Origin of the sequence: Pedobacter fastidiosus (assembly GCF_014306625.1) — a bacterium.
Taxonomy (GTDB): domain Bacteria; phylum Bacteroidota; class Bacteroidia; order Sphingobacteriales; family Sphingobacteriaceae; genus Pedobacter; species Pedobacter fastidiosus.
The window spans coordinates 1-45453 of the sequence record NZ_JACRYL010000017.1; the positions used below are offsets into that span (position 1 = coordinate 1).

At 32.7% G+C, this 45453-nt stretch carries 43 protein-coding genes; all 43 read right to left on the reverse strand.

Going from position 1 to position 45453, the window contains the following annotated elements; translation table 11 throughout:
• Window positions 1–132 precede the first annotated feature (132 nt).
• Window positions 133–291 carry a hypothetical protein gene (locus H7U22_RS17175; protein ID WP_187072575.1) on the reverse strand — a complete coding sequence of 53 codons (159 nt, stop codon included), beginning with the start codon at window positions 289–291 and terminating at the stop codon, window positions 133–135.
• Window positions 292–347: 56 nt separating this feature from the next.
• Window positions 348–971 carry a class I SAM-dependent methyltransferase gene (locus H7U22_RS17180; protein ID WP_187072576.1) on the reverse strand — a complete coding sequence of 208 codons (624 nt, stop codon included), beginning with the start codon at window positions 969–971 and terminating at the stop codon, window positions 348–350.
• Window positions 964–2286: an XrtY-associated glycosyltransferase XYAG1 gene (locus H7U22_RS17185; RefSeq protein ID WP_187072577.1), complete on the reverse strand. Its 1323-nt coding sequence runs from the start codon at window positions 2284–2286 to the stop codon at window positions 964–966. Before H7U22_RS17185 ends, H7U22_RS17180 begins: the two co-directional genes overlap by 8 nt.
• Before the next feature lie 704 nt (window positions 2287–2990).
• Window positions 2991–4406, reverse strand: a complete 1416-nt coding sequence (locus tag H7U22_RS17190) for an exosortase Y-associated Wzy-like protein (protein ID WP_187072578.1) — start codon at window positions 4404–4406, stop codon at window positions 2991–2993.
• A 2-nt stretch (window positions 4407–4408) separates the two neighbouring features.
• Window positions 4409–5563 carry a glycosyltransferase family 4 protein gene (locus H7U22_RS17195; protein ID WP_187072579.1) on the reverse strand — a complete coding sequence of 385 codons (1155 nt, stop codon included), beginning with the start codon at window positions 5561–5563 and terminating at the stop codon, window positions 4409–4411.
• Between the two features lies 1 nt (window position 5564).
• The gene (locus H7U22_RS17200; protein ID WP_187072580.1) at window positions 5565–6449 is read right to left on the reverse strand and encodes an FkbM family methyltransferase; all 885 of its coding nucleotides are present in this window, start codon (window positions 6447–6449) and stop codon (window positions 5565–5567) included.
• Window positions 6449–7093 (reverse strand): FkbM family methyltransferase, encoded by a 645-nt coding sequence (locus H7U22_RS17205; protein WP_187072581.1) that lies wholly within the window; start codon window positions 7091–7093, stop codon window positions 6449–6451. The genes H7U22_RS17200 and H7U22_RS17205 overlap by 1 nt, the downstream gene beginning before the upstream one ends.
• A gap of 193 nt (window positions 7094–7286) precedes the next feature.
• Window positions 7287–8564: a glycosyltransferase family protein gene (locus H7U22_RS17210; protein WP_248284780.1), complete on the reverse strand. Its 1278-nt coding sequence runs from the start codon at window positions 8562–8564 to the stop codon at window positions 7287–7289.
• A complete protein-coding gene (locus H7U22_RS17215; protein WP_187072582.1) occupies window positions 8561–9790 on the reverse strand; it encodes an acyltransferase family protein in 1230 nt (409 codons plus the stop codon). The genes H7U22_RS17210 and H7U22_RS17215 overlap by 4 nt, the downstream gene beginning before the upstream one ends.
• Window positions 9791–11008 carry an acyltransferase family protein gene (locus H7U22_RS17220; RefSeq protein ID WP_187072583.1) on the reverse strand — a complete coding sequence of 406 codons (1218 nt, stop codon included), beginning with the start codon at window positions 11006–11008 and terminating at the stop codon, window positions 9791–9793. It lies immediately after the preceding gene.
• Window positions 11005–12246: a glycosyltransferase family protein gene (locus tag H7U22_RS17225; protein ID WP_187072584.1), complete on the reverse strand. Its 1242-nt coding sequence runs from the start codon at window positions 12244–12246 to the stop codon at window positions 11005–11007. Before H7U22_RS17225 ends, H7U22_RS17220 begins: the two co-directional genes overlap by 4 nt.
• The gene (locus H7U22_RS17230) at window positions 12233–13105 is read right to left on the reverse strand and encodes an FkbM family methyltransferase (protein ID WP_187072585.1); all 873 of its coding nucleotides are present in this window, start codon (window positions 13103–13105) and stop codon (window positions 12233–12235) included. Before H7U22_RS17230 ends, H7U22_RS17225 begins: the two co-directional genes overlap by 14 nt.
• On the reverse strand, window positions 13105–14133 hold the full coding sequence (locus H7U22_RS17235) for a glycosyltransferase family 4 protein (protein ID WP_187072586.1): 1029 nt from the start codon (window positions 14131–14133) through the stop codon (window positions 13105–13107). The genes H7U22_RS17230 and H7U22_RS17235 overlap by 1 nt, the downstream gene beginning before the upstream one ends.
• Before the next feature lie 30 nt (window positions 14134–14163).
• Window positions 14164–15147: a glycosyltransferase gene (locus tag H7U22_RS17240; protein ID WP_187072587.1), complete on the reverse strand. Its 984-nt coding sequence runs from the start codon at window positions 15145–15147 to the stop codon at window positions 14164–14166.
• The gene (locus H7U22_RS17245; protein ID WP_187072588.1) at window positions 15144–16103 is read right to left on the reverse strand and encodes an acyltransferase family protein; all 960 of its coding nucleotides are present in this window, start codon (window positions 16101–16103) and stop codon (window positions 15144–15146) included. Before H7U22_RS17245 ends, H7U22_RS17240 begins: the two co-directional genes overlap by 4 nt.
• Entirely contained in the window at window positions 16103–17239 is a 1137-nt protein-coding gene (locus tag H7U22_RS17250; protein WP_187072589.1) for a glycosyltransferase family protein, read from the reverse strand. Before H7U22_RS17250 ends, H7U22_RS17245 begins: the two co-directional genes overlap by 1 nt.
• A complete protein-coding gene (locus H7U22_RS17255; protein ID WP_187072590.1) occupies window positions 17236–18168 on the reverse strand; it encodes a glycosyltransferase family 2 protein in 933 nt (310 codons plus the stop codon). Before H7U22_RS17255 ends, H7U22_RS17250 begins: the two co-directional genes overlap by 4 nt.
• Window positions 18168–19136: a hypothetical protein gene (locus H7U22_RS17260; RefSeq protein ID WP_187072591.1), complete on the reverse strand. Its 969-nt coding sequence runs from the start codon at window positions 19134–19136 to the stop codon at window positions 18168–18170. The genes H7U22_RS17255 and H7U22_RS17260 overlap by 1 nt, the downstream gene beginning before the upstream one ends.
• A 15-nt stretch (window positions 19137–19151) precedes the next feature.
• Window positions 19152–19862 carry a class I SAM-dependent methyltransferase gene (locus tag H7U22_RS17265; protein ID WP_187072592.1) on the reverse strand — a complete coding sequence of 237 codons (711 nt, stop codon included), beginning with the start codon at window positions 19860–19862 and terminating at the stop codon, window positions 19152–19154.
• Between the two features lie 4 nt (window positions 19863–19866).
• Entirely contained in the window at window positions 19867–20931 is a 1065-nt protein-coding gene (locus H7U22_RS17270) for an acyltransferase family protein (RefSeq protein WP_187072593.1), read from the reverse strand.
• Entirely contained in the window at window positions 20924–22069 is a 1146-nt protein-coding gene (locus H7U22_RS17275) for a glycosyltransferase family 61 protein (RefSeq protein ID WP_187072594.1), read from the reverse strand. Before H7U22_RS17275 ends, H7U22_RS17270 begins: the two co-directional genes overlap by 8 nt.
• 5 nt (window positions 22070–22074) lie before the next feature.
• Window positions 22075–23055, reverse strand: coding sequence for a glycosyltransferase family 2 protein (locus H7U22_RS17280; RefSeq protein ID WP_187072595.1), 981 nt, complete (start codon window positions 23053–23055; stop codon window positions 22075–22077).
• A gap of 4 nt (window positions 23056–23059) precedes the next feature.
• Window positions 23060–23998: a glycosyltransferase family 2 protein gene (locus tag H7U22_RS17285; protein WP_187072596.1), complete on the reverse strand. Its 939-nt coding sequence runs from the start codon at window positions 23996–23998 to the stop codon at window positions 23060–23062.
• Window positions 23998–25161, reverse strand: coding sequence for a glycosyltransferase family protein (locus tag H7U22_RS17290; protein ID WP_187072597.1), 1164 nt, complete (start codon window positions 25159–25161; stop codon window positions 23998–24000). Before H7U22_RS17290 ends, H7U22_RS17285 begins: the two co-directional genes overlap by 1 nt.
• Window positions 25154–26305: a glycosyltransferase family 4 protein gene (locus H7U22_RS17295; protein WP_187072598.1), complete on the reverse strand. Its 1152-nt coding sequence runs from the start codon at window positions 26303–26305 to the stop codon at window positions 25154–25156. Before H7U22_RS17295 ends, H7U22_RS17290 begins: the two co-directional genes overlap by 8 nt.
• Entirely contained in the window at window positions 26305–27303 is a 999-nt protein-coding gene (locus H7U22_RS17300; protein WP_187072599.1) for a glycosyltransferase family 2 protein, read from the reverse strand. Before H7U22_RS17300 ends, H7U22_RS17295 begins: the two co-directional genes overlap by 1 nt.
• A gap of 4 nt (window positions 27304–27307) precedes the next feature.
• Entirely contained in the window at window positions 27308–28075 is a 768-nt protein-coding gene (locus tag H7U22_RS17305) for a class I SAM-dependent methyltransferase (protein WP_187072600.1), read from the reverse strand.
• Window positions 28068–29234, reverse strand: a complete 1167-nt coding sequence (locus tag H7U22_RS17310; protein WP_187072601.1) for a glycosyltransferase — start codon at window positions 29232–29234, stop codon at window positions 28068–28070. The genes H7U22_RS17305 and H7U22_RS17310 overlap by 8 nt, the downstream gene beginning before the upstream one ends.
• Entirely contained in the window at window positions 29231–30079 is an 849-nt protein-coding gene (locus H7U22_RS17315) for an FkbM family methyltransferase (protein ID WP_187072602.1), read from the reverse strand. The genes H7U22_RS17310 and H7U22_RS17315 overlap by 4 nt, the downstream gene beginning before the upstream one ends.
• Window positions 30070–31293: a glycosyltransferase family 4 protein gene (locus H7U22_RS17320; RefSeq protein ID WP_187072603.1), complete on the reverse strand. Its 1224-nt coding sequence runs from the start codon at window positions 31291–31293 to the stop codon at window positions 30070–30072. Before H7U22_RS17320 ends, H7U22_RS17315 begins: the two co-directional genes overlap by 10 nt.
• Window positions 31294–31395: 102 nt before the next feature.
• Entirely contained in the window at window positions 31396–32322 is a 927-nt protein-coding gene (locus H7U22_RS17325) for an FkbM family methyltransferase (RefSeq protein WP_187072604.1), read from the reverse strand.
• 20 nt (window positions 32323–32342) lie between these two features.
• On the reverse strand, window positions 32343–33293 hold the full coding sequence (locus H7U22_RS17330) for a glycosyltransferase family protein (protein WP_187072605.1): 951 nt from the start codon (window positions 33291–33293) through the stop codon (window positions 32343–32345).
• A complete protein-coding gene (locus H7U22_RS17335; protein WP_187072606.1) occupies window positions 33290–34141 on the reverse strand; it encodes an alpha-1,2-fucosyltransferase in 852 nt (283 codons plus the stop codon). The genes H7U22_RS17330 and H7U22_RS17335 overlap by 4 nt, the downstream gene beginning before the upstream one ends.
• Window positions 34138–34815 (reverse strand): DUF268 domain-containing protein, encoded by a 678-nt coding sequence (locus tag H7U22_RS17340; protein ID WP_222621891.1) that lies wholly within the window; start codon window positions 34813–34815, stop codon window positions 34138–34140. The genes H7U22_RS17335 and H7U22_RS17340 overlap by 4 nt, the downstream gene beginning before the upstream one ends.
• A 127-nt stretch (window positions 34816–34942) precedes the next feature.
• On the reverse strand, window positions 34943–35872 hold the full coding sequence (locus H7U22_RS17345; RefSeq protein WP_187072607.1) for a glycosyltransferase family 2 protein: 930 nt from the start codon (window positions 35870–35872) through the stop codon (window positions 34943–34945).
• A gap of 4 nt (window positions 35873–35876) precedes the next feature.
• The gene (locus tag H7U22_RS17350; RefSeq protein ID WP_187072608.1) at window positions 35877–37121 is read right to left on the reverse strand and encodes an acyltransferase family protein; all 1245 of its coding nucleotides are present in this window, start codon (window positions 37119–37121) and stop codon (window positions 35877–35879) included.
• Window positions 37105–38004: an exostosin domain-containing protein gene (locus H7U22_RS23420; RefSeq protein WP_187072609.1), complete on the reverse strand. Its 900-nt coding sequence runs from the start codon at window positions 38002–38004 to the stop codon at window positions 37105–37107. The genes H7U22_RS17350 and H7U22_RS23420 overlap by 17 nt, the downstream gene beginning before the upstream one ends.
• A gap of 3 nt (window positions 38005–38007) precedes the next feature.
• Entirely contained in the window at window positions 38008–38814 is an 807-nt protein-coding gene (locus tag H7U22_RS17360) for an alpha-1,2-fucosyltransferase (protein ID WP_187072610.1), read from the reverse strand.
• Window positions 38807–39694, reverse strand: a complete 888-nt coding sequence (locus H7U22_RS17365) for an FkbM family methyltransferase (protein ID WP_187072611.1) — start codon at window positions 39692–39694, stop codon at window positions 38807–38809. The genes H7U22_RS17360 and H7U22_RS17365 overlap by 8 nt, the downstream gene beginning before the upstream one ends.
• The gene (locus H7U22_RS23155; protein ID WP_187072612.1) at window positions 39694–40938 is read right to left on the reverse strand and encodes an ABC transporter ATP-binding protein; all 1245 of its coding nucleotides are present in this window, start codon (window positions 40936–40938) and stop codon (window positions 39694–39696) included. Before H7U22_RS23155 ends, H7U22_RS17365 begins: the two co-directional genes overlap by 1 nt.
• 66 nt (window positions 40939–41004) lie before the next feature.
• Window positions 41005–41859: an ABC transporter permease gene (locus tag H7U22_RS17375; protein WP_187072613.1), complete on the reverse strand. Its 855-nt coding sequence runs from the start codon at window positions 41857–41859 to the stop codon at window positions 41005–41007.
• 217 nt (window positions 41860–42076) lie between these two features.
• On the reverse strand, window positions 42077–43225 hold the full coding sequence (locus tag H7U22_RS17380) for a glycosyltransferase family 4 protein (RefSeq protein ID WP_187072614.1): 1149 nt from the start codon (window positions 43223–43225) through the stop codon (window positions 42077–42079).
• Window positions 43215–45002 carry an asparagine synthase (glutamine-hydrolyzing) gene (gene asnB, locus H7U22_RS17385; protein WP_187072615.1) on the reverse strand — a complete coding sequence of 596 codons (1788 nt, stop codon included), beginning with the start codon at window positions 45000–45002 and terminating at the stop codon, window positions 43215–43217. Before asnB ends, H7U22_RS17380 begins: the two co-directional genes overlap by 11 nt.
• Between the last annotated feature and the right edge of the window lie 451 nt (window positions 45003–45453).

Below are 45453 nucleotides of genomic sequence, written 5' to 3' on the forward strand. Positions count from 1 at the left end.
CAATTACAAATTCTAAATCCTCGCTTTCATTACCATAGATTTCCATAAATATGGATAGCGACCACAACCCATTTTTTATTAATCGTCATTTCGACCGAAGCGGAGAAATCTTTGGACTTCAAAACTTTTCAATTATTTATTTTTCGTGGCAAAATCCAAAGGGCATCCAATTACAAATTCTAAATCCTCGCTTTCATTACCATAGATTTCCATAAATATGGATAGCGACCACAACCCATTTTTTTTATTAATCGTCATTTCGACCGAAGCGGAGAAATCTTTTGACTTCAAAACTTTTCAATTATTAATTTTCGTGGCAAAATCCAAAGTGCATCCAATTACAAACTCTAAATCCTCGCCTTAATCACCATAGATTTCCATAAATATGGATAGCGACCACAACCCACAAAATCGGTGACAATAAATCCCTTTTCTTCTAAAAGCATAGTTAATGTAGCCTTAGACCATAATTTTATATGGCCTCCATCCCAAAGCGGATTGGCATGTTTATCCCAATGACCGGCAAGTGCCAAAACAAGATTTTTTAAATACCCGTGATAGGGCGTACTTAATATAATTTCTCCGCCACCATTTTTCTCCAATACTTTTTTGCAGAAACTGATAAATTTCCTTGGATCATAAAGATGCTCAATTACTTCAGTTGAAATAATCGTGTCGAAGTTGATATGCTCAAGAGGAGTAGGCAAAACATCAGAAGATAAGTCTTGTACAGCAAAACGATTTGGATTTTTTTCGGAAGCGATTTCTATTCCTGTTGCAGAAGCATCAGTTCCATAGGCATTAAAACCCTTCTCAATCAAAAGATTTACCAAAGCACCGTTTCCGCAACCCAAATCTAAAATTGATTTATTTTTTTGTTTATCCAAAAGCCCTAATATGGGTTCTGTAATATATCCGTGGGCATGAGTTGCCTGATTGTTCGAGTAACCGTAATCCTTATAATCAGCCATTTAAAACGCGATTGTATAAATTAATATATTTTTTAACGAGCACTTCATCTTTATAATCCTGACTAATAATCGATGGAGCAACCTCCCGAATATGTGCTCTTTTAATTGTATCTCTATAGGATGAGGTAATTTGTTCGCCAATTTGAATCGGATTTAAAGCGCTTATCCAACCTAAGTCTTTTTCCTTAACGTAATCAGCCAATCCAACGTGTTCAGATACCAATACAGCTGTACCTACACTTAAGCTTTCTATAATTACATTAGCGAAATTTTCATTGTGCGAAGTTAAAACCAGGAGATCAGAGTTTTGCATCAAATCGAATTTATCTTCATTTGCAATCTGCCCTAACCATATTATTTGGTTATTAAGCTTTAAACTTTCAGCTTTGGCCTTTAAGCTTCTTACGTACACTTCATTTCCAGAACCGGCAATAGTTAAAGACCATGAAAAATCCAATAATGCTAGTGCTTCAAAAAGAAGATCAAGACCCTTTTTTTCTTCTATTCTCGATAAAAATATAATTCGAAAAGTGTTGCTGAAATCTTGATCCTCACTAATTGATACTTGATACTTGATACTAGCCTCTCCCTCCAGAAAACCAACCAAATTTGGAATCACAGTAATGCTTTTCGGCTGAACAATTTTCAATATATCCTCTTTTTCTTTTTCGCTAGTGGCATGAATATGAACGTATTTTAACAATCTTTTACCGAGAAGATTATGCAGGATTTTTTTGGAGAGAGAATTTCTATTACCGATGGTGTAACTCGTGAGCATTCCTCTGGGCGATAATATTACTGGGATTTTATACCATTTTGCAACCCAACAGCTTAGCATCGAAACCAAATTCCACCAAGCATGGATGTGAACAACAATATCGTTATTATAATCCTCTAAATTGTTAGATTCAAGTTGAAATGTTTCTGTTTCAAATGAACCTTTTCCACCTTTGGATGGGGGAGCATAAGATTGTGAATGGGCAGGGGGAGGATTTTTATACTTCAAAATTGATTTTCTCAATGCCCACAATAATCCTGGCGAAAAATGGCTGTGATCTTTTGTCCACCTCTTAAAGTACGTTACAGCTACGCTCTCAACAATTTGCATTTTTCCAGCTTCTATATCTAGCTCTTGTTTGCCATTTGCTGTAGTTGTTAAAACATCAATGTTAAAGGATTCACCTTGATCTTTTTGAAGAATTTTATCGTTAACTGTAAAACGCTGTAAAGCCTCGCACAACTTCCCTACAGATTGTATAGGACCGCCATAAATGTAAGCAGGTTTATAAGAAGCGGTGATGTGGATAATCTTCATTTTATATCAACTCGCAAAATTTTAAACGATTTGGTTTTTGCATCATGCTTATCCCCCTCTCGAGGGGGCAGGGGGAGGCTCAATAAAATCACGACATCCTGCTATCCCCCTTTGGAGGGGGCAGGGGGAGGTTCTTCTCTTTTTATCGGTGTATTCCTCTTCAATGCCATCCTAAGCTCATCGAAGGAGTTCTGAGTATATTTTATGTTATGGCTCCATGCTATCCCCCTTTGGAGGGGGCAGCTCTTCTTTTTTATCTGTATGTCCATCTTCATTGCCATACTGAGTCTATCGTTAGTGCATCAATAAAATCACGACATCCTGCTATCCCCCTTTGGAGGGGGCAGCTCTTCTTTTTTATCTGTATGTCCATCTTCATTGCCATCTAAGTCTATCATAACTGCTTCAATAAATCACGACATCCTGCTATCCCCCTCTGGAGGGGGCAGGGGGAGGCTCTTCTCTTTTATCTGTATGTCCATCTTCATTGCCATACTGAGTCTATCGTAAGTGCTTCAATAAATCACGACATCTTGCTATCCCCCTCTGGAGGGGGCAGGGGGAGGTTTTGTTGTTTTGTTAGTAATATTCTCTTTCCAATAATCATCCTTAGCGCTCAAAGAAACCTTAATCAATAAATCACGACATCTTGCTATCCCCCTCTGGAGGGGGCGTAGGGGGAGGTTTTTATTTACTTTAAACTCCTAACCATAAACGGGCTTTAATACCTTCAAAGTCTTCAGCAAATAAAACAAAGCCCACATAATTACAAATCCATAAAAAATATTGTTGAACATAAATTCAAAATTATTACCCCGCCATAAGGTTTGAAAAATACTATTAAAAATAATCACACAGCCCAATTCGTATCCACCAAACATTTCTTCAGCAACATTACAAAGATATTGTGTAAGCAGACCATAAATGAGCATGCAGAAAAATACGCCAGGAATCCCCCAGCTTAGATAAGCATCTACAACTGGCCTGGTTTTAGCCGAAACCGACGACATTTTGTGCGCTACGCCAGCATCATAAACCCGTTGCATAGATACCGTTTCCATATTTGGTTTCCCCGACCAAAAAATCCGTGGAATTAAAGCTTCGAAAGAGTCTCCAACAATTTCCCAATCGTAAAAATCATGCTTTGTAGGTACAAAATCTACAAATTTTGTAAACATACCAATTTCGCTAAGTCGCCCCGTCAAAAATCCCCAGTTGGTATCTTCAATTTGTTCTTCATTGTCTTCATTAAGATTTTCAAAAGCCTGAGTTTGTGCCTCCTCTGCACTAATCTCCCCATTCCAACTTTGGCGGACTGTATTATTATATGTTGGTAAAAAATAAATTAAAATGTAGCCAACAGGTAAGGCCAAGTACATAATTGTTTTTTTATAATAGGGAAAAAATACACAAGCAAGAACAATAACATTAATAATAATCGGTTCTTTGTAACCCGAGAGAGAAGCATGTATAAAATTTAATATAAAAATTGTGGCACCTATGCCCAAATAATTAACATTTCTTTGAGTTACACCTTTTACAAAAAGTACGGCAGCGCAAGAAATTCCAACTGTAGTAAGTGGTATAGCAATTTGGCTTAAGCCAGATATTTGTTGACAAACAGATCCTATTCCAAAAACAATAATTCCAAGCCAGATTAAAAAATCGTTATTTTGAAAAGCCTGAACAAATTTTTCTTTTGTCTTTCCAATGTTCATGGCAAGGATTAAGCCACTCGTCATAGCAGCATGTGCTAATAAACTTAACCTTTGCGCAGTTGCTATTAAATCGGTTTGTTCACTCTCCTTAAATTGAGCACCATAGTTTAGTTCAGTTAAATAGCGATAACCTAAGTGATCCATAAAGTAAAATATGGAAGTACTGCACATAAAACCAGCAAAAACAAATTGAGTTAGAAAAATAGGGCGCATAATCTGCCTATAAATAGGAACCATATGATCGTAATAAGCCGCAGGCGAAAACCAAGTGGTATAGAAAATAAAAAGCGATCCACTCCACGCTACAAAATAAGATATAACCGGGCTACTTACCAAAAAGTAAGAGAAAACCACCGGTATATATAAAATTAGGATTGTTTGAAGTGGGTTTTTAGGTTGCATATTTAAGAATTAAAAGTTTTTAAGAAAGAATCTACCTGCTTTTCAAAAGACCACTCTTTTATAATGATCTTCGAAGCTTCTCCTAATTTGCTTAGTTCATTTTTATCACTAACCAAATAAAGCAGTTTATTTTTCAAATCTCTTAAATCTTCCGACTTAAATACATCACCATTGATTTTAGGTTTTACTAAATCTACGCAACACCCAACCTTATCTGAAACTAAAATAGCTTTGCCAGCTGCCATAGCTTCATTTACGGCCAACCCCCAAGTTTCTCTTGGACCTTTAGATGGTAAACAGAATAAATCACAGGCCTGATAAATTGCTGGCATTTGGGTCTGGTTTTGAAAACTCATAAAATGAATTCGATGATTTGCTTTAGCCTTTACACTTTCAGCTTTAAGGATTTCTCCCAATTCTCCATCCCCAACAAATAACAAATGTACATTCGATAAATCTAATTCAATAAAGGCATTTAATAATATTTCAGGATTTTTCTTTTTTTCTAATTTTCCAGCGAATAGAATCAATATATCTTCTTCCACTATCCCCAATTGTCTTCTTAATATGGACACTTCATTCACTCGGTTTTCTGAAAACCTAATATTATCTATCGCATGAGGAGAAAATCGCAGTTTTTTGCTTGGGAAACCATAATGCATAAAGTACTCTTTATTTTTCTCACCTACGTAAAAGGCAAAATCGAAATGACGATAGACCCAGGTTAAGAAAAGTTTTTTTAAAATGAGTTTGATGCCAGATTTGTTATCGATTAGGGTAGAATCCCCTCTAAAATAAAGTGGGACTTTATGATTAAAATGTCTTATAATTTTTAAATGGCTTTCAAACGCCCAACCGAAAATTAAAATCGAATCTGGTCTGTAATTGTTTATACTTTTAATCGCCATTGGGTTGCTAATTCCTTTAAAATGATGTGTACCAGAGTCGATAGCAAGATTTTCCAAAAATTCATAATCATATCCTTCCAATAAAGGGATATCCCATTTGATTTTTTTATTAAAGCCTTTATCAAACTGGTTAATTAATTGTACTCCACCCGTATAAAAAACTCTTAATGTTATGCCCTTGGCCAACAACCTAAAGGCTGGAGCATAATATTGAATTGGATGTGTTGTTATTATTGCAAGTCTTTTCATATCAAATAGACTCGTTAAAAACATTAAATGAAAGGGAAGTTCGCAACCGCTCTCTTACAAAATCTATATCTCTAATATAAATGGTATTAAATCCTCCAAATGAATTTAAACTAACCAATTCTCTTTTAAAAGGATCATAACTATGCGGAAAAAACAAATAATCTGTTAAATGATGATGCAGATCCTTTTCATTGTAGCCATATCTTTCTCCGCTACCATTTAATTCTATAATAATAGCTTTTAGTTGATTATCATTTAATAATTGTGAAGCGCCATTTATCACTTCAGTTTCAAAACCCTCTACATCAATTTTAATAAGATTTGGCTTATAATCCTCGTAAAAAGAATTAAGTGTAATCACATTTACAACGCTACTGTTTTCTTGAATAGAAGTAACCATGTGGTTGGTTGTATCTAGGTTATTGGTAAAATATAAATCTTTTCCTTCGCTACCAACAGCATTGTTTTTGCAAATAACCAAATCTTCTAAATGATTAAGCATTACGTTTTTGCTCAGTATATTCCATGTAACTTTAATGGGTTCGAAAGCAATCGTTTTAGCTTTTTTTATACCAGAAGCTAAAATTGTATAAGATCCAACGTTAGCCCCTACATCAAAAAAAGTATCCTCAGCTCTCAAGAAATGAATTAAAAAAGACATATCCTCAAATTCATGTAAACCCGAATAAATATTTCCCGTTATCCCAGTTAAACCCTTTTTTGCAAAGAATTTGGTTTCTTGTAGAAATGGAACTTCAATTAAATTTTCTGATGCCCTTGATTTAATTTGCCACCATAAAAATTTAGTATATGCTTTAAACAGGTGCTTTTTTGCCAAAGGATGGCGATTAATGAAACCTAATGTTCGGCTTATTGAAGTCAACATCAATTTAGATTATTAGGTTTGGCAAAAACATTACACGATTTAACTTTATCCAAATCAAATCTTACTAAACCATTATTGGTAACCTCAAAAAACTTGTAACCAAGCGGAGTTAAAATTTCGAAAATATGCGCTGCCGAAAGTTCTGATTTTTGCTGATAATTACGATCAAATTCGAAGACGATATAAGGTTTCTGTTCAGTAATAATCTGTTTTAAACCATCAATTACAAAACTTTCATAACCCTCTACATCAATCTTTATAAAATTAACAATTTCTTCTTTCAGCATTTCATCACCTATTTCACACTTAATGCTCGACCCTTCCCCTTTATTAAATAAACTAAATGCGCCTGGGTTAACACTTTCTTCATTTATACTGATGCTAAATTCTTCCGCTTTATTGCTTAAGGCCAAATTATGTGGATAAATATTTGAGTAACTGTTCAGGCTGATGTTGTGGAGCAAAGATTTGAAATTATATGGAACAGGCTCGAAGGATATAACTTTTCCTGTATTTCCTGATAATTCGGCAAAATATAGAGTGTGAAAGCCGATATTAGCTCCAACATCAATTACCGTGTCGCCTATATTAATGTACTGTTTAAAAATAGATTTTAATTCAGGCTCATAATCTCCAGTAAACATAATTTTTGAACCTATCCAAGTTGATGTGTCACAATTTATTTTAAAATTCCCTATTAACGGAGAAGTTATTTTATTGCCGATATTCAGCTCTTGCCTAACAAATAAATAATTGAATAGTCGGTATTGCCCTAAAAAAGAGGGCCTTCTTAATATTTTTTTTAGGATAGATTTATTGAGCATTAAATTGAGTTTCTTAAATTATTTTATCAAAAAAATCTATTTGTTTTTTGGTTAAGTAATCAGCTGTGTAAGGTTTAAAAGCTTCCCAATTTGTTGCTGGCGATATATTTTTTTCAACTTTTAACAAATATTCCTTTAATAAAATATAATTATGATTTATCTCTTCTTCATGAAGAATTAAATCTCCTGCTTCACACTCGCGTATAATTTTAACAACGCTACTATGCGGATTAAAAATTGCGAGAAGTGGTCTCTTTGCCAAAACATAAGGAGATAATTTTGAAGCTGTATAGGCCGATTCGTTTGACCCAATGATAATTAAACCATCTGCAGATTTTAAATTTTTAATGCTTTCATAAAAGCCAATTCTATTTGTAATCTCTGTAACAAAGGTAGATATCCCCAGTTTTTTCGCTATTGGCGCTATGGTTTCATTGCTTTGACCAATTGGAGCATAACTCGTACCTATAAAATTAAAACGTACTTTTTTAAATAAATCTTCCTTACCATCTATTCCCTTTTTAAAACTTAAAAATAGTGTATTAATGGATTTATCCATATCATATCCACCTCTACCAACATAAACCAGGTTAATTAAATCTTCTTCTTTTTTGTAATGAAGTTTGAGATTTTCCGAATTTTCATCTGCTATTTTAAAATCTAATTCTGATGCGCCGAATGTTATTACTTCGCAAGGCTTTGTATGCAAGTGTGGATATCTTTCTTTCAATTTTTGAATATAGTCATCAGATACACTAATTATCCCAGATACTTCTTTCATTGCAATTGGCTCTAAAAATTTGTGCATTTTGTAAGAAAACCAAAACTTTCTTGGTCGCTCAGCCTTAGGTTTGCTTTTATAATATTCTGAATGCCAAGGATCCTGCATATCAATTATATAAGGAACACCAAATTTCTTTTTCCAATAAGCACCCAAAATGCAAAGTGGAAATTCTGTAGTAGAAAAATAAATCAGATCAAAAAGGTTTTCCTTTAAAAGCTTACTTACATACAATTTATAAAAAGGCAACGATCGCAAAGCTAAACTGCCTAAACCTAATTTGCTCGTCCATTTTTTTGATAGTGCTTTTACTTCGTGAATTTTAATACCCGAAGGAATCGATTGAAGTAATAGGGGATCTTTTATTATGCTATAATAGCTTTGATTTACGGTAACAATTTCGACTTCATAACCGTAATCTTTGAAATATGGTAAACTCATTCTAATCCTCTGCATATCCGCAGCATTGCTGGGTGCGAAATGAGGAGAAATAATCAATACCTTTTTCATCTAAGAAGTTTGGGTTTTAAAAATTGATTCAATGCAGGTTGCAATTTCCTTTCTAGTAAATATGAAAATATATAAACGGAAAAACACAATAGGAGTAGTTTTAAACCCAAATTAAAACTGAAGAGATTGAAAATTACGACAATCAAAATATTGTGGATTAGATATATGCTATAAGAAAGTGATCCTAAATGCTTAAAAGTTTTTAAGATTAAACTATAGTAAATAGTAACGGTCAAAGTTTTGAATGGTTTGATATAGAAAAATAGAAATGAAAAAGGTAAACAGATATATAAAACCTTGCTCACGATCGGATATGTTGGATCATTAATCAAATACAGAAAACCAATAGAGTACGTCATGCAAATAATTAAAATGCAACTAAATTTTTTAATAAGACTGAAATGCGATCTATCACCATTATTCTCCCTAATTAAAAATAGAAATAAAGGAATACTGGCTATTGAAAAGATTAGGTTTTTAATGGGATCGAAATGATTGTGTGTAATGTGTGCCCTTGAAATTATAGGCAAGCAACAAAGGCTTAAAGTAGCCAGAATTAATGATGTATTAAGCTTTTTCCTGATGCTCCAAATAAAAAAGCCAACAATCCATATAGGCGAATAGGCTAGCATAATGGCAAGATAATTTACAAATAAGTTGTTGGGTATTGGATTATAGTAAATTATAAAACTGATTATGCCAAGTACAAACCAGACCGCCATAAATGAATAATTTAGGCCATTTTTTCTGATTGCAAAAATTGAAAATACTGCATAGAAAAATAATTCACAGCTTAAACTCCAAATAACAGGGTTACTGTTCCAAAGCATGGTAACTAAATAACCTTGAAGTGTGCTTACAGGAATTATGTTGCCAACTATAACTATTGTACTTGGTTTAGATTTAAACAAATAAATCTCTATTACCACACTAAAAATTACACTTATAATTAATATTGGATGAATTCTGATCAGTCTTTCAACGAAAAAATTAAATCCAGATCGTGGTCTATTCTCAACAGAAGAATGAATTACGATTCCAGAAAGTATAAAAAAGATTATAACCGCTTCAGCGGACCAATTTCCAATTAGATTAATATAGTGATTTTTGTACTGCATCACTTCGGGAACTCTGTTGATTAAATGATCAATTACAACCAAAAATGCAGCGATGCCTCTAATTACTTCTAAATGTTGGTTTTTAAATGGTTTTGATTTATTATCCATTTAGTTTTTAATCGCCTTGCGCTTTAATAAAAGACCATTAAAAATTGGTTGATACTTTTTCTCTAAAAAATAAGATGCACTATAAGTTACGATCAGGAATAAGGGAATTTTGATCATTAATGGTGCAGTTGTAAAAGTAGCAAGAATAACTAAAATTGGATTGTGGATTAAATATATACTGTACGATAGTGAACCAATATATTTAAATGGCTTTAATATAAAAAACGAATAGAATCTCTGAATTAATCTTTTAAATAGAACTATAAAAATGATACTTGTAGGTAAAAGAATGTATAAAATTCTACTAAATAATGGATAGCTTGAATCATTATAAATGAATAATGAACTAACCAAATAGGTTGTTGAAATTAAAAATACACTCAAATATTTTTCGACAAAACCAAAAGCTTTACGTTCTTTCCGATCTTGTATTAAAAAAAGGAAAAAGGGAATACTGCATAGCGCAAATAATATATTACGGATCGGGTCGTAGTAATTATCTGTAAAATGTGCCCTCGAAACTATAGGTAAGCAACATAGGCTAATCATTGCAATAATAAAGTTGGTATTGAATTTATTCCTGTATCCCCAAATATAAAAGCCAATAATCCAAACCGGAGAATAGGCAAGCATCAATATTATGTAGTTTACAATTACGTTTTTTGAAATCGGATTAAAATAAAAGAATGTAGAAAATATACCCAGAATAAACCATATTAATATGTTACCATTGCTGATTTTATTTCTTTTGATTACAAAAATTGCAAAAGCAAAATAGAAAAACATCTCAAAACTTAGGCTCCAGATAACAGGGTTGCTGTTCCAAAATACATCGACCATATAGCCTTGCATGGTACTAATCGGAATTAGATTGCCTATAATCATTTTTACAGAAGGCATACCGTTAAACAAATAGATTTCTAATACTACACTAATCATTACTGCAACAAAAAGAATGGGATTTATCCTTACAATTCGATCTAACAAAAAATTCTTAGATGATTTGTGTTTTGCCTCAACTGACGAATGAATAACAATGCCTGATAACACAAAAAATATAAGAACAGACTCTGTAGCCCAATTGCCAACCAGATTAGTTAAATGATTTTTACGATGAGCAATTTCTGGTGTTTTAATAATTAGATGGCCTAAAACTACCAAAAATGCAGCAATGCCACGAACAACTTCTAAATGAATATTCTTCTGTGTCTTTTTCAATTTTTATGGTATATAATGCTTTTGACTAATGATAAAAATTTGGATTTTTCTGTTTCCCAATTCAATACGCTGTTTGCCAAATCAAGCGAATTTATCTGTGTTTCTTTTAAGAGTATCCTATTGTTGTAGTAAAGGCTAATGATATCTTTTAAGCTTTCATAATCATCGATTGGATATATACTTCCTACATCCGAATACTTTTTCATAAATGCTTTTTGAGCCATTGTATCTGTTAAAATAATTGCTAATCCTGCACTTAAATAGGTGAATAATTTATTCGTCAAGCACAAATCCCTGTTTCTTGGGTTTCCAGTTTCTGTTGCTAAACCAATATCAAAAGAACTAGCGAAACTAACGATATCATCAGAGGAGATTGGGCTGTGAAAGGTTATTTTTTTATGGTCGAAACCAAAATCTCCTCCAAATTTTTTGAAGTATAATTGAATTTCAAGATCATAATTTCCAAGAAGATGCAACTCAATATCCAACTCATTTAGCTCAGCTAAAGCTTTAAAAACATCTTCTAATCCTCTGCCTTTACCTACGGTTTGTGAAAACCAAAATAATTTCAATCCATTATAACCCTTTTCTTTCGGTGCGATTTTAGCAGGCGGAAATACATTTAAAATTGTTAAGGGATTTAAATTTGGATAAATACTTTGATAAGCCAACCCAATTTGATCACTAGAAGTAGTCAAATAATCAATCTGATTTAAAAATCTGTTTTCTATTTTTGTTTTAAGTTTAACATCAAAATCGTTTTCCGAATTTGAAACCTCATTCCGATGGAAATCCTCCGCATCGAAACCACATTTTGCTTTATTCTTTTTAGCGGCAATTACAGCTGCGGGAAGTGCTGCAAGATTGTGAGCAATGTATAAATCAGCCTGATTTTTTTCTGATTCTGAAATGAGTGAAGTCGTTTCTCTGCCAATCGATAGTAATGAAAAGTTCAGCTTGAAATTAGTCCAGGCCGTTATTTTTTTTGCAATTTTATGTATAAATCTAGACTTTAAATATCTGAATTTATTTTTTTGTGGCGCTCCACTAACAAGAATGGCTTTCCATAATTTTGTCTCTAAAAGCTTTTGATCTAGTACGGTTGCCCAATCGTTATAATATTGATAAATAACAACAACATCATAACCCGCTTCGCTAAGCGCATCAGCTTCTTTTACCAATCTTGGGTTTACAGAAGGTTGGCCAGAAGTAATCAAGACTACTTTAATCGGTTTCACTAACAGGGGATAATTGTTGATTTATGCTATTTAGATTATGGACTGCAAAGTAATTTTCTCTGCTGGGTGTGTAGGTGATTGGAAATAATTTCTTTTCGCCTGTATTGTAGCCAGAAAGTATATAATTATGATTAGCCAATAGATGTAAAATATCATCAACATTATTGGTAGAGTTTTCTACTGTATTGTTTATTTCAAGTTGAATTATATCAATTTTTTTGTTGTTTAATAGATTTACCGCCCCTTTAAGTACACTATACTCAAAACCTTCAACATCAATTTTTGCATAACTTATTTGTTCTATATTGTTTTCTTCAGCATAAGTATCCAGCTTTTTAGTATCTACATTAACGCTTTTATTTGATTGATCGAGATTAATGTGATTTTGTCCATCAAGCCCTAAAGTAAATGGTATAAAACCATTGGTATCTGATAATGCAATGTTATTAAGCTTGGCAGTTTTCACAAGATTATTGATCTCTGCATTTTGCTTAAGTTTTTTAAAGTTTGATGAATCTGGTTCAAAGCAATGAATCTGACCATTTTGGCCAATGAATTTCGAGATCCAAACGGTGTAATATCCCATGTTTGTTCCAACATCTAAAACTGTGTGATCTGCTTTAATGTAATCTTTAATCAGATTAAACTCTTCCCAATCAACAATATAATTATACATGAGCCACATGCTATGAAAAGACTTACTATCCAATAGAATTTTTCTATTTCCCCAAAGTGTGTACTTAACGTTATTTAAGCCAAACAGGCGTATAATCTTCCAAAATATAAAACGGCGAAAAGCAAAAATGGAATGTTTCTTATTGTATTCGTTTTTGTATAAATTCTTTAAGGATTGAAACATTATTTGGTGGCTTTATTATTAGAAAGACAATGCAAATAATAGGCAATATAATCATCTACTATTTTTTTACTCGAAAAATTTTTCTCAGCCGTTGCTCTAACCTCGCCTCGGGAAATTTCTTTTATCTTACCAATTGCAATACATAAATCTGTAAAGCTAGTTGATAAAAATCCATTTTTTCCGTGTTTGATAACTTCAGAAACAGCTCCTCGTGGATAACCAATTACAGGTGTGCCACAGGCAAGTGCTTCGGCCATAACAATACCAAAAGGCTCGTTCCATCCAATTGGCATAAGTAAAGCAGCGCAAGAGCCCAATAATTTGTTTTTTTGAACATCATTTACTTCACCCACATATTCTATTTGATTACTAATGTGAGGCTTAATCTGTTTATCAAAATAGTTTCGGTGCTGTGGGGCAATATTACCAGCAATAATAAGTTTTCTGTTGGTTACCTGGGCAGCTTTAATGGCCTCGTGCGTTCCTTTAATCGATTCAATTCTACCTAAAAAAATTAATGGAGCATCATCACTTATTTCCTTTTCAAATTTATATAGACTAAGATCAATGCCATTATATATGGTTTGTGTTGTGGCGTATGGTATTATCTGATCGCTGATGTAATTGCTACATCCCGTAAAAGAGAGTGAATTGCCTTTTGATAAATAAACCGCCTTCTTAATTTGAGAAAGAGTTGGTTCTCTTTGATAAGACATTATTTTAGGAATGTTTGATTGTAAAAACGGAAGTAAATATGCAAGACGACTGAAGCTATGAATTACATCCGGATTCCATTTTTTTAGCTTGCTTATGGTTTGGGCGTTTTTAAATTGAGCCATGAGGCCATTTCGATCAGAAGAGTAAGCCAGCAGTTCTGAATCGCATTTCGAGTCTTTGTGGGCAACCAATATTACTTCATGTCCATTCTGAACTAAACCTTCAACTAGAAAATGAATAATTCTTTCAATCCCTCCATAATTTAAAGGAGGCACCGGAATAAATGGATCTGCAGTTATTGCTATACGCATATACTTTGGAAGTAAGTTAATAGGGGCAAACTATAATTCTGTGTTATAAACCTCATTAATAATTTCGATCATTCTTTTCCCACTTTTCGCCAACGTAAGGTTTTCAAAAATGTATTCGCGTGGATTGTAAGCATTTTCATTTAGGCCTTTCAAGAATTTGGTTATTTTGCCTTCGAAATCTTTAAAATCAATAAATGAGCTTCCGCATCTCGAATGGAAAAAAGGAATTGATGTTGCAGGTAATGGTTTTCCGTCATTCCAATTAATGAAGTTGGGATCTAAACAATAGCCCTGATTCCATGCAAGTATAGGCACATTATTCGCCATTGCCTCACAGCATGCGAAACCTTGGCTTTCATGTTCGCATAAAAAGATCATTCCTTTGCATTCGCCTAAAAGAGCTTTGTATTCAGATTCTTTATAACTTCCATATACAATTTCCTTAAAGGAAATTTTGTTTTCTGTAAGGAAATTCAAAATTGGGTGCCTAAGATTTTCATTCCAAAAAGATGAATTCCACCTTATTTTATTGTAGATTAAAATTTCCGTTTTTTTATTTTTTTCGAGTGGTTTCCATAAATCGGTATCAATCCCTGAAAACCAAGTATCTGCAATTTTCTCTCCATAATAAGGGATGTAAATATCTTGTGCCCAATCCGAATGTTGGAGGTACTTTGCTATAGGATATTCGGTTGTTAAATTTGGCCATTCTAAAGGATGGTTCATTAATGCGATCCCAGCAATAATTTTATTCGGTTGTTTATAGCCTTCTAAAGCAAGTTTTCCAGTCCCTAATACAATAATTTGATCTGTAGATTTAATTTCGGCGAAATCACTGTTTTTTCTATAAGAGATGCCAATCTTATCAAAACTTTTGCAAAGATTGGTAAATACCTTTTCTACTCCACTGGTTTTCTTTCCTCTTAATAAGCGTCTTAATATCGATAGAATAAATCTGTCTCCATAAATATATTTGTCCTTCGTAGGCGGTTTTTTAAAATAAATATGGATCACACGCTATAATTAGAAACTATTTTAATAGACTTTGACCATTTGAGTGCAAATCTTTCAAAAACCTCATAAAAAATTAATGACATTATGATACAAGATAAGAGCAAAATTACAAAAAGAACGTACGCATTAATTGCAATACCAACAAAAGCCAATAAAACTAAATCGGCCGTAAGTGTATGTGTAAGGTATAAAGAATAAGAAATTTTGGAAAAAAACTTTACGAATGGAATTTTAAAATTCGCATGGAGAATAATTATGGAGGTTAAATAACCAACAATGCCAGTAACAAAGGATATTTTAAAGCAAAGAAAGGCAGCTAAAGAGAATAGAAGAATATGGCCTTCTTTTAAACTGAATTTTTGTTTTTTAATTAGCAAGGTAATTAATCCAAAAACAAAATAATGAAGATTATGTATAATTGGCATATAGCTTCCGTTTAATGAAACAAAAGAACCGGCCAAACCCAAAACTAACAAAACCACCATGAGTACATACTTGTTTGCATCCCTAATTAGTGGGAAAAATAAGCCGATGATAATGTACAATTGAAACTCTACGCCTAATGTCCAAAAAATGCCAGAATACCATTCGTATGGTGTAAATGGAACAAGGTAGAAAATATTGATAAGAAATTTAGATAGATTAAATCGAGGTTCTAGTATAGCACAAACTACAACAATAAAAATAAAAGGTAAAGTTATTCTCACCCATCTTTTAGCTAAAAATGAGAAGAAGTTTTTTAATTTATAATCTACATTCCAAAGTGAATAAGGGATAATGAAAGCAGAAATTACAAAAAAAATAGGCACGCCCTGTTGCCCATAAATTAATATATTATTTATTGAATAATGCTGGATTTCAGTTGCGTAACTCATGTGCGTAACACAAACTGCAAGACTTGCAACGGCTCTTAATAAATCTAAAGAGAGAATGTTATTTGTTTCTTTCTGGATCACTAAGCTTCCAATAATTTACCTAAACTTACTGGAATACTATGATCGTTCAAGGCTCTTTTTTGGCCATTATCTCTCAATTGTTTTCTTTTCAGTGCATCTGCATTTAATTCTTCGATTTTATCTTTTAAGCTTGTTGTATCTGTAAATACTTCAATTTCCTTCCCAATTTCGTATAACTGATCAAGTCCTTCAGTCCATTCTGTTAAATAGCAGGCACCAAGCATTGGAGCTTCAAGGTCTCTTAATCTAGAATAACTATCTGGTTTAGAAACAGGATATCTAAAGCTTGGATAACGGTTAATACCAATTACAATATTACTTTCTCTTGTAATTTTAATATAATCAGCATGGTTTGGTTTAGGTTTCAGCATTATTTTAAGCTGGTTACTTAAAGGCTGAAATGCCTGTCTTGATTTTAGTTTATTTATAAAAGCCGAAAGTCCAAATTTCTTGATAAATGAAAGCTGATTAATTGTTTTTGTGGTAAATGAAGATTTGGTTTGGATAGGTTTTTCTTCATTAGTTAGCCAGGTTGCCCCATAAATATCAATTAGAAGATCAGTATGTTCATTAAAAAAATCTTCGAAGAACAGTTGCCTTTGAATATCTCTTGATCCGATAAAAGAAAGATTCCCATTCTCAATAGAGAGGGGTTTTCGGTATTGTGGTTCAACCCACATGGGCATTGGAAGGTGCATGGCAGGAATTCCTGCTTTTTTGTACATGGCCAATGCTTTATATTCAGGTACCCAATTGTTATCAAATACTCCGAAAATTTTTGGTATTTTTTTAAAATTTCTTACGTTATCGCAAAAGAAATTTACAGAGAGAACACCCATTTTTTTTATTTCATTTATCGCCTGTTCATCAATTTGGTTGGGATACAGGTAACTTAAAAAAACATCTGCCCCATTGGCTTTTAAATAAAGGAGTGTCTTTTCCCAAACTTGCGATTTCCATCTTAATAAGCTTTCTTCAGTTTGCGGAACCAGTCCGTAAGCCCAGTCTACATCTTCTGCTTCTACCCAAGTATGCCCAGCCTCGACTATACCATTTTTAATATAATATTCCCAAAAACTGTAAGCAGAAATATTGTGCTGAATTTTTGATTGTAGAAATGAAAGGAAAATTTTCAATTGATTCCTTTTAGTAAAATTCGTCTAATTTTCAATAATTTTTCAGTTGCGCTAAAGCCTAATGTTCGATAGCAAAAACCAATAAAACCTTTATCTGGAATAATGAAATTAGGATCGAGCTCTTTAATCCAATTGTAAACTGATTTCCCTTCCATTATATTGTCTTTAGCTAGCCAATGCGAAACGGGCCACAACATTTTAATTCCGGCATTTTTTCTTCTTTGTGTTAGTTGCCCGGAGGCACTAAGGAGTTTAAAGGCCATTTTATAAATTTTAAGCGTGGCTAAACTTGCCAAAAACGCTTCTGAGGCTTTGAAATTTTGCAAACGCTCATTTTGATGCATCCGATGTGCTAAAGTTGGACTTTCGATATAGGACGTTATAGGGTTTTTAAGCGCTACTTCAATAATAAACTGACGATCGTCCCGTGCACCGAATTCCTGCCGATGTGGAATATCTGATATAAAATCCTTTTTAAATAAGTAAGCAGAGTAATGAGAAGAGTCTGTTTCGCCTAACTGTTGTGCAATAAAATCGTCGTTAATTACCCAATTATTTGTTCTTATCAGCTTTTCATCAACTGTATAAACTTGGTTTCCAGCAGCAACTACATCTGCATTTTTTAGTTCTGCCTCTTCGAATAATAAATGGGTAGATGAGGGGAGTAACCAATCATCAGAATCAAGAAAGCGAATATATTTGCCTTGGGTATAACGAAAAAAATTATTTATCGCCCAATCCTTCCCTCGGTTGGCTTGCTGAAAGAAGAGAATGTTTGGCTGTTGTTTTAACCATTCGGCTGTTCCATCCGTACTGCCATCATCAATTACAAGTACCTCAATTTTCAGTTTAGTATCAAAACAAGAGCTAACCGCTTTCTTTAAGCTCCACAATCTATTATAAGTTGGTATAATGATGCTTACATCCATTAATCTATAATTCTTTCTGATTTTTCAACCATTCTATATCCAAATAACAATCTATAAATAGGCCTCAAAGTATTAATTAAAAACAATTTGATTTTGTAAGGCATCGATATGGAAAAGAAAGTAAGTAGTTTTGAAGTGGTTTTGGAATATCCATTAGCTAAAAAACCCATTATTTTTGCTTCTTTAATATATGGATGCAAACGATTATGATGCCCTAAATAGTGAACTATTAGTGGCTCAGCCTTATCCAAAAACCATGATTTTTGATATTGTTTATGGCCAGGAGTATTGTAAAGGATGACTTTTCCATTAAGCAAGTCTGAAGAAACCCCTGATTGAAAATTAACAAATTCTGCCATTATGGTTCCATCCTCTATAATTGGTTTTTGTTCGTATATTTCCATAGCCAGCGCCATTAAAACTTCATCGTTGGGCCGATCTCTTAATCTAACAAATCCAATTTCATCGTATATTTTTTCTAGTTCCCTCGCTTTTGTATAAACTTTGGTAGTTATGTCTCCAGCTTCTAAATAATAAATGCCTCCATTAAACTTTGGTAAGTGAGGCACATTATATTTTTGGCAAATCTTTTCAATATTTCCAAACCATTCGCCTTTTGCAATATAATTTCCGATTACTGAAACAGAGTGATTTTTAAACTTTTCGAATATTGGAAGCAAATTGCCATAAACCAAACAGTCGCTATCAATAAATAATGTTTGGCCGGATGGCGCAAGCTGATCTAAATATAATTTTGGGGTAAAACCTTTCCCCACTTCGTCTTTTTCAACCGAAATAATCTTAGCAAAGGAGGTTACATCTTTAGGTAGATAATGTTCCGAATCGGTAACGATAAAAAATGAGATTGGGCTTCGTGGATTCCAATAGGAAAAAGATCTAGCTAAGTTAATTGCTAAATCTACATAGAGCTTTTTCCCCGTAGCTATTGTTAAAATATTTTTATTCATTACAATCTTTGAAATCTATTCTTTAACAGCTTCGATTGCAAGCGTAAATTGTTTAATTACCCCAGTGTGGGTTTCAATATTATCCAGTTGGGCTATTGAAGATTTTGTAGCTTCAGTTTCATGAATTTTAGAAAAACCAACTTCTCTTAACAAAGCAATTAACGTTTTGCTATCGTAGATAAACTTATGCTCATAATTTAAAAATATATCATTAATAAAGAAGGATATGTTTTCTTGCTCGGGTGCGGGCGAGTAATTTTTAGCATTATAAAAACCTGGTCTAATCCATTCACTCATTACATATTTAATGGCTTCATTTTTTAAAGGATCTTCCTGGAAATAGCTTGTTAAATATTTGGTCAAATCAGGCGTACAAACTCGGAAAACCCCATCTTTCTTTAAAACCCTAAATATTTCAGCAAGCATTTTTTTAGCATCTTTGTAATGAATGTGCTCTATATGGTGTTCACTAAAAACATAATCTAAACTTTTTGAAGGGAAGGGAAAGGTAATATTGGTATTCAGAAAATGAATATTCTGCCTTGCAAGGTAATCTGTATTAAACCAATTCGGTATTTGGTTGTGCCCAGCACCAATGTGTAGAGCTTTTAATCCTGGTTGTTTTAAGTAAAGCTTAATGTTTTTTTTAGTCCGATCTGACCAAATTTTGTGTTTTGCTTTTAAGCCTAGTCTATAAACAAATGGGATACTTTTGAAATTGATCATCTAATTATTTGGTAAGATAGGTTCTTCTTAATTTATCAACCCCTTTTTCTATTGTACAGTAACTAAAGTAACATATAAGCGGGATAAGCACAGTGCCAATTAACATCCAGATTAAATAATATTGGTTATTGAAGTGCTGAAGAATTATGGAGTTTTTTAAGGCTATGAGTGGAATATGTAATAAATATAAACTATAACTAGAGAGCCCTATGGCAATAGGAACTTTAAGCCACTTTTTATACTTCAGAAAAAAGGTCTCCTTATCAATTATCCAAATTAGTATTGGAGCCCAAATTAAAATATTCAGAGTGTTTTTAACTAAGTTGTCATTTCTAAAATCTAAAAAATGTAATCCTGCAAACGAGAGAACAATTAAACAACAGGTTATTGCCCAACTTCTCGATTTAAAAAAATATGGCTGATGATGATATATTTCGCATAACCAAGCACCAAAACACCAACCAAACCATAAATTGGTAAATAAAAATATAACAGGAAGAGATAGGTTATTTGAGGAGTAACTGCATATTGTTATACTTAAAGTACTCACAAGAGCAGAGAATAAAAGCGCCTTATTTATGCCTAGTTTTTGATTGATTGAATAGAATATTGGATAAATAATGTAAAATGCTATTTCTACTGTTATTGTCCATAAAACTAAATTTATACTGTTAAAATATTTAATGGTAAAACCTTGTAGAACAGTTATATGTACAGCTATATCCATTACAGATATAATTTTTTGAGGATTGGTATATCCCAAAACCAATAGCGAAAAAATTATAGAAAAAAAGTAAATGGGGTATATTCTCAAAAATCTGCTGGTGTAGTATTTTTTTAAATTTAAAGATTCTTTCCTTGCTGAATTTCTTACACTAGAAAGGTGAATGCAAAAGCCACTTATTAAAAAGAATAATGGTACAGCATAAGTAGATCCAAGGATGTTGGTATAATTAAAAAAATCACATCCGGTAAATTTGGCTAAAACGCCACCCAATTGCTGATGATAATAAAATACCGAAAAGGCGGCTAAACCCCTAAATAAATCAATTGAAATTAAATTATTCATTAGTCAATAGCCTGTCTATCGATTTTGAAAATAGATCTAGATCAATATTGCAATTTCCCCAGTTAGAATCCGAAGTTTTTTCTCCAACTAAATAATGATAATCTAGATTCTTCAAACTTGCTAAGTTGTAATAACAATCTGTTCGGAAATAATCAGGAGAGAATAATTCTAAGACTCGGCAGTTTTTTGGTACAAATAATAAGTTAAAAAGTTCAGCTCCATGAAATGCGACAACGATTGATGCATTGTTAAAAGTTTCTATTTGCTGATCAAATGTCAATTCTTCAGAATCTAAAATTGTAAAGCCCTTATCTTCTAAAATTACAACCAGTTTATCCTCGTTTATAATCTTTCTAGAAGTATGTTTTCCTCTTTTTATATAATATTTAACCTTCCCAATTTGAGTAGGAATAGATTTTAAATTACGCTCTAAAAATTCAATATCTTTTAATGAGCTTCTGCCTTCGCTACCTGATAGACTGCTGACGTATAGATATTTTAAATGTAGTTTTTCATTGGGTTTAACCCTAATCACTTTTTCTGTTGGTATTGAAAAGAGTGGCAATAAATTAATAAAATGCTCAGGAACTGAATCAGGCACCAAGAAATTATCGATTTGATTAATCACCTTTTCATAAAACCGCACTCTAGATAAAACATCAAAAAACCAGTGATAAACATTATCCGATTTTGAGAACAGAAGAGACGCTGTAGTTCCCTGTATTTGCTTAATATTTAAAGAAAAATTTTGAAAAGGTTTATTGTACTGCTTACCCTTTATGGATGAAATATTAAAGTAATGGGCAAAATCTTCAAAAATATAGTTTCTATTTGTGGCAGTAATACCTTCATTGCCAATAATGAATGAATCTGGTAAGAAAAAAAGACATTTCTCAGTGGTTTTATATGTTTGGTTAATAGTAAAGCCATCTAGATATTCCGTTTGTAAACCACTTGGCGATGGTAGAAAATAGGCTTCCTCTACATCTAATAAATAAAATTGTGCCATTCTATTTTTTAAATAGGGCTTAATCTGATTATTTAATTGTTGTATGTAGTTTTTTGCAGAATGAATGAAACCTTTAGGATAAATAAAAGGAAATTGCTTTAGCAAAAATTTAAGGTTTTCTTTAGTCATTTTGTTTATTTGCCATGCTTAATAAAACTAATCCAAGCCGATGTTTTCCATCCAAAATATTTAGTTACAAATCTATAAAATGGCGTATGTGTATAATACCCTGTAATTTTATCTTTATTTAATTGAGTGATGATTTTTTTTACTTCCTTATATAACTTTAGATTTTTAGGATAAAGTTCTACAGCAATAGCCCAATACAACCGACTAAAAATTTTATCCAATAATTTCTGATCTAGTTTTTTGCTTAAATGAGAATATTTCAACTGGGTTGATTTTATAGCACTTCTAAAAGCTTGATCAGTTGTTAATGAACTTAAATTATCGTTGGATTTAAATTTTCTATAATAATTTATACTTTCTTGAGCATATACTATTCCTTTACTTGCAAGAATAACTCTGCAAAAAAATTCACCATCATCATCCAATGTTAATTCTTCATTCCATGGTCCAGCTTTTTCGATTAGAGATTTTGGAACTAGCCAAGAATTCGGTTGGATCATACCTCCATAATTTTCACCAACCAATCTGGCTCCGTAAAGTTTTGTGAGGAAATCGACAGGATTATTTGTTCCATCGCTAAACCATTCTTTTTCTATTGTTGGCGAAAAGAGATTTTCTCCATCATTGAAGTAGGCGGTAGGCCCAAGCCCTAAAGTATCATCTTTTTCTTCAATAAGTTCAAGTTGAAGCCTTATTTTATCCTGATGTAAAAAGTCATCTGCATCTAAAAATTGAATGTAATCTCCTTTAGCGCGATTTATTCCATGATTTCTTGCTGCGCTTGCACCTTTATTATCTTGTTTGATAATTCTTACTTGATCCGAAATGTATTTTTGGGCAATAAAAAAAGATTGATCAGTAGAACCATCGTCGATTATCAATAGCTCACAATTAGAATAAGATTGGTTAATTGCACTTTCTATAGCTATTGCCAACAATTTTTCGGCGTTGTAAACGGGAATAATGATAGATACCAGGGGATTCAATTATTTAGTTTTTTGTTCTTAACTCTGGTTTTAGGATTCTAATTAATTGTTCTCTTAAGTAAATTCCAAAATATGGATTTATTATACAGAACAGTTTTATCAAGAAAGATTCGTGATCAGGGTATCTTCCGCTAAGGGTTGTAGCCAATTTAACTGCTTTATCTGAAGTTTCCCAATCAGACATGCTTGCCAGCGAAGTTGCATTATGCCATAGCTTATAAGCAATTTCTTTTTGATAGCTATGATTTAGCCTATGGGCATTGATTTTCATAACTTCATAATGCGCCTGAGCACATTTTAGTTGATTTGAAGCCGACATAGAACTCGTTATTCGCCAGTTTATTATCGAAATTTCTTTTTCTGAACCGAAGCTAAAGCCTGCTATTGCCAATTTACAATGAAAAGCAACATCTTCATTGTATAATATTTTGGGATCAACATCATAACCACCAACTGCTTTTAACTTTGCTACATTATATAATCCACAAAATGGATTAACCTGATTTAATATTGTATATCTTATTGGGTCTTTTTTAAGCTTAGAATTATCGAAATCTGATTTTCCAATAAGTTGACCAGTATCTTGCTCACGCCATTCAAAATCAAATAATATTACATCCGGACATTCTGATTTTTTAATCCATTGATGTGCCAAGCTCGTAAACCTCGGAAGAAGTTCGTCATCAGCATCATGAAAATGCAGGTAATCACAATTCGTTTTGCTTAAGAGAATGTTTTTTCCGGCAGAACAGCCAATATTAAAATCGCCCGTAATTACAGAAGCCTTAAATTGTAAAGCAATATTGCGAGTTGAATCAGTACTAGCATCATCATAAACTAAAACCTCATCAAATGGGATAAGCTGTTCGTTTACCGATTTTAATAACCTTGGTAAGTAAGCCTCTGCATTGTAAGCAGGAATACAAATGGCAATTCTTTTCACTAATTGGTTTTTTGCTCCAAAAGTTGTTCAAGAACCAACTCAAACCTTTTTTGAATTTGAAAAGGATTATACTGATTATCAACTAACTCTTTCTGAATATTTTCAAAATTATCGAGAGCAAGTTTATCTTTTATCAAACCCAATTGTATCGACATATTTTCTACAATTGGTCCTTCTAGAATTAACGGCCATTTATTTTCTTTCAAAAATTTATAAAATGGGCTGTTTTCTGGTGTTAATGTTATTATTGGAATTTCTAAATGTATATATTCAATAAATTTGCTTGGAAAGCTGTATAAAGAATCTGGATTCTCTGCTTCGCTAATACCATAATTTACTAGAATTGCCGAGGCATTAGATGCAATAAAAGCAAGCGCTTCGCGATTTGTTGGAAGTGATTTTTTTAAATCTAAATTTTGATGCTTATTTTTTAAATCGTCAAGCTTTTCAAGCTCATTGGTAAGCACCACAAGAGTATAATTGTTTGCCTTTAATACAGGTAAAATTTGATCGAAAAGACGAACGTGATGTTGATCTACCGAACCTGCATAAAGCAAAGTATCTTTTTTCTTTAACGGTATTGGTGTCGTATAACCTTCAGGAATAGGCGGAAGTACTTCATAATTTGCATTTAAATCCTGAAGATAAAGCTTAACCAAGTTATCGGTTACAGAAAAAATATAATCACTTTTTTTTATGGTTTTCTCTCCGTAATATAATCTTGATTGCTGTGCTTTCAGTTTTTTGGTTTTATCATCCCAACGATCGTGCAAAAACAATACAAAAGGAATTTTTATCCGATTGCATAAATTGGCCATTACTACACTATAATAATGATAAAGTACCGAAATGGTTACATCAGGCTTAATTCTATTAACAATTTTTCTAAAAGCTTTCTCTAATAGAAACAGTCTAACATTAACTAAAAAAGAATTATGTTCTCTAAATGGAGGCCACAAACGCCTTCTTAATTTAAAGGTATGGACAAAAAAATTTTTTGGATATCCATTGATCACTTCTATGTTGGAGGCATTTTCTGGAATCAAAATATGAATCTCCCAGTTTTGCAATCTTAAAAAATGCCTTAAAAAAACAATCATACCCGATATACCTTCTGCAGGTAATCTATCGTGGACAAAAAGTAATTTTTTTGGGTTATCCAATTGTGTGTTCACTTAAAATTTTGGAAACCTTTTTTCCGGCTACATCCCAATTTAAATTATTGGTATAAGCCTGATAAGACTTATAACTCAAGTCTTGGTATAAGTTTGCATCCAAAAAATATTTTTTAATAAAACTGACATACTCATCGACTGAAGCATTTAATTCAAATGTTTTTCCGTTTACTTCATCCTTAATAATTGTCGGAATTCCACCTGTTTTTGTTGCTAAAGCTGGAAGGCCATAGGCATTCGCCTCACAATAAACCAAGCCATAACATTCTGCCTGAGAAGGTACAAGCAGAAAATGTGCCTCGTTAAATAAAGTTTCGTATATTTTTTTTTGCTCGGGATTTTTTTTGGATAAAAATCCAATCTGTTTAACGTAAGACGGTTCGGTGCCGGCTGTAAATGGTTTACATCCAGAAATTATCAATTGCGTTTTTATTTCACTTTTGTTTAATTTTTCAGTAATCTCTAGGGCTAAAGGTCCTCCTTTTCGGTTCCAGTCCACTCCCGAAAAAAGTAGTTTGCACGTTTCTATCTGTTTGTTTTTAATAACTTTTTTTATTTCGCTTTCTGTTGGTATTCCAGACAAGTTTGCTCCAAAAGGAACAATCTTAATCTTCGCTTCATCGATCTTGTAATTTGCTCTAGCAGTAGAAGCGGCCCATTCCGAAGCAAAAAAGACTAAAGTCGCGTTATCATATGCTTTTTGTTCTAATTTATTTCCCTGTCTTATTGTTTGCTTGTGCAAAAGAGAAAACTCTTGATAATAATTTACTATCCCAGCAAAGGAGGCATCAACCCAAAAAGCTTTTGGTAAATTTCCCGAAGCCAAAGCAATTAGTTCAGAAGAATCGCTAAACAGAAAATCAACATTAGATAAGTTTTTTAACGCATTTTTAATTGATGCTGAATATTGATTATAAAAGGAAGGATAACGATTTGGCTGAATAAATTTTCCAGTTATTTTTGGATATAATTTTTGTTTTAATTTTAAGATTGGACCAACTTTTGGGCTTGCAACCTGGATATAAATAATTTCATTTTTTGCTTTTTCGAGCGCTTGAGAAATGTAGTATGTAAGGCCAGACCAGCTATGAAGATCGGTTGGGTCTGTATTTGTGATATAAGCAATTTTCATTACCAATTGATTATCCTCAAAAACTTATTAATTACTTTGTTTTTAAAACTAAACCTATTGGATTGTGATTTTGCCAACCAATGGTGCACCATTTTATCTAAAGTATTTCTTGGATCTTTAATGTGAGATGGATTTTTGTTAATGTTGATTGAATAGATTTTTGGCCAATCGGGATACCAGATTGCTAGTTTTTTAAAATGTTTTAGACCAAATTGATCAAACCATAAACAAACTTCTTTATCCCACCAATAATTTCCATCGTCTTTAATATCAGCTAAATAAATTTTATTTTCTGTTAATTTTTTAAGCCATTCCGGATTAATTTTTTCTATATTTTTAACTGGAAGATCGATGTGATGGTATTGTCTATAAATATCAATATTGTTTCTGTGCGGGTGCTTAATTTTTTCGAAACATTCGTACCAACGGTGCTTGCTTAAAAGTCTTTCTTTAAGGGCATACTGAAAATGAAGGATTTTTAAAGCTTTAAAAATTACTTTTTTCTCGGTTAAATCTGATGGTACTCTTGGGCTGTGGATGGTATTGCCCTTATGTTTGCGATTATCATTAATGTATCCAAAAAGCATTTCGCCACCCGTTGATGCATAAAAATCCACAAAATCGGGTAAAATATTTAGCCATGGCAACCAAAATGTAGTTCCTGGAGTTTCATTTTTTAAGGCTTCCCATTCTGGGTTATTATGATAGTTAACTAGCAATTCATCGGCATCTAATGCCATGAATATATTATTGTTGCCTTCAATTTTTCTTGCCTCATCAATGAGTTGAGCTTGTCTTTCTGCTTCATTATAGCCAAGCCCTTTATTTTCGATTAGAATAACTTTTTCAAAAGATTTTGCAATAACAACAGATTCATCGGTTGATCCTTGATCCGAAATAATAATGTGATCTGCCCATAAACTTGCCGATTTTAAAAATATGGGTAAAATCCAAGCTTCATTTTTAATTGGTGTTATACAGATTACTTTTCTAGTCAATTAGCTAAAGTTTAATAATAGCATGAAGCTGATCTCCTGTGTTGGGAATAATAGAAGTAAGTTTGGATAACCAATAGTTGTTATGCTCAAGCGTACTATATTCAATTTCTACAGTCTTTAAATTGAGAGACCTCATTAAATTTCTGACCCCTTTCGACGTAAAATGCCAAAAATGCTGATCCGGAACCCATCCATACCAGATTTTTTTTTGTTTTAAAGGAACAAGGCCTTTAAAATTAGTTTGCACCAAAAGCAATTGCGCACCTTTGTTTAAGTCCGAAATGCTTTTAAGTAATTCTATTGGTTGCTCCACATGTTCCAAAACCTGAGCCATTATAATTAGATCAAACTTTACATTTTCGAAATTTTCATCTGGAAAATAACCCGTCTTAATATTTAGACCGTTATTCCTTGCAATAGCCGAAGCTTTTACGCTGGGTTCAATTCCATAAACACTATAACCTTCGTTTTTTAGAAGCGATAAAAATAGTCCTTGTCCACAACCAATTTCTAAAATATTTCCATTTGGTTTGATATACTTTCCAATCAATTTTAGTTGCTTTAATAAGCTTTTTTTCCATTGCGAAGGCAGATCATTAATAGTATTAAAGCCAAACTGTTGGTGAAAATCTTTTTCCTTATATTCAATCGGTTTGGGTGCTGGGTATGTAAAGGCATTGGTACATGTGTTGCACTCATAAATTTGAACCCTCCCATTAAGTTTTAAGTACAATTTTACATCCGAACTTTTGCATAAACTACAATTAAGCATTATTAGCGATTTTTGTAAGGATTGTTTCTAACTGGTTATGAATAATTAATGGATCAAAAGTCTTTTTATAAAGTTCTGTTACTTTTAATGATTTTTCTAATCTATACGTAGGATTTTGAAGAATGGTAACAGATGCCTTAACTAATTCTTTATCTAATTTGTTGATGTAATTAAAAACTTCTGGATAGCTCTTTGCTAATCTTGCTGAACTACCATATTCTGGCGCTAAAATTAGGATAGGCAAATTAAAACCCATCATGTCAATAAGTTTAGAAGGAAAATTTGTCTCTAAAAATACTTTATCCGTTACATCAAAAGATTGTGCAACCATACAGACATCAATGGTTTCATCAATATAATTAATTAGATTTCTTCGTTCTTTAAAAAACCCAATATTTTTAATGGCTTTATGTTCAGTAAATGGCCCATCCTTAGGGAAACCGGTACTGCTAATGTGTAGCTCAGCATTCAGTTCCAATAAACAATCGGCTAAGAATAGTAAGGGTAGAGCCCCATTACTGATCGAACCAAAGTAGCCGAAAGTTATCTTTTTTTCTGCATTCTCATTATTGATGGATGCTTTAGTGAAGATTGAGCCTCCGATAGGGTAAAGCACATCTCCCCAAACGCCATATCTTTTTTGAAATTCCTCGTTCATACCAGTTGCAACACACAATCGGGCATTAGCAAATTGATAAAATTGTTTTAACCTTTTACGCTTAATAAAATTATTGATAAAATCTGAGCTGATTTGATTTTCAAGATCATCATGGCAAAAAATAACCAATGGGATTTTATGTTTTTTTGATAAACGATAGGCACAAGGTAAAAGATAATCGCTCCAAGTGGTTAAAATCACATCTGGATGATCAATTTTGAATTCATTTTTTGCTTTTAAATAAAGAAGATAAGAAACAATTTCTTCACCAATCCACCTAAGGTGTTTTCTAAAAAAAATCCTTCTAAAAAACTTGATGGCTTTGGTATGAGATAGTTTTATGGTTTCCCATTTCTCTCCTTCTTGATAGCCGGCATACTGATGGGTAATGACTTTCAACTGATGGCCATTTTCTTCAAAATATTTAAAATGCCTATAAATAATTAATGGACCGGCAACATCATTTACAGGTGTAATACTACCTATAAGCCAGATTTTCATTTATAGCCCATAGTTAATTCTCCACTGTTTTGAAGTTTAAATCCATTTTTTAAGAGCTTTGATGTAATCATTTCTCTGCTTTCGTACTCATCATGAATCTCAATGGCAATGCATTTTGTTCTGCTTAAAAAAAATGCAGTTTCCTCGTCGTTTTCAAATAAATACCTTTCAGCACCCTCAATATCAATTTTTAAAATATCTATTGTTTGGATATTGTATTGATTAATTAACTGACTTAAAGTAATAGCGGTAACATCCGAATCGCGTTCTTCCTTAACTTCAACAAGTGAGAATGACCAGCTTTCGCCATCTCTAAAATCTTTGGTTATTTTTAAAAAAGCTTTTTTCCCCCAAACTCCTTTATTAATCACAGTTGTATTTTGAAGATCATTCAACTTTATATTTTGTTTTATGCAGTTTGAATTTTCAAAATCTGGTTCAATACAATAGATAGTTGCTGTTGGAAATGCTTTTATTAAGTAAGTAGTAGTGTAGCCAACATTTGCACCACAATCTAATATTGTGTTTACCGAAATTTTATTTTGCTCAATTAATTTTAATAAAGGTAAATACTCTTGATCTAAAAATATTTGTTTGAAAACATAACTATCGCTTGTTTTCTTTCTTACAAAAGAAGATATTCCGTTTAAATTTTTCACAATAAAACCGTGATCGGCTTTTAATATCTTGCTATTTATTTGGTAAAGCTTTTCTAGTAAAAACCTAGAATGAATTAGGTTTTTAATTTTACCTGTTGAATTAAAATATAGCTCACTTATGAGTGAAATTTTTTCTGTCAAAGAAAAAATTCTAAAGGATTTAATTTTAGCGATTGTTATTGCCAATTTTTCCTGACTTGGATAATTTCTAAAAGAGCAGTTTCAAATGCAACCATCGCATTGCCTACGCTAAAAATGTCTTTGTTTTCAAAATCTTTTTTGCTCTTCTGCATATTTATTTGAAACAACATTTTCTCTGATAGCTCTTCAGTGTTGAGTGGATTAAAATAAGAAGCATAAGCTCCCATTAACTCCCTGTGCCCTTCTAAATCGCTTAATATAACTGGGCAACCTAAATTCGCGGCTTCCAATGGAGGCATGTTAGACGGCCCTAAAAAAGTCGGCATCGTTAATGCGATTGCATTTTTGTAAAAAGTGTATAATTCTTCATTTGATACAAAACCGAGAACTTTAATGTGTTCTCCAAGGTTTTCATTCTGAATATAGTTCTTTATGTAATCTAAATTTCCTTTGTTTGATCCTGTAAAGACAAGTTTTACATTCGGTTTTTCGGCCAATACTAGTTTTAATGAATCAATTAGGATAATATGATTTTTGTGTGCCCAGAATTGTGCAGGATATATAAAAAACTCATTTTCTCTTAATCCATATCGATTTAAAATAGCCTGCTGTTCATCTTTATTTACATTATGATTAATTATTGCCCCAGGAAACATTGGCATTACGAAAATGCGCTTCTCATTTAGATTGGTATATTTAACTAGCTCTTTTTTGCCAGTTTCTGTTTCTGTTAATACCGCCAAAGCCTTTATAATGATCTGTTCGTAATAATGTTTTCTAGATTCAAAGGCTTCTGTAAATTCAGGAAACATATAGGTAGATGAGTGCCCAATATCCCAGTGCGTAGTTACAAAAGGATAATCGAATGTGTTCCCATCTGGATTTGCATAAAACAAAAAGGCTATTTTATTTTCCTGTAAGTGTTGAGCAATGTACAATCCCCTGGCTTTTGCATGCTTGCCTTCAATGCGATTAAGCAATGTCTTGAAATAACCAAATGCTAGTTTTTTTAAAAGGATAATCTTGGTTTTTCTAACAAAATCCTTAAACCCTGCATTTTTAAATGGATGGAAAGAAAGGAGCTGTTTTTTAAACTGAATTTGGCTTTTTCCCGTGAAATCCAAAAAAACGATTTCTATCTGTTCATTAAATTGATGATTATCTATTGCTTTTATAAGCTGCGTAGTATATGAAAAACCTCCACCAGCATTAGGCGCATAGTTCTCGTTAAATGGAATTCCAATTTTTACTTTAAGCATGCTTTTTTGCAATAGAGTATCTTCCGTTTTTAAACAATTTGTTAGTTATAAAGCAAATCATGTACACTTGAATAAAACTTTTCATAACTGCGTTAAAAATCATTATGGATTGTAAAGCAACTTATTAGGACCTGAACGATTTATTTTAGTTTCTTCCTCTATCGTTTGCTCAAAAATATCTTGGTCGGTAGCCTGGAAAGCAGCAATGTCAAAATAAGGAATCACTGAGTTATAATTAGATATATAATTGTGCATTTGATTACTTAAAGAAACATTGTCTGAGTTGGTACTGAGCATAAACCTACCCGTATGATCATAATATGCCAAATATTTGTATCCAAGCTCTTTTATCATCTCAAACAGCAATAATCCATCGTCTCCCGCCTCTCTTAAATGTTGTTCAGAATATTCAAAAAATAAAACAGGATTTTGCCTTCTAATTAAGTTAACTGCACCCTTTAATATTTTAAAATCAAAGCCATCAGTATCGATTTTAAGAAATTTGCAATTTTTGAATAGATGCTCGTTTTGAATAAAAAGATCATCTAAAGTATTTATAGTTATTTTATTGTTGCTTGCAGACAGATCTATTTTTAATGTTCCACTATCGTATTTAAGTTCCCCATCAATTATTTCTGCCTTTTCGCCTAGGAAAGAATTAATGGCTACAACATTGTCAAATTGTTTAATGTTGGCATTTAGAAGTTTAAAATATTTATCATCCCCCTCAATACATATTATGGGTACGTCTGATAGCTGTTTAATAATGGCAACACTGTCTCCAATATTTGCACCCACATCAATTACACTCGAATCGGCAAATTTTTGCTTAACACTCTTAACCAATCTAGAAAGATTTTTATCATAGTTTTCAAATATAAATTTCGAATTATGAATATGACTATGATTCAGTTTCATAATATAATTTCCAATTTTTTTTTCGGTAATCTGATTTGGATCAGTATTATCAGTTAAGGAAATTTGAATCCCTATTGATTGTAAAATTTTCTTGAATAGTTTTTTAATCATGAGGCCAAAGCCGATTTAGTTTAACGCGTAAAAAACATTTTAATGTTAGTTGCTATTTTTCTTATTCTATTTTTAAAGTAGCGACTATCTTTTTGTACTTTTAGTTTATTGCCGTAAAAATCGCTCCGCCCACTATAGCCCAATTCCATTGCCTTTAGTATTTTAGGTAAAACGATGGGTTGAAGAGTTTCAAGCTCTAGCTTTTTTTGAAGTAAGGGAGGGTTTAAGTTAGTTGTATTATGTGTTGCACTACCAAGATATAAATGCTGTGAAGTTGAGAAATTTGGGTATAATGTAAGCCAATTATTGAGAACACAAACTGCCAACCATTGAATATCCCAAGTATTAAATTGTTGTTTTATTTGGGCCATTAGCATTCCCTCCATATCAGAATTATTGTTGAGATTAAATTTTTTCATTAATCTCCTTTCTTTCAGTTCCGATAATAATTTCTCTGCATCATACTCATACTTATTCCATCGGTCTGCCCAGGTTCCCCATCCCCAGCAATCTGCAAATGGAGCAAAAAATGTAGATGGAAACTTTGATCCATTTGCAAAGAAATTACATGATCCTATTTGTCCAACGCGTTTATCCTCTCGATATAAGTCTAAAGCATCGTTTATGTAGGTGAGGAAATATGGCGACAAATTAAGATCATCTTCCAGAATAATTACTTTACCGTATTTATTTACTGTGTCAGTTACCCCAGTTATAATCGAATTTGCTAAGCCAATATTTTTTTCGGATTCGATAATAAATACTTCGTTGCACCACTTGTAGCTATAAATTAATTCTCTTACACTTTTAATTTTATCGAGCTCAGCCTGATTCACATTTTCCTTTACACCATCAGCATAAATGTAAAGTGTAGACTTGTTTGCAAGTTCGTTTTTAGCTAATGAGTCCAAGAGTATTTTGGTGTTCTCAAATCGGTTATAAACAAAAAGTACAACAGGTGCTAAATTCATGCAACAGGCTTTAAAATCCAGTTCTTCATCAAAATCCCTTTTGGTTCTTCGCTTTTTATTGCAAAGCCGCTCCAGAATTGTGGCGCAATAACTTTTGCATTTTTTTTATTTAAATATGCTCCCCACCAGCTAAATGAGCTATTAGAGATTACACAGGTATCAGAATGAACTAAAAACTGAAAATCGGTAATGGCGTTGCTGTTAGAAACATATTTATTATGGATGTAAGAGAACTCATTTTCTACAAATGTTGGATCATCGGAAATGAATACGAAGAAATTTTTTTCAAAATCGAATTCTGAAATCACATCATGATAATAAGCTATTGGCAATGCAAGTTTAATCTCCAAATAATCGGTTCTTCGGACATGAATTGCTATAATATTTTTGTCTTTTGGGAAATTAGCTGTTATTTTTTTAAAAGTAACTTGATGACGGTTTTTGACTTCGAAAAGATGCTTGATTTCATCTTTAGCTGATGAAAAATAATCTTCTGATTGAAAAAAACCTTGGTACATTAATCGGTCTGCAATTTTATATTTTTGTTCATTAAACAATAATTCATTAGAAAATGCTTCTATTTTTAAGCCCAAAGAAATTTTAACTCTCTGATAAAATATCCTCTTTAAGTGATGGCTCAGGAGGTTTTTAAACCCTTTAATTCTAAATAAATAAGTATCAAGAAAATGGATTGCATCCTTTTTAACATTAAAGTATTCGGTTAGTAAATAAGGTTCGATACTTTTATCTAGATAAAATTTAACTCCTAATTTTTTCGCAGTGGCATGGGCAAAAGCATATTGAAACAATTGATTTCCCATCCGACCTTCAATTTGTACTGCGATCAAATCTTTGTCTTTTTAAACCAAAAACAACCACAACCCCAATTTTGGGCATCAGATTGTTCTTTGGTTGCATTTTTTATAATTCCAACGTTAACATGATCATCGGGAATCAATGAAAACTCTATTAATTCTAATGGCTCAAAGTGTAAAAGAACTTGCTCATAAGAATAAATGCGATGAGCATTATACTCGATAACAGGTTTGCCAATAGGAAAAACAACTAATAAATCTCCGCCCTCAGCAAGAACCCTTTTTAGTTCAGACATTGCTTTTAAATCCCCATCATAATCTATTGGGTCGCCATATCTTCCTAAGCCAACATGTTCCAGTGTGTGCATACATGATAAGGAAGAAATCGAATTCGAATCAAAATGAAGTTGAGTTAAATCTGCATGCTCCGATTTTAAATTAGATAAATGAAGATTTGCAGGCCGATAGTCGTAAAATTCAAAAGGAACAAATGCAGATACAAGCGTACAAAATGTTAATGTAGAGCTAATATCAACGTGTTTTATAGGTTTAGTTTGAGCTAAAATTCTCGCTGCCCAAGCGGGGTGATAAGTATAATGAGGTTCAATATTCGTAATAGAGGTTTTATCAGTTAAGATAGGATAAAAATTATAACGCTTGCTGAACCTTATATTCGTTTTTTTAGAGCTGTTTTTAAATTTTTTCAAATCAGCATGATAGGATTTATAATTTTTAAATACAGACAAAAGACCCTTTAAAGTCTTATTGAGGAAAATAAAAAGAAACGAAGTTTTTAGTTTGTTTTTAAATTTATAAATTATGGTTTGTGTATTACTATTCAAATTTTATTAACCTTAATATTTTATTTATCATTCTCCTATACATACTTTGCCTAGGATATACGCTTAAATATAATTTATCTTGCACAATGTCATAGTATCTTAATTTACTAACTGTATCAACAAGAATAATTGGTCTCTTGTGCAAATTATAAAACCAATTATACTTATTCTTAAACATATAACTTACAAATTTTTCATCTATCCTGTCAAAATACGGAAGTAATGCAAACATAATTTTTAGAGAAACCGTCCACATTTTTTTATGTGCGTCGTTAATATAGTAAGAGGTGTTTTGAAGCCTGTGAAAATAATGGGTATGTTCTAATACTATAAATTTAGAATTCATTATTGCTTGCTTAAGACCAAATGTCCATGTATCTAAGGCACCTACACCTTCTGAATAGCCATTAACTTTGCACCAGCTTTTTTTTGTAAATAAATAATTTCCATGTTGAGCTGGAGTATTACTTCCATTTAAAAAGTCGCTTAGAGGAGTTTCTCCTTTTGGTAATGTCCAAGTATATTGAATATCTAATGTCGTCTCTGAAAAATAATGCTGATGTTGAAAGGATGCAGCATCAGCATTATTGTCAATTAAATAATTTTTTAATGAACAAATCGAATTGGGTTCCAAAACATTATCACTATCTAAACAAAAAAGCAGATCATTGTTTGAGTTTTCAATAGCTGTATTTCTTGCGGAGGAGCCTCCTTTGTTCCGATAATGATTTATTATTAAAATTTCAGGATATTTTTCTTTAGCCCTTAACAATACCTCAGATGTTAAGTCTGTTGAACAATCGTTAACAATTACGAGTTCATCACCACTTTCAAAATTGCCGACCATAATCGAATCAATTGATTCCTCTATCGTATTTTCACAATTATAAGCTGGGATAAAGTAAGAGATGCTGTTATGCATAATGCTAGGCTAATTCAAGATTTTTGTGGTACTTAAAGGCAAGTATTTTCTTCTCAAAAAACTGATAACTTAAATGAGAAATCCCGATTACAATACCTAAATAAGTTAAGAAAATCGTAATTTCTAATATTGGATGGTCTGCCAATAGTTTTAAGCCCCCAAAAGGTTCAATAATGAGGCGTAAAAATGCAATTAAAGGATTATGAAAGACATAAATGCCATAAGAAATTCTTCCCAAATATTCCATTATGTCCGACTTGAAAAACCATGAAAAAATAGGTTTATTTAAGATAAACGGTAAGATTAATGAAACTGCTAACAGGTTTACTAGATCGTATAAATAAAATGTCCTGATGTTTATCAAAAAGTATTTTGTCGGCTGAGCTAACCAAAATCCCGGAAAATTATATCCCAAACTTTTCCCTTCAATTAAAAAATATCCAGCTTCTCTTAAAAAGTATAACTGAATTAAGCCAACACACAAGAAAACTGAAGCAACAACGAAGAAAAATAAATAGGTTTTCTTGATTTTGAAGTCAAATAAAACTAGTGCTGCGCCGGCGGCCAAAGCATCTGCCTGGCAGACGGGATTACTGTAAATAAATTCTCCTAACCAATATTTATCCTCAAAAATATTTAGGCCATAAATACATGCCCATAAACGTATAAGTGGACAAATGATAAGAATTGCAATCGTAATTCTTTTTAAGTTTTTTAAAGAAGCATAATATACTATAAATGGAAAAATTAAATAAAACTGTTCTTCGACTGCTAAAGACCATAAATGCCCAAAAAATTGGTTTGAGCCATCGGCCAGATGAAATAAGTATCTAAAATTAATCTTTAAATTATAAGTATAAGTTAGGTAATAAGGCATGTCTTTTATAACTGCATTGTAACCTCCCATCCAAAGCTCATTTTTTAGTAAGCTCGGCATATTATAACTTAAAAGTAGTATTACTGCACTTAATAGCGCTAGAAATAAGTAATAAAGTGGGAAAATTCTTAAGAAACGTTTGTAGTAAAAACGCCCTAGATAATTTCTGATTGTTCTCCCTTTTTTTTCTTCCAACAATATTCTGGTAATTAAAAAACCAGATAGAACAAAAAATATATTAACACCTATCCAACCAAATTTTAAAGAAAGAAAATTACTAGGCCAATGCGTAGATATTACCAAAAGAGCTGATAGAGCTCTAATGCCATTCAATCCTTCAATATAATTAGCAGCTTTAGGAGATTGAAGCATTTAAATCCATAATTACATACTTACACCACTTTTGGTAGTATAAGTTGTCGAAGAATATTTTCTTTGCAAGTTTCCCTTTTTTGAGTGCTTCTCCTTTATTAAGGTTCTTTAATAGATGCGATAATTGTTCAATGTCTTTAACAAAGTAGCTGCAATCATTCCAGTTTATATATTTTTGAAATGGGCGAACATCAATATCGCCAATTAGGCATGGAGCTACTCCCAGTTGCATGGCTTCAAAAAATCGAAACGAATTGGCACTTGTTCCCCTTGGACAAAGGGCAATGTAAGATGCCATGATATTTAGGTTAAATTGTTTCCCTTGAATCCATCTTTTATAAAATCTTGTAGGCAAGTTGCCTCCTAAATTAATTTCCGGATTATCTTGGTAGACATCGAAAAGCTGTTTTCTTAAGGGATGAGTTCCAATGGATCCATTAAATGAACCAATAAATTTCTTTTTAACAGGAAAAAGTGGTCGCTTGTGAAGCGCACATAGAATTGGAATGTCAATACCTTTGTTAATGGTTCTTGCTGCTGTAAATTCTAAAGCATTTCCCAAGTTTAATAAAGTACCCCCATCGAATTGAGTTATCGTAAAGGTTTTTTTTGAATCAATTAGTATATTGTTAACCTTATACTGTAATGTATCCAAACCTTCTCTATTTTCTGCAAAGCTGTGGTTGATGTGCCATCTCGTCCAAAAGACTGGTAAATAATGCCAATTTGCTTTGTCAGAATCTGGAGTTAACAATTCTGGATTTTTATTTAACCAGATTAAAAAATCCTGTTCTACTCCATAATCTACATTGTGATTTGGGTAAATAAAGTTTTGAGGTGGAGGCTGAAGAACCTTATTGACAGGAAGAATAAATATTTTCACAAATTAAACGTCAATTTGAATCCAATTATTAGGGATAATTTTTTTTGGATATTCCCTATTCACTTTATGCCCTAGCCAGTAACGAGGTACATAAATAATTTTATTGGGCTTTTTATTAAGCCAAGCACCCCACCAATGAAATGTACTATTTGAAATGATATTTATATCACTTTCCATAAGAGCAATTAAGCTATCAATTTCATTGTCTATAAAAATGGCATTTTCAATATTGAAGGTGTTTTTAATTTTCTCAATTTCATCTGAAATAAAAAAAATTGTTTTGTCTGTTATATCAATACCATGTAAAACCTGTTTAAAATAATCAATTGGTAGCAGAGGTGTATTATTATCAATCTCGCTAATTTTCCAATTTTCATAATCACCTAAACGAATTGCTACACAAACTCTACTTTTTTTCAGTTGTTCAGAATACTTTTTTAAAAAATTTATTTTATATTTTTTCTTTATTTTAAATATAGATCTAACGCGTTCATTGTTCGCAAAATATTCTTCTGATTGAAAATAGCCATAAATTATTGTGTGATTTTTAATAGAATTAATAATTATATGAGGATTCAAATCTTGGTTTAAATCTGTAAATTGATAATTTTTGAATTTTAATGAAGCTAAATATGTGAGGTATCTGTATTTTCTTTTAAAATAGTTATTATACCCTCCAAGTAAAAAATATTTCTCTAAAAGGGTAGTGTTAAATATGAAATCAGTTTTTAATTTTTTGCTAACTGAATCAGCAAATGCAAATTGAAACATATTATTTCCTAGACCTCCTGAATTTAAAATATTAATCATACTTTTTAAATAAGTTTTTTGCTTTATGAATTAGTCTTCTTAAATATTTAGTTTTTATGTATTTGGCGTGTAAATTCTGATTTTCAATAATTAATTGATCATATTTTTTTTTCAACTCATATGTTTGAATTTTAGATATTATTTCTTGAACCTCTTCTGTTTTACTTATCTTCTTTTTAAAAATTATTAAATTTCCATATTCAAAATGATTTTTGAATAAACTTTCAAAGCTAGTTACCTTATTTACGTCAAAAAATAAATTTTCAATTTCATTTGATTCAAGAATCAAGCCTTGTTCATACCCCAATCTTTTTAAGATATGTAATATTTTAATCACCTTATTAAAGTATTCATGACTCCATCCATTTATACCATTTTTTTTCAACCCACCTCCACCATATTCAAATTCTATTATACAGGGTAATCTTGTTGGATTTATACCTTCTAACTGTTTTAAAATCTCGAATTCAGTACCTTCAGTATCAACTTTCAAGAAAGTAATGTTTATTATAGAATATTTGTCAAGAAGTGTTTGAAACAAAATTGCTTGAACATTTTGTTTGTTTTTCTTATCAATTCCCCACCAATTTTCATTAATTGATGATAAATCTGTTAATTCATTAGAATAAAATGTAATTTCTCCCTCGAAATCATATATACAAACCTTTTCAAAATTAATATTAAGTTCTCTAGCAATATTAACAAATGGTTGATGTGGAATCGGATCAATAGCTATACATTTTAAGCCTGATTTTTTATATTCTACACAATAAAAATTATCAGTACCAATTCCAATTTCAATTGCAAATCCTTTTTTTGTTGGATCAAAATACTCTGTTAATTTATTAATTATTGATTGGCTTAATATTTCTGGAAACATTAGATGATGTTTAAATTATGAGCAAAAGAGACAGTTCCCCTTACTTCGATTGGATACGGTATTATTTTTGAGTCGATAAATTTTTCTGATATTTGAAATTTCAAAATATTTAAAAAATCACCTGAACATAAATCAGAATTTATAAACAAACCAATTGTGTAAGAACCAGGTATCAAATTGATGTTTTTAATATATCCATTTAATTTTAGGAAGTTTTTTTCTTTAGAAGATTTTTCCAATAGCTCACTTCTTAAATCTATAATCGCTACTCTTTTTTCATAACTATTATAAATTAAAAGAGATAAACCTGACATAGGATTTATATTAATCGAATCAATTTCCAAATTGAACATTAGGTCATCAAAGCTTTCAAAAACATTTTTGTTAATTTCAAACTGTTTCAAGCTTACATATGCATTTAGATTTAGGTGTTCAATATTTATAATGTTGCCATCAGAATTTGAAATATATTTTGATACTACTTTATCAACTTTATCTTGAATAATAATTTCACCATTATTAAGTAAAATACAGCTCGAGCATAAACTTATAATCGATTCCATGTTATGGCTTACAAACAACACCGTTCTGCCTTCGCTTTTGCTTACATCGCCCATTTTACCTAGGCACTTTTTTTGGAATTCGGCATCGCCAACGGCTAAAACTTCATCAACTATTAAAATTTCAGATTCTAAGTGGGCTGCTACCGCAAATGCTAATCGGACATACATTCCCGAACTGTATCTTTTTACTGGAGTATCTAAGTACCGTTCTATTCCGGCAAAGTCAACGATTTCATCCAATTTACGCTGAATTTCCTTTTTCCGCATGCCCAAGATGGCTCCATTAAGAAAAATGTTTTCTTTGCCACTCAATTCTGGGTGAAAACCGGTTCCAACTTCCAGCAAGCTGGCGATTCTGCCTTTGCCAGTTATTCTTCCAGTTGTAGGAGCAGTTACTTTACTCAATATTTTCAATAGTGTACTTTTTCCAGCACCATTCCGCCCAATAATTCCTACCGCATCGCCTTGCTGAATCTCGAAGTTGATATCTTTTAAACTCCAAACTACATTACTTTCACTTTTGCTATGCTGATCGTTACTTTCCCCGATGCGCAAAAATGGATCTTCTTTACCTCGAATGCGAGCATACCAACGCTCCAAATCTCTGCTGATTGTACCAGTTCCGATTTGGCCAAGCTGATAAGCTTTCGAAAGGTTTTCTACTTTAATGGCTACCGACATAATATTATTTCAAAAGCCCCTCTCCTCCGGGGAGGGGTTGGGGTGGGGCTCTTTTCCAGAGTTAGGCTAAACCGTATCAACAAAATTTCGCTCCACCTTATTAAAAATTACAATTCCAAAAACGAGTAGGAGCGCAGTAACAGTTGTAGCATACCCCAAACTTCCCCAGCTAAAACTCCCTTCGCCCAAAAAGCCATATCTAAACGTTTCGATGACGGGGGTCATGGGGTTGTATTCGATGATCCAGCTGTATTTTGGGTATTTTTCTAACGCGGTAGATAGGGGGTAAATAACAGTAGTCGCATACATCAGCAATTGGACGCCAAAGCCTATTAAAAAGGCGAGATCCCGATATTTAGTTGTCAAAGCTGAAATAATCATGCCAGCGCCCAGACCTAATAATGCCATTAAAACAACAATCATGGGGAAAAGTAAGATTGCCCAAGAAGGATGGAAATTTGCACCAGAGAAATAATAATAAGCCACTAAGGTTAAGAAGAGGAGCATCTGCACACCAAACCTCACCAGATTACTCACCACAATACTTAAGGGCATAATTAACCTTGGAAAATAAACCTTGCTGAAAATACCTGCATTGTCTTTGAAAACAGAAGATGTTTTATTCAAGCAATCGGCAAAATAATTCCAGGCGGTAATTCCAGCCATATAAAACAGAGGCTTTGGTAAACCATCTGTAGAAATTCCAGCTAAGTTTCCGAATATGAAAGTGAATATGATGGTTGTAAACAAAGGCTGAATAAAAAACCACAATGGCCCAAGAATGGTCTGTTTATAGAATGAAACAAAATCTCTTCGAACCAGAAGCCACAATAAATCTCGATACGCCCAAACTTCATTGAACTTTAAATCAAGTAATGAGGTTTTGGCTTCAATGGTCCAATCGTGATCTTGATCGTTCATTTCTGTTTTATTAATTGATTCCAATAAAATGTATCCTTGGCTATTTACTTTTTTCTTGAAATTACGCTAGCGTTAACGATGGGAGCGGCATCCTTTTTGGTTTTCTCTTCCAAAAAGATACAGCGAACAGCCCCAAAGGGGGTGGCTTTGCCACGTGTTAAAACGCCCAAATTATAAATCAATAAATAGGTTGCCGTTTTAATCAGTGTGTTTAGTGTTAAGCGTTAACAAACTTTTTACCAGTACTTCCATTCTTAATTAATATTTCTATCGCTTTTTTGTATCTATTATAATTGAAAACTTCCATACAATCGCGTTGTAAAATCAGTTTATCGTTTATACTTTGAGGATGATCTAAAAAGTACTGAATTTTCTCTTCTATATCCTTTAAGTTATCAGGGTCGACTAAAGCGCCCAGTCTTCCGTTTCGCAATGCATCAACACTTCCATCTTTGTTGCCAGCAATTACCTGCAATCCGCTAGCGATCGCCTCAATAAAAACGATTCCGAAACCCTCTTTCTTACTTGGCATAATAAAGATATCCGATAGGAGGAAATGATCCGTTACTTCGGCCTCATCTACAAAACCAATAATGCGAATCCGCTTCTCTAATTGATGCTTTTTTACCAGCTCATCTAGTCTGCGTTTTTCAAGGTCATCCCATTTGCCACCCAATAAATAAATTAGGTTTGGGTGTTTCTCCAAAAGCGCTGGGAGCAACTCTATATTATGGTCGTAACCTTTGTATTTTTCCGAAGATGACAATCGGGAAAGCGAAAATAAAATGATGTTTTCTTCGCTCAGATTGTACCTATTTAATAAAGCTTTAGGTTTATCAAAGTTTTTAGAAACGTAATAAAAAGGATCCAAACAGTTATTTAAAACTTCTAATTGTGCCTCTGGAATGCCGTGCATCGTGTGGATCTTACTCGCGGTAAAATGGCTGACACAAATAATTTTATCTAAACTTTTGAGCACATTAACTTTTGCTTCGGGCAAGGCCCTCCAGATTTCTATTCCATGGGCGATTAGGTAAACTTTTTTTTTCGGCTGAAGCCTCTTAATCAGATAACCTACATTGAGTAAATGGATATGACTCAATACAATTACATCCGATTTCAAACCTTTTATAAGTGCCTTGAGCACAAAATATTTTCGATTGAAATTGAATCCGGTGAACTGATCTTTAGTCAAATACCTCGAATCTCTTTCGGTATTTCGATCATACATAGAATAAACACAAGGTTCGATGGTATTTTCTTCACTTAAATCGTAAAAAACTCTACACAATGTTCTACATACTTTTTCTATTCCTCCCGTAAAACCAAATGTTTTCAGCGTTAAAAACAGCACTTTAGCTGGCATGATAAATTCGGTAAAGTGCAAATGCAGAAGACCAATGAAGATTATTATCTCCAAAGGCATGCATCAATGTTTTGGCCCTTTTATTGGTATAACGGTCAGGATCTGAAATATCTTTATTCTTGCGCATCCATTCCTGAAATGGGAAAGTGAATCCCATTTTTGATCTGTTCCAAGTTTCGGCTGGCAAATCGTCTTTATAAGCTTCAACTAAGAGCTTTTTCTTCTGTTCGTAACTAAATTTGATTTCATTTGAGATGGAAAGCACCAAGCTCACAAAATTGCGATCTAAGAATGGAACTCGAACTTCAACACCGTGGCTCATGCTCATAAAATCGGTATCTTTCAAAAGCTGATTTTGCATATACATATTGAACTCAAACCAGCTGGCTCGAGTTTCGTTACTCGTATTTTTGATGTGTGGGCTCACGGGAATATTTTCAAGGCAATCCAGCACCGTCTTCATGTCGATATCTAAAAGTTCTGCAATTACATCGGGCGAATAAACTCCACGCAAACATAAATATTCGCCAATAGGAGAGTCTAAACTTAAATAATACAAGCGTTTAAGTTTGATGTTCTTAAAGTAACGCATACTTTTTAAACTACTTTTACTTAACCAGTTTAAGTTTTGGATTTTATGAATTCGGTCAAATGAAGGGTAACCTCCAAATAATTCATCGGCACCCAAACCAGAAAGAACCGATTTTATCCCGTTTTCTTTCGCCGCCTTACAAACAAACCAGGTATTAATTCCGTCGTTCGTTGGCTGATCCATGTTGTGGAGTACAGTTTCAAAATTTTGGACAAAATCCCGATAGGTTATCAATCGTTCTATTTTGGTTGCATTTATTTTATTGAGCAGTCCTGTTCTCTGTTTATGTTCGGAGAAATCGATTTCATCAAAATTGGCAGAAATACAACTTAAATTATCCTCGCTAAATTGATTGGCGAGAAGCGTTATAATGCTCGAATCAAGTCCGCCACTAAATAAAACCCCAATATTTACGTCAGAAACAAGTTGATGTTGTATGGATTTACTTAATTCTTCTCTAATTCTTTTGATGGCGTAATTTTCATCAGTAATAAATGAAGAGCTCTCAAATTGAAAATAGGATTGAATTTCGCATGCTGCGGTTCTTAAATCGTATCTTAAAAAGCTCCCTTTTGCAAAGCTATGTACATTCTTTAGCGTGGTATACGGTTCAGGAATATGGCCGAAAGCTAGATAATAGATCCTCCAATTTTCATCTTCTTGATTAATATTGGCATGTTGAAATGCTTTTACCTCTGAGGCAAAGGTCAATTGACCATTCTCTAAATGATAGTAAAGCGGTTTAATTCCATTGAAATCGCGGACTAAATACACACATTGTTTGCGCTTATCAAAAATGCTAAAGGCAAAAATGCCATCCAGTTTTTCGAAAGATGCTTCTCCCCATTGTTGGTAAGCGTAAAGAATAACTTCAGTATCGGTTTGGGTTTTGAAAAGAAATCCTAAGGAAATCAATTCTGTTCTAATTTCCTTAAAATTATAAATTTCCCCATTATAGGTAATCGCGAGGTTATGATCTTGACTCTCCATCGGTTGATGTCCGCTCGAACTGAGGTCTAAAATGGCCAATCGCCTATTTCCAAGACAAACATGGGCATCTAAATCTGCATAAATTCCAGAATCATCAGGACCTCCATGTTGCATGCTCTCACACATCGCTTTCACACGATGGCTAAGGGTTTCAACAGATTGATTCCGATCAATAATTCCTGCTATTCGACACATTTTAATAAGGAGAGCTCAAATGATAATATTTGCAAACCAACTAATACAACTGACCAATGAACCAATCACCAATGAACTAAAGACTAATGAACCAAGGACCAATGAACTAATGACTAAATGAACCAATAAACCATCCTTGCACAGCTTCGCCCCTTCAGTCACATTTTTATTTTAAAAAATGACTGATTCATTTATATTTTTTTATTGCTAATCTACTTTGATTAGGCAATCATTTTAACTTCAACTCTTGCCTTTCCTCTTTGCTAGGCCTTACCACTAAATCTCCGTTCTGCTCTCAGCCGGCCTAATTCCAAAGGAATCCCTTTGGGACAAATTTTTGAGGTAGCGATTGTCCAAGCCACCGCACTCGCATGGTGTCAAAAATTTTCAGCCGGCAGTTATTAATCTGTTTATTTTGTTTAAACGGCATTAATGAGCTCGCAAAAAATGC

Bases quoted from the DNA above. Each gene is read 5' to 3' on its own strand.
- H7U22_RS17180 (WP_187072576.1), bottom strand. From the start codon at position 971: ATGGCTGATTATAAGGATTACGGTTACTCGAACAATCAGGCAACTCAT.
- H7U22_RS17185 (WP_187072577.1), bottom strand. From the start codon at position 2,286: ATGAAGATTATCCACATCACCGCTTCTTATAAACCTGCTTACATTTAT.
- H7U22_RS17190 (WP_187072578.1), bottom strand. From the start codon at position 4,406: ATGCAACCTAAAAACCCACTTCAAACAATCCTAATTTTATATATACCG.
- H7U22_RS17195 (WP_187072579.1), bottom strand. From the start codon at position 5,563: ATGAAAAGACTTGCAATAATAACAACACATCCAATTCAATATTATGCT.
- H7U22_RS17200 (WP_187072580.1), bottom strand. From the start codon at position 6,449: ATGTTGACTTCAATAAGCCGAACATTAGGTTTCATTAATCGCCATCCT.
- H7U22_RS17205 (WP_187072581.1), bottom strand. From the start codon at position 7,093: ATGTTTACTGGAGATTATGAGCCTGAATTAAAATCTATTTTTAAACAG.
- H7U22_RS17210 (WP_248284780.1), bottom strand. From the start codon at position 8,564: ATGAAAAAGGTATTGATTATTTCTCCTCATTTCGCACCCAGCAATGCT.
- H7U22_RS17215 (WP_187072582.1), bottom strand. From the start codon at position 9,790: ATGGATAATAAATCAAAACCATTTAAAAACCAACATTTAGAAGTAATT.
- H7U22_RS17230 (WP_187072585.1), bottom strand. From the start codon at position 13,105: ATGTTTCAATCCTTAAAGAATTTATACAAAAACGAATACAATAAGAAA.
- H7U22_RS17235 (WP_187072586.1), bottom strand. From the start codon at position 14,133: ATGCGTATAGCAATAACTGCAGATCCATTTATTCCGGTGCCTCCTTTA.
- H7U22_RS17255 (WP_187072590.1), bottom strand. From the start codon at position 18,168: ATGGATGTAAGCATCATTATACCAACTTATAATAGATTGTGGAGCTTA.
- H7U22_RS17260 (WP_187072591.1), bottom strand. From the start codon at position 19,136: ATGAATAAAAATATTTTAACAATAGCTACGGGGAAAAAGCTCTATGTA.
- H7U22_RS17265 (WP_187072592.1), bottom strand. From the start codon at position 19,862: ATGATCAATTTCAAAAGTATCCCATTTGTTTATAGACTAGGCTTAAAA.
- H7U22_RS17270 (WP_187072593.1), bottom strand. From the start codon at position 20,931: ATGAATAATTTAATTTCAATTGATTTATTTAGGGGTTTAGCCGCCTTT.
- H7U22_RS17275 (WP_187072594.1), bottom strand. From the start codon at position 22,069: ATGACTAAAGAAAACCTTAAATTTTTGCTAAAGCAATTTCCTTTTATT.
- H7U22_RS17295 (WP_187072598.1), bottom strand. From the start codon at position 26,305: ATGAAAATTGCTTATATCACAAATACAGACCCAACCGATCTTCATAGC.
- H7U22_RS17305 (WP_187072600.1), bottom strand. From the start codon at position 28,075: ATGCTTAATTGTAGTTTATGCAAAAGTTCGGATGTAAAATTGTACTTA.
- H7U22_RS17310 (WP_187072601.1), bottom strand. From the start codon at position 29,234: ATGAAAATCTGGCTTATAGGTAGTATTACACCTGTAAATGATGTTGCC.
- H7U22_RS17320 (WP_187072603.1), bottom strand. From the start codon at position 31,293: ATGCTTAAAGTAAAAATTGGAATTCCATTTAACGAGAACTATGCGCCT.
- H7U22_RS17325 (WP_187072604.1), bottom strand. From the start codon at position 32,322: ATGATTAAAAAACTATTCAAGAAAATTTTACAATCAATAGGGATTCAA.
- H7U22_RS17330 (WP_187072605.1), bottom strand. From the start codon at position 33,293: ATGAATTTAGCACCTGTTGTACTTTTTGTTTATAACCGATTTGAGAAC.
- H7U22_RS17345 (WP_187072607.1), bottom strand. From the start codon at position 35,872: ATGCATAACAGCATCTCTTACTTTATCCCAGCTTATAATTGTGAAAAT.
- H7U22_RS17350 (WP_187072608.1), bottom strand. From the start codon at position 37,121: ATGCTTCAATCTCCTAAAGCTGCTAATTATATTGAAGGATTGAATGGC.
- H7U22_RS17360 (WP_187072610.1), bottom strand. From the start codon at position 38,814: ATGATTAATATTTTAAATTCAGGAGGTCTAGGAAATAATATGTTTCAA.
- H7U22_RS17365 (WP_187072611.1), bottom strand. From the start codon at position 39,694: ATGTTTCCAGAAATATTAAGCCAATCAATAATTAATAAATTAACAGAG.
- H7U22_RS23155 (WP_187072612.1), bottom strand. From the start codon at position 40,938: ATGTCGGTAGCCATTAAAGTAGAAAACCTTTCGAAAGCTTATCAGCTT.
- H7U22_RS17375 (WP_187072613.1), bottom strand. From the start codon at position 41,859: ATGAACGATCAAGATCACGATTGGACCATTGAAGCCAAAACCTCATTA.
- H7U22_RS17380 (WP_187072614.1), bottom strand. From the start codon at position 43,225: ATGCCAGCTAAAGTGCTGTTTTTAACGCTGAAAACATTTGGTTTTACG.
- asnB (WP_187072615.1), bottom strand. From the start codon at position 45,002: ATGTGTCGAATAGCAGGAATTATTGATCGGAATCAATCTGTTGAAACC.